At 50.7% G+C, this 57,671-nt stretch carries 50 protein-coding genes and 1 tRNA gene (2 of these 51 running past the window's edge); 29 read left to right on the plus strand and 22 right to left on the minus strand.

The features are described from left to right. Nucleotides 1-327, minus strand: partial view of a ribonuclease PH gene (gene rph / locus HJG54_RS26645; protein WP_316432243.1) — the 5' end (the start) only. 399 nt of this gene lie to the left of the window's left edge; the window shows 327 of its 726 coding nt (coding positions 1-327); the start codon lies at nt 325-327; its stop codon lies beyond the left edge, outside the window. 467 nt (nt 328-794) lie between these two features. Between rph and HJG54_RS26650 the strand changes: the two genes are divergently transcribed. From HJG54_RS26650 to HJG54_RS26665, 4 genes are all read left to right on the plus strand, one after another. Next, nucleotides 795-1,331, plus strand: coding sequence for a P-loop NTPase family protein (locus tag HJG54_RS26650; protein WP_316432244.1), 537 nt, complete (start codon nt 795-797; stop codon nt 1,329-1,331). Nucleotides 1,332-1,462: 131 nt separating this feature from the next. Further along, nucleotides 1,463-2,062, plus strand: a complete 600-nt coding sequence (dcd, locus tag HJG54_RS26655) for a dCTP deaminase (protein WP_035999006.1) — start codon at nt 1,463-1,465, stop codon at nt 2,060-2,062. A gap of 401 nt (nt 2,063-2,463) precedes the next feature. Next, nucleotides 2,464-2,949, plus strand: coding sequence for a helix-turn-helix domain-containing protein (locus HJG54_RS26660; RefSeq protein WP_316430114.1), 486 nt, complete (start codon nt 2,464-2,466; stop codon nt 2,947-2,949). Next, entirely contained in the window at nt 2,931-3,494 is a 564-nt protein-coding gene (locus HJG54_RS26665) for an IS630 family transposase (RefSeq protein WP_316435628.1), read from the plus strand. Before HJG54_RS26660 ends, HJG54_RS26665 begins: the two co-directional genes overlap by 19 nt. A gap of 540 nt (nt 3,495-4,034) precedes the next feature. Here the strand turns inward: HJG54_RS26665 and HJG54_RS26670 are convergent. From HJG54_RS26670 to HJG54_RS26680, 3 genes are read right to left on the minus strand one after another with little or no spacing between them, the layout of a single operon-like run. Further along, entirely contained in the window at nt 4,035-5,465 is a 1,431-nt protein-coding gene (locus tag HJG54_RS26670; RefSeq protein ID WP_316432245.1) for a dihydrolipoyl dehydrogenase family protein, read from the minus strand. Between the two features lie 18 nt (nt 5,466-5,483). Beyond that, nucleotides 5,484-6,578, minus strand: coding sequence for a threonine-phosphate decarboxylase CobD (gene cobD / locus HJG54_RS26675; protein ID WP_316432246.1), 1,095 nt, complete (start codon nt 6,576-6,578; stop codon nt 5,484-5,486). Nucleotides 6,579-6,609: 31 nt separating this feature from the next. Beyond that, a complete protein-coding gene (locus HJG54_RS26680; RefSeq protein WP_316435671.1) occupies nt 6,610-6,912 on the minus strand; it encodes an HU family DNA-binding protein in 303 nt (100 codons plus the stop codon). Between the two features lie 169 nt (nt 6,913-7,081). Here HJG54_RS26680 and HJG54_RS26685 point away from each other — a divergent pair, with 169 nt between their 5' ends. Further along, complete coding sequence (locus HJG54_RS26685; RefSeq protein WP_316432247.1) at nt 7,082-7,600, plus strand: hypothetical protein; 519 nt, start codon at nt 7,082-7,084, stop codon at nt 7,598-7,600. A 182-nt stretch (nt 7,601-7,782) separates the two neighbouring features. Here HJG54_RS26685 and HJG54_RS26690 read toward each other — a convergent pair whose 3' ends face one another. The 4 genes from HJG54_RS26690 to pilM form a co-directional block, all read right to left on the minus strand. Next, nucleotides 7,783-10,239: an AMIN domain-containing protein gene (locus HJG54_RS26690; protein WP_316432248.1), complete on the minus strand. Its 2,457-nt coding sequence runs from the start codon at nt 10,237-10,239 to the stop codon at nt 7,783-7,785. 279 nt (nt 10,240-10,518) lie between these two features. After that, entirely contained in the window at nt 10,519-11,304 is a 786-nt protein-coding gene (locus tag HJG54_RS26695; protein WP_316432249.1) for a hypothetical protein, read from the minus strand. Then, nucleotides 11,301-12,134 carry a PilN domain-containing protein gene (locus tag HJG54_RS26700; protein ID WP_316432250.1) on the minus strand — a complete coding sequence of 278 codons (834 nt, stop codon included), beginning with the start codon at nt 12,132-12,134 and terminating at the stop codon, nt 11,301-11,303. Before HJG54_RS26700 ends, HJG54_RS26695 begins: the two co-directional genes overlap by 4 nt. Nucleotide 12,135: 1 nt before the next feature. Further along, complete coding sequence (gene pilM / locus HJG54_RS26705; RefSeq protein WP_316432251.1) at nt 12,136-13,260, minus strand: type IV pilus assembly protein PilM; 1,125 nt, start codon at nt 13,258-13,260, stop codon at nt 12,136-12,138. Nucleotides 13,261-13,753: 493 nt separating this feature from the next. Here pilM and HJG54_RS26710 point away from each other — a divergent pair, with 493 nt between their 5' ends. Beyond that, on the plus strand, nt 13,754-15,046 hold the full coding sequence (locus HJG54_RS26710; protein ID WP_316432252.1) for an ABC transporter substrate-binding protein: 1,293 nt from the start codon (nt 13,754-13,756) through the stop codon (nt 15,044-15,046). A gap of 162 nt (nt 15,047-15,208) precedes the next feature. Here the strand turns inward: HJG54_RS26710 and HJG54_RS26715 are convergent, their stop codons facing one another. Beyond that, entirely contained in the window at nt 15,209-15,496 is a 288-nt protein-coding gene (locus HJG54_RS26715) for a DUF2288 domain-containing protein (protein ID WP_035998987.1), read from the minus strand. Nucleotides 15,497-15,868: 372 nt separating this feature from the next. On the opposite strand from HJG54_RS26715, the gene HJG54_RS26720 reads away from it, so the two are divergent. Then, nucleotides 15,869-16,036 (plus strand): hypothetical protein, encoded by a 168-nt coding sequence (locus HJG54_RS26720; RefSeq protein ID WP_316432253.1) that lies wholly within the window; start codon nt 15,869-15,871, stop codon nt 16,034-16,036. A gap of 9 nt (nt 16,037-16,045) precedes the next feature. On the opposite strand, the gene HJG54_RS26725 is transcribed toward HJG54_RS26720, so the two are convergent. After that, nucleotides 16,046-16,711, minus strand: a complete 666-nt coding sequence (locus HJG54_RS26725) for a lysophospholipid acyltransferase family protein (RefSeq protein WP_316432254.1) — start codon at nt 16,709-16,711, stop codon at nt 16,046-16,048. A 481-nt stretch (nt 16,712-17,192) separates the two neighbouring features. On the opposite strand from HJG54_RS26725, the gene HJG54_RS26730 reads away from it, so the two are divergent. Then, nucleotides 17,193-17,648 (plus strand): hypothetical protein, encoded by a 456-nt coding sequence (locus tag HJG54_RS26730; RefSeq protein ID WP_316432255.1) that lies wholly within the window; start codon nt 17,193-17,195, stop codon nt 17,646-17,648. A gap of 235 nt (nt 17,649-17,883) precedes the next feature. Beyond that, on the plus strand, nt 17,884-18,189 hold the full coding sequence (locus HJG54_RS26735; RefSeq protein WP_316432256.1) for a thioredoxin family protein: 306 nt from the start codon (nt 17,884-17,886) through the stop codon (nt 18,187-18,189). A gap of 276 nt (nt 18,190-18,465) precedes the next feature. Here HJG54_RS26735 and HJG54_RS26740 read toward each other — a convergent pair whose 3' ends face one another. After that, nucleotides 18,466-18,777 carry a hypothetical protein gene (locus HJG54_RS26740; RefSeq protein WP_035998977.1) on the minus strand — a complete coding sequence of 104 codons (312 nt, stop codon included), beginning with the start codon at nt 18,775-18,777 and terminating at the stop codon, nt 18,466-18,468. A gap of 130 nt (nt 18,778-18,907) precedes the next feature. Here HJG54_RS26740 and HJG54_RS26745 point away from each other — a divergent pair, with 130 nt between their 5' ends. Continuing rightward, nucleotides 18,908-19,483: a pseudouridine synthase gene (locus HJG54_RS26745; RefSeq protein ID WP_316432257.1), complete on the plus strand. Its 576-nt coding sequence runs from the start codon at nt 18,908-18,910 to the stop codon at nt 19,481-19,483. A 465-nt stretch (nt 19,484-19,948) separates the two neighbouring features. Further along, on the plus strand, nt 19,949-20,503 hold the full coding sequence (locus tag HJG54_RS26750) for a pyridoxamine 5'-phosphate oxidase family protein (RefSeq protein ID WP_316432258.1): 555 nt from the start codon (nt 19,949-19,951) through the stop codon (nt 20,501-20,503). Between the two features lie 12 nt (nt 20,504-20,515). On the opposite strand, the gene HJG54_RS26755 is transcribed toward HJG54_RS26750, so the two are convergent. From HJG54_RS26755 to prmA, 3 genes are all read right to left on the minus strand, one after another. Next, nucleotides 20,516-21,775, minus strand: coding sequence for an aspartate aminotransferase family protein (locus tag HJG54_RS26755; protein ID WP_316432259.1), 1,260 nt, complete (start codon nt 21,773-21,775; stop codon nt 20,516-20,518). Nucleotides 21,776-22,101: 326 nt separating this feature from the next. Continuing rightward, nucleotides 22,102-22,554 (minus strand): acyl-CoA thioesterase, encoded by a 453-nt coding sequence (locus HJG54_RS26760; protein WP_316432260.1) that lies wholly within the window; start codon nt 22,552-22,554, stop codon nt 22,102-22,104. Nucleotides 22,555-22,641: 87 nt separating this feature from the next. After that, a complete protein-coding gene (gene prmA / locus HJG54_RS26765; RefSeq protein ID WP_316432261.1) occupies nt 22,642-23,535 on the minus strand; it encodes a 50S ribosomal protein L11 methyltransferase in 894 nt (297 codons plus the stop codon). Nucleotides 23,536-23,840: 305 nt separating this feature from the next. Here prmA and HJG54_RS26770 point away from each other — a divergent pair, with 305 nt between their 5' ends. The 3 genes from HJG54_RS26770 (at nt 23,841) to HJG54_RS26780 (ending at nt 28,040) form a co-directional block, all read left to right on the plus strand. After that, nucleotides 23,841-24,554 carry a hypothetical protein gene (locus tag HJG54_RS26770; protein ID WP_316432262.1) on the plus strand — a complete coding sequence of 238 codons (714 nt, stop codon included), beginning with the start codon at nt 23,841-23,843 and terminating at the stop codon, nt 24,552-24,554. Between the two features lie 65 nt (nt 24,555-24,619). Next, nucleotides 24,620-26,527: an AAA family ATPase gene (locus tag HJG54_RS26775; RefSeq protein WP_316432263.1), complete on the plus strand. Its 1,908-nt coding sequence runs from the start codon at nt 24,620-24,622 to the stop codon at nt 26,525-26,527. Next, the gene (locus tag HJG54_RS26780; RefSeq protein ID WP_316432264.1) at nt 26,520-28,040 is read left to right on the plus strand and encodes a DUF1802 family protein; all 1,521 of its coding nucleotides are present in this window, start codon (nt 26,520-26,522) and stop codon (nt 28,038-28,040) included. Before HJG54_RS26775 ends, HJG54_RS26780 begins: the two co-directional genes overlap by 8 nt. 203 nt (nt 28,041-28,243) lie before the next feature. Here the strand turns inward: HJG54_RS26780 and HJG54_RS26785 are convergent, their stop codons facing one another. Further along, complete coding sequence (locus tag HJG54_RS26785; protein ID WP_316432265.1) at nt 28,244-29,020, minus strand: hypothetical protein; 777 nt, start codon at nt 29,018-29,020, stop codon at nt 28,244-28,246. Nucleotides 29,021-29,636: 616 nt separating this feature from the next. Next, nucleotides 29,637-31,232 carry a phosphoglycerate dehydrogenase gene (gene serA, locus HJG54_RS26790; RefSeq protein WP_316432266.1) on the minus strand — a complete coding sequence of 532 codons (1,596 nt, stop codon included), beginning with the start codon at nt 31,230-31,232 and terminating at the stop codon, nt 29,637-29,639. A 304-nt stretch (nt 31,233-31,536) separates the two neighbouring features. On the opposite strand from serA, the gene HJG54_RS26795 reads away from it, so the two are divergent. Continuing rightward, entirely contained in the window at nt 31,537-34,383 is a 2,847-nt protein-coding gene (locus HJG54_RS26795; RefSeq protein WP_316432267.1) for a TolC family protein, read from the plus strand. A gap of 149 nt (nt 34,384-34,532) precedes the next feature. Here HJG54_RS26795 and HJG54_RS26800 read toward each other — a convergent pair whose 3' ends face one another. Next, complete coding sequence (locus HJG54_RS26800) at nt 34,533-34,865, minus strand: hypothetical protein (protein ID WP_316432268.1); 333 nt, start codon at nt 34,863-34,865, stop codon at nt 34,533-34,535. A 121-nt stretch (nt 34,866-34,986) separates the two neighbouring features. On the opposite strand from HJG54_RS26800, the gene HJG54_RS26805 reads away from it, so the two are divergent. Continuing rightward, entirely contained in the window at nt 34,987-35,418 is a 432-nt protein-coding gene (locus tag HJG54_RS26805; protein ID WP_316432269.1) for a DUF29 domain-containing protein, read from the plus strand. 53 nt (nt 35,419-35,471) lie between these two features. Continuing rightward, entirely contained in the window at nt 35,472-36,077 is a 606-nt protein-coding gene (locus HJG54_RS26810) for a Uma2 family endonuclease (RefSeq protein ID WP_316432270.1), read from the plus strand. A gap of 248 nt (nt 36,078-36,325) precedes the next feature. Here the strand turns inward: HJG54_RS26810 and HJG54_RS26815 are convergent. After that, nucleotides 36,326-36,397 (minus strand) — tRNA-Gly (locus tag HJG54_RS26815). A gap of 192 nt (nt 36,398-36,589) precedes the next feature. On the opposite strand from HJG54_RS26815, the gene HJG54_RS26820 reads away from it, so the two are divergent. Next, nucleotides 36,590-37,459, plus strand: a complete 870-nt coding sequence (locus HJG54_RS26820; protein ID WP_316432271.1) for an Npun_R2479 family HD domain-containing metalloprotein — start codon at nt 36,590-36,592, stop codon at nt 37,457-37,459. Between the two features lie 322 nt (nt 37,460-37,781). Continuing rightward, nucleotides 37,782-40,721, plus strand: coding sequence for a glycoside hydrolase family 10 protein (locus tag HJG54_RS26825; RefSeq protein WP_316432272.1), 2,940 nt, complete (start codon nt 37,782-37,784; stop codon nt 40,719-40,721). A gap of 104 nt (nt 40,722-40,825) precedes the next feature. Here the strand turns inward: HJG54_RS26825 and HJG54_RS26830 are convergent, their stop codons facing one another. Further along, nucleotides 40,826-41,773 carry an RluA family pseudouridine synthase gene (locus HJG54_RS26830; protein ID WP_316432273.1) on the minus strand — a complete coding sequence of 316 codons (948 nt, stop codon included), beginning with the start codon at nt 41,771-41,773 and terminating at the stop codon, nt 40,826-40,828. Between the two features lie 306 nt (nt 41,774-42,079). Here HJG54_RS26830 and HJG54_RS26835 point away from each other — a divergent pair, with 306 nt between their 5' ends. Next, entirely contained in the window at nt 42,080-42,613 is a 534-nt protein-coding gene (locus HJG54_RS26835; RefSeq protein WP_316432274.1) for a hypothetical protein, read from the plus strand. Nucleotides 42,614-42,664: 51 nt separating this feature from the next. Here the strand turns inward: HJG54_RS26835 and cobA are convergent, their stop codons facing one another. From cobA to HJG54_RS26850, 3 genes are all read right to left on the minus strand, one after another. After that, nucleotides 42,665-43,447 (minus strand): uroporphyrinogen-III C-methyltransferase, encoded by a 783-nt coding sequence (cobA, locus tag HJG54_RS26840; RefSeq protein ID WP_316432275.1) that lies wholly within the window; start codon nt 43,445-43,447, stop codon nt 42,665-42,667. 441 nt (nt 43,448-43,888) lie between these two features. Beyond that, nucleotides 43,889-44,701 (minus strand): sirohydrochlorin chelatase, encoded by an 813-nt coding sequence (locus HJG54_RS26845; RefSeq protein WP_316432276.1) that lies wholly within the window; start codon nt 44,699-44,701, stop codon nt 43,889-43,891. A gap of 201 nt (nt 44,702-44,902) precedes the next feature. Next, nucleotides 44,903-45,460, minus strand: a complete 558-nt coding sequence (locus HJG54_RS26850; protein WP_316432277.1) for a Dps family protein — start codon at nt 45,458-45,460, stop codon at nt 44,903-44,905. A 599-nt stretch (nt 45,461-46,059) separates the two neighbouring features. Between HJG54_RS26850 and HJG54_RS26855 the strand changes: the two genes are divergently transcribed. The 9 genes from HJG54_RS26855 to HJG54_RS26895 all read left to right on the plus strand — a co-directional run. After that, nucleotides 46,060-46,536, plus strand: a complete 477-nt coding sequence (locus HJG54_RS26855) for a CBS domain-containing protein (RefSeq protein WP_051924930.1) — start codon at nt 46,060-46,062, stop codon at nt 46,534-46,536. Nucleotides 46,537-46,611: 75 nt separating this feature from the next. Beyond that, nucleotides 46,612-47,277 carry a phycobilisome degradation protein NblB gene (nblB, locus tag HJG54_RS26860; protein ID WP_316432278.1) on the plus strand — a complete coding sequence of 222 codons (666 nt, stop codon included), beginning with the start codon at nt 46,612-46,614 and terminating at the stop codon, nt 47,275-47,277. A gap of 499 nt (nt 47,278-47,776) precedes the next feature. Next, nucleotides 47,777-48,571, plus strand: a complete 795-nt coding sequence (locus HJG54_RS26865; RefSeq protein ID WP_316432279.1) for a PEP-CTERM sorting domain-containing protein — start codon at nt 47,777-47,779, stop codon at nt 48,569-48,571. Between the two features lie 241 nt (nt 48,572-48,812). After that, nucleotides 48,813-52,325, plus strand: a complete 3,513-nt coding sequence (locus HJG54_RS26870; RefSeq protein WP_316432280.1) for a TIGR03032 family protein — start codon at nt 48,813-48,815, stop codon at nt 52,323-52,325. A 203-nt stretch (nt 52,326-52,528) separates the two neighbouring features. Then, nucleotides 52,529-53,344, plus strand: a complete 816-nt coding sequence (locus tag HJG54_RS26875) for an alpha/beta hydrolase (RefSeq protein WP_316432281.1) — start codon at nt 52,529-52,531, stop codon at nt 53,342-53,344. A 181-nt stretch (nt 53,345-53,525) separates the two neighbouring features. Next, nucleotides 53,526-54,359, plus strand: coding sequence for a hypothetical protein (locus HJG54_RS26880; RefSeq protein ID WP_316432282.1), 834 nt, complete (start codon nt 53,526-53,528; stop codon nt 54,357-54,359). A gap of 58 nt (nt 54,360-54,417) precedes the next feature. Then, nucleotides 54,418-55,119: a hypothetical protein gene (locus HJG54_RS26885; protein ID WP_316432284.1), complete on the plus strand. Its 702-nt coding sequence runs from the start codon at nt 54,418-54,420 to the stop codon at nt 55,117-55,119. Between the two features lie 138 nt (nt 55,120-55,257). Continuing rightward, entirely contained in the window at nt 55,258-57,249 is a 1,992-nt protein-coding gene (locus tag HJG54_RS26890; protein WP_316432285.1) for a PAS domain S-box protein, read from the plus strand. 250 nt (nt 57,250-57,499) lie between these two features. Further along, nucleotides 57,500-57,671 carry the start of a hypothetical protein gene (locus tag HJG54_RS26895; RefSeq protein WP_316432286.1) on the plus strand. It continues 356 nt past the right edge of the window, so the window shows 172 of its 528 coding nt (coding positions 1-172); its start codon is at nt 57,500-57,502; its stop codon lies beyond the right edge, outside the window.

Here is a 57,671-nt window from a genome sequence, read left to right on the forward strand (position 1 = left end):
TCCGAGGGCTTCCATGTCGAGGGCGGCGCGGAGGCTGCGACCAATCAAGCGCTGAATTTCCTGGGTGCGGCCAGACAGCTTCATAAACTCCCTGGGCTGGCGCTGCATCGTTGCTGTGGGTAACATGCGGTATTCTGCGGTCAACCAACCTTGACCGCTGCCTTCTAGAAATTTGGGCACCCCTGGCTGGATCGTGACCGTACATAAAACCTGCGTATCGCCACAATGGGCTAGCACTGACCCTGCCGCAAAGCGCGTAAAGTGGCGTTCAAACCGGATAGAACGAAGTTGATCGGGTTGCCGACCGTCGGGACGCTGCCAAACCATGATGCCTGCCTTGAGATCCTCACCCAGGATACAGCAGGGGAGGGAAGGGGGGAAGGGGATGGGGGAGATGCGGCTCGTGAGCGTCGCCGAACGAGGGGAGATGGGGAGGAATTCAGTCGTTTGAGGGTTTCTGAATCTGATGTAATCAGGCTGAAGTGAAAGAAGTAAGCAGGTTGGGTTGCTAGGCAGAAGGCTGTTTGGGCAATTTAAGAGGGTTGAGCTGGCAGATCGTCACGTGAGGCGTCTTGACGAGTCTGTTACATATGGTGTTTTATAGGGGGGGCAGAGCTGATAGTCACGCTATATTTATGGCAGCCCTTAGTTTAGTGCTCTGACCTGGAGTGGTACTTTTGCACTAGTCTAGAGATAGATCAAAGGATGCCGATTTGTGCGTTCTGACTTGGTGCATCTTTGGGAGTGGCAAATCCAGTGTTTGTATTTTGTAACAGCTAGTTGGCAGCATTCTTATGGTTTCTCAACTCGAAGCCCCTACTCGCGGTGGCAGTTCTACGTTGTCCTACTCGATCGAGGGGCTGGTTCAGGTCTTTACCTGTCCCCACCGCAGTTTTTTTACCAGCGTGATGGCGCAGGCACTTCGGATTGCGGGGCAGGGTACACCAGTGCTGGTGGTGCAGTTTCTGAAGGGTGGGATTGGGCAGGGCTATCAGCATCCGGTGCAGTTAGCTCAACATCTCGACTGGCTTCGCTGCAACCTGTCTCGCTGTATTGATACGCCGGAGATGGCGGAGGCCGAGCTGACCGCACTAGATGATTTGTGGCAACACACTCAAACCGTTGTGGCGGCAGGGCAGTATGCGCTAGTGGTGCTGGATGAGCTGAGTCTGGCGATCAATTTTGGCTTGATTTCGGAAGCAGATGTGTTGGATTTTATTCGGCAGCGCCCCCGGCAGGTGGATCTGATTTTAACTGGACCTGAGATGCCGCAGGCCATTTTAGATGTGGCGGATCAAATCACAGAACTGCGCCGGACCCATCGACCCTAACGCTCAGCACCTGCAGGACGCAGTCGATTTGGCTGATTTGACCGATTTGTAAAAAATGCGTGTCAAAATCTGGGAGGTCAGTATCATGGGCATGTTGCTAAATGCGTGCTGATTCAGAGAGATACAAATCTATGTTGCAAAATGATCGCTGGATTATTGAGCAGGCTCAGAAAGGTATGATTGACCCCTTCGAGTCGCATCTGGTGCGAGCGGTTCCGGTGGCTGGTAATGGCTTGACTCGTCCAGTTTTGAGCTACGGGCTGTCGTCCTATGGCTATGATATTCGCCTGTCGCCGTCAGAATTTTTGGTGTTTCGTCACATTCCAGGCACAGTGGTGAACCCGAAGCGGTTTAATCCTCATAACCTTGAATCGGTGCCGCTGCAATCGGATGAGGATGGCGATTACTTTGTGATTCCTGCCCATTCCTATGGATTGGGGGTGGCGCTAGAGCGGCTGCAAGTACCGGAAAATGTGACAGTGATCTGCATTGGCAAGAGTACTTATGCCCGAATTGGCCTGATTGCCAACCTGACGCCTGCGGAAGCGGGATGGCGTGGTCATCTAACGCTGGAGTTTTCCAATTCTTCCAGTGCCGACTGTCGGATTTACGCCAATGAAGGGGTAGTGCAGCTTTTGTTCCTGGAAGGGGTACCCTGTGCGGTCAGTTATGAAGCTCGACGCGGTAAATATCAGGACCAGCAAGAGCGAGTCACGCTGGCAAAGGTTTGATGCCTTATTGAATCGCTGAAATCTTCATTCCGTCGTTCAGAAAATTGAGTAAGAAAGCCTTTGAAGGCTCTTAATTCAGTACAAATGTTTCAAAATGAGAATTGCTAGGCAAAAACTCAACTTTTGCCGGATAAGAGTTTGTTGTCTGTGTAAGACGCTTAGATAAGTGAGAAAAGCTTTCCCACTTTGTCTCTACAGAGTCTCTACAGAGATTTTTGCTATGGATAGACCTTTGCTCCCCAATCCCTCTCCATCTCACTCTTTGGCATCATCTTCACCTTTGTCAACATCCTTCACTAGAGACAACTCATTCAATACTGCTAAATTTATATAGGCATCCTAAATAGGATGTGAACAAATGGTAGGCTGAGGACGTGCCCCAAACTTTACCCCCTCAGCCGATGGAAACGCTCGAACAGTTCATTCAAAGTAACCCACCTCCGTTGGAACTCAAGCGTGCACTCGCTGTGCAGATGAGTCAAGGCGGTCACAGCTATCGGGAGATCCGTGACATTCTGCAAGTGTCGGTTGGCTTCATCACAGCTAGCCATCAACGCTACGAATGCTCAGGTGTGGAGGGACTGCGCTCCAACTATTGGGGCACCCAAGGCTATCTCGATTGTGAGCAGAAGCAAGCGTTGTTTCGGTGGCTCGACGGGCAGGATGCTTGGACACTCCAGGAGGTAATTGACCACATTGAGGATGAGTATGGGGTGGTCTACCAATCACTCCAGAGCTACTATGCCCTGCTCAGAGACGCTGGCTTCAGTTGGAAGAAGGCACAACCGGTTCACCCTGACAAGGATGAAACTCTGGTTCAGGAAAAAAAAGAGAACTTGAAGCGCTACTGGCAACGCATCAATCTGAGATCGCCGATGGACAATTAAGAGTTTTATTTCTCGACGAATGCCACCTGTTGTGGGGCGATATCAGTGGCTATGGGTGGAGCCGCCGCAAGCAACGGGTGGATGTGGAAGTCAAGTCTACCAAGCAACGACAGACCTACTATGGGGCATTGGATTATCTCACCAAGCAGTTTGTTGTCAAAGAGTACAGCGCAGGCAACGAAGAGAATACGGTTGCCTTCCTACAGTATCTCCAGTCTTTGTATGTTGAGAACACGCGCCTGGTGATTGTCTGGGATGGGGTGAGCTACCACCGCTCAAAGGTGGTGCAGGAATTTCTGGAGCAGACCAATGGAGGCTTACCGACTGAGGCGTGGAAGATTACCTGTATTCGCTTAGCCCCTAATGCACCTGAGCAGAATCCAGTTGAGGATGTTTGGTTACAAGCGAAGCAGTTTATTCGCAAGTATGCACGAATGTGTAGAAGATTTGGGTCGGTCAAGTTTCTGTTTCAATTGGTCACGCATTGTCAAACCTTTGCTTTCGCCAAGGCGTTTATGTACGGCTACTGTTCATCTCCTATCTAGGATGGCTGTAGGTACATTGAGGGCTAGCTCTGTCCCGACAACACTCAGGATTAATGGCAAACTCGACCGCAACGATCAGGTGGATTTTTTTAGGATAGATGTTGCGCCTGGAGCAAGATTTTCAGCTCAAATCGATAGTGGAACTATTCGAGGAGGTAGGATACGTTCTACGTCTTATGTTCAGGTTCCTGGACAGTCTTTGAAAAAATTTCAAACAGAAGTTTATCGACCTGGCTCCTACTCTCGCGAAACTAACGTTCCATTTGTCAATAACTTGGGCTTCACACTGCGGATTTACACCGAAGTACGGAATCTAACTAACAAAACTGTCAGATACAATTCTCGATCCCTTTTTAGATAGAGGTGGAGATAGACCGAAGATCTGGACCTGTCCGATTTTTTGGACCTTGCAAGGGGCAGTATTGTTTTGGCTACGGTTGTAAATCTCCAAGTTTCGGAGTTTAGCCCCAGTCGAGTTTGTTCTATCCGTTTGGTAAGCTCAGCAAGTTGAGTTGTTCTCTGCTTTTCATCCGCTGCCAATCATCGCGACCGGCGGAAGTTGAACCAGGTTTCGAGTAATTCGCGCTGCCATTCGCGGCGGCGTTGCTGCTGGAGTTGCGCTGCCGTTCGCTGGATCAGTTCAGCAAATGTTGGGGAAGGTTGTGGCAGTTGGGCTAGAGCCTTGAGCGGAAGCCGCTGCTGCATCGCTAATGCTAAAATGCCGATCCATTCCTGGGCTTGAGGCGCAATTGCGTGCGCACCTAAAATCTCGCCTTTGTAGCTGGCGATCAGCTTCAGGAAGCCGTTGCTGTCGTTGCTGAGCTGGGCGGTTGTGAGGGCCTGTACCGGTTGTTGAGCGACTAAAACATCATTTCCATAGCGCTTTCTGGCCTGGGATTCGGTTAAGCCAATGCGCACTAGGGTTGGGTCCGTAAAGAGAGTCCAGGGAATGCGGCTGTAATCTACTGATTGGGTAGGAAGAAACAGGGCGTTGTGCAGGGCTACATCAGCTTCGTGTTGGTCAAGGGCTGCGGACACATAGCCACCCAGACTCTCACCGCAAGCATAGATGCGGGAGGTGGTGGTTTGGAGCTTGCGGTTGACCCGAATGCCCTCTGGTTGCCACTTTACTCCGGCAGCTTCCAGGTTAAGGCAGGCCAGTCTCAGGTGAGGTTTGGTTGCCAGCACCATTGCTTCCGTTGTGATTGCCCGATTGCCCACCTGGACCCAAATCTGATCATCGATTGCCCTCACCTGAGAAACCTGGGTCTGGGTCAGGACGGTTACTCCTTCGGCTTCCAGAATGGCCTGCACCAGAAACGCGGCCTCTGGATCTTCCTGGGGCAAGAGCTGCTCGCTGCTAACAATCAGCGTCACTTGAGTGCCCAAGCGATTCAGCACCTGGGCCAGTTCAATCCCGCGCGGATCGCTGCCAAGAATTAGCACCTGACGCGGTAGGGTGGGCCAGAAATTAGACCGGAAATCGGAATTGAGTGTGGCTACCTGGATCGCGGCCAGTCCTTCAATCGGCGGTATGGTGGCTTCAACCCTGGGAGCCAACAAGTAATTCCGTCCGCGCAGCCGCCGCTTGCCCACCATAAACCCTAGCTGGGGTTGCCGGCAGAATGCGCCTTCGGCTCGCATCACCTCTACTCCCGCCGCCGTGAGCTGCATCAGAGAATGGGGAGCCGCTATTGATATGGCCTGGGTTTCTGCGAGGGTCTCAGCCCATTGCAAAGTTTGGGACCAATTCCATTTGGCTGTGCCGTCGAGCTGGTAGCCCCATTGTTGCAGACAAGCCTGTTGCCGCAGAGCCTGATTGATCTGGGCTAACAACGACAACACCAGAGACGAACTCGGAGATGGCGGTTCGATCAAGGCTACCCGGGCACCGAGCTGATTTGCCCGCGCTGCGGCATAGCGCCCGACGGCAGCACCCCCAACGATAATCAAATCGTAATCAACGGTCATACAGACTCAATCCCCGGCTCAATCTTTGGCACCCAATACGGCCTTCAGTCCCGCCACTAGTTGATCATTCTGTGCCATTGTACGAACTGCCACCCGAAAATAGCAGTCGCCCAACTCTGGAAAGCTGAGACAATCGCGAATCAGCAGGCGATGCTGTAGGAGTTGCTGCTGAAGTTGGGTCACTGAGGTTTGGCTATGCACCAAAAGAAAGTTGGCAGCACCGGGTAAGGGCGTCAAGCCAGGAAGACGGTTCAAATCGGCAAAAAGCTGGGTGCGAGCAGGAACCAACCAATCCCAGGTTTGTTGTTGAAAGGCGGTATCTTGCAAAACGGCGATAGCGGCTTCAGCAGCAAGAATGTTCACTGACCAAGGGTCGCGCCATTGTTGCCAGCGTTGCAGCCGGTCCGGGTGGGCAATCGCATAGCCCAACCGCAGTCCAGGCAAACTGTAGAATTTGGTCAGCGATCGCAGAATCACCAAATTTGGATGGGCCGGAACCGCCTCGATCAAACTCTGCTGCTGCGGAGGCGGCAAAAAATCCATAAACGCTTCATCGATCACCACCAAAGCAAAACGTGAGAGCCAGGGCAGGATTTCGGCAATCGGGAACAGTTTTCCGGTCGGGTTGTGGGGATTATTGAGCAACAGGCCAGCCTGAGCAGGCAGCGGTTGAAAGATGTGCGGCGGAATCGTGGCGTCAGGTAGGGCAGCGGTCAGTTGCGGCAGCGAACAAGGGACAACTGTGGCATCAAAGGCAGCCAAGGCCCGTTGGTAGTCGCCAAAGGCTGGCGTAAACAGGCAGGTGCCCGGAAGAGCAGCCAAATCTCGACAGGCCCAGGTTAACAACTCCGCTGAGCCGTTTCCGGGCAAAATCCATTCTACTGGCAACTGATGGTGCTGACTGAGGGCTTGCCGCAGTTGGCGATAGTCTGGGTCAGGATAGTCGCGCAACAAGCTAAGGCTAGCCTGAATTGCTGCAAGCGCCGATTGGGGCGGCCCCAGCGGATTAATACTGGCTGAAAAATCAAGAATCGCAGAGGGGGAACAGCCTGCTAAGGACGCTGCCCAGACAAGGTTCCCCCCATGCGCGGGTCGTAAAAACGGCTCTTGCACGGCTCGTAAGCCTCGCCGAACGACAGGCGGATTATTTTGCCACCATTTCCTTGAAGAGCTTACCAGCAGAAAAGGCGGGTACTTTGGTTGCTGGGATCTGCATTGCTTCTCCGGTCTTGGGGTTGCGTCCTTCCCGCTCTTTGCGTTCGCGTGGCTCGAAGGAACCAAAACCAACCAGCGTTACCTTATCGCCTTGAGAGACGGCTTCCATAATTGAATCGATTGCCGCTGTCAAAACGGCATCGGCTTGCTTCTTGGTAACGTTGGCTTTTTCTGCAACCTTATCGACTAACTCACCTTTATTCATGGGTGTCTCCTTAACAACATTAGTCAGTGGTAGAGAGAGATTGACCTACGCGGTCAGAACCATCAGATCAATAGTTTGGATCTGAGGATAAAAATTCGAGGTGAGAATCAGCTCAGATTGGGTTAGATCGCTGAAACCCAGATGAACTCGAATTTTCACTGCTTTATTCTAAGGGCAACATATCCAATATGGATCGGTGGAAGCTTTAATTTATATAGATTTCGAGGATTTCTTAAGAAAACTTTTATTTGGTAAGCAAATTTACTCACCTAAACCGGCAAATTTGAGCCAAATTGCGGCTAAAAGTGTTGCGAATTGTTGCAAGTTTTTGACTCGTTTGCTGGCGGTTGAAGAGGCTGAAGTGGGGATGGATCAACCCGATGGGAAATTCTTACGGTATTGTCTTAAACGGTTTGTGGCTAGTTCGGGGATAATTCTTCGAATGCACCCCCCAAACACACCTACTCTATTTACTTGCTCTATTTACTTGCCCATGCCTCGATCTGTTACAAAAGATGGTCTCGAAATTCACGTCTTTTCCAGAAGCGGCAGTGCGATTTCAAAACCAACGTTAGAGCTAACCTGTTATGGAACCGATCTTTCCCAGCATGCATGGCAATTCCTGTTTCTATCTTTTCCCAATTCTGAGCAAAATGTATTGCTGGCTTCTCAACGCTGGTTTCTCAACAACAGCTGTTGGGTTTCTAGACACTAACAGCTAAAGCAGCACCAGCAACGAAAGTAGGGACAGACCCAGGACGAAGGCATTCGGCAAGCTCAGCCAAGCTGCTGCAACCGTTCGCGTCACCCGATCTATCCCTACATGCACCATCCCAACCTGTTCGGCTATTCAACAGCCTTGTTTGCTATTCAACAGCCTTGTTTGCTGCCCAGCGCTTAAGGCACCTGAACTCCGCGCCGCTGCAGGATTTCCTGCACTTCACGAGTCGGCACATAGCGGTAGCCGAAGTTCGAGAAGTCAGAATCATCCAAAATCTTGGGCGTCACCAGCGCAATCACTTCTTGTCGGCTGTTCTCACGGCTTGTACTTCTAAATAAGGCTCCCAAAATCGGAATATCGCCTAGAATCGGCACTTTCGTGACGGTGGTGCGGTCCGTTTCCTGGATAATTCCCGATAAAATCAAGGTTTGATTATCGCGTAGTCGAATCCGGCCTGACTGCACCTGCCGGACCGAGAGCAACGTGGCCCGGTTGGGCAGCACATCCGTTGAAAGATCAACTTCCCGAATCGGAGCTGTGACCGTCGGTTGAACTCGCAGGGTCACAAAGCCATTGTCATCCACGCGCTCGATCTCTACGGCCAACTGCAAACCGGCTACTACTTTCTGAATTTGAGAGCTGACGATAGGCTGACCACCGCCTTCTACCGGAACCACTTCACCATCAACCTGTCCAATCACTTCTTGCCCCAAGTTAACGTTGGCGGTTTCACCTTCTTGCACCACCAGGGTTGGATCGGTCAATACTTTGGCATTACCGCTGACAATTTGAGCTTGTAGCCTCGCCAGGAACCGCTGAGGATATTGGAACAGGCTGGGCAGGGCTGTAGTGATTTCCGAGTTAGTTCCTTGCGTCACGGTAACGGCACCGGTCGTCGGATCCCGCGTGATAATCGTTGGATCGCCCTGCTCAAAATCAGTAATGCCTGGATTGAGGGGATTGCCATTATTACCGAGCGGACGACTGGGTAAGAGGAACGTGGCATCGGTAGGATCAAAATTACCGTTAGGCTGCACAATTCCACCACCGCCACCGCGAATCGTCAAGCGATTGTTTGGATCAAGGAAGGGTTCGCCTTCAAAGGGATTGGGGATGATCGGCGGAGCGGCTGTGTTTCCATTCACCGTTTGCGCACTGGGCGGGTTATAGCGACCCACGTTAATTACAGCAGCGCCCCGATCAATCACACCAAAGAAGTCGCCATCACCATAGGAAAAACTGGTGTTAAAGTCTTCGGTGGCTAGCAGATTGACATCCACAATCTTGACGTTGACAGCCACCTGCCGCTGCCGTAGATCGAGCTGGGCCAATACTGCTTCCGCCATTTGAACTTGGCGCGGTTCACCGGAGAGCGTCACCGAGTTTAAGCGTGGATCTGCCGTTACAGCCAGACCATCGAGGACTCTGGCTCCTTGCAAAACTTGATCAGGTGCTGTGTTCAGTCGAACTGTTTCAATCCGGGGAGGTCTTGGTTCCTCTACGGTTCTGACAACTCCTGTAACCTCATCTCGAGTCGTGACAACTTGGGTACCGCCCTCAAAAAACTGGCGGGCTTCGGCTCCCAAGGTTGCTAGATAGGTTGCTGCTGTCAGAGCTTCGGCCTGGTTCAAACGCAGAGTGCGCGTAATCAAGTTCCGAGCGGAATCGGGTAGTCCACCTCTGGTTCTAGGAGCAACAAAAATGGTGCGACCGACTCGATTGGCATCTAGACCGGCTACTCGCAGCACGTAGTTAAACACATTCTGCACCGGCTCATTTTCGATGTCCAAAGAAACCCTGACTTCAGCGGGGGCGGCATCGGGCTGTTGCGGATCAGCAGCTTGAGTCGCGCCATCGACGTAGGCCACGTTTAACCCTGCGGCTCTGGCCAACAGCGACAGCACATCTCTGGCCGGGGCATCGCGTAGAACTAGCCGAGGCACTACCTCATCAGAGCCAAGATTAATCTCAGACGGCGAAGAGTCGATATTAGAAACCGAGATGTCTCCCAACGGTGGGGCAATGGCTCGCGGCAGCAGGGGCGGTGTGTACTCAGGTAGGCCGTCTACCGCCGGAACGCCATCAATCGTGATCTGTGGATTGGGCACCAGTACATCTCTAGAGCGGTTAGCCTGCGCGACCTGTGGAGCTGGAGCGGCTGAGGATGAACCGGTTTGAGGCGCGGCAGAGGCTGGAGCCGATTGAGCGCGAGCTGCCGAATTGGCTGCCGTCGCTTGACTGACGTTGAGCACAATGCCGTTTTGTCCCTGGCTGACCTGCCCAACCGGAGTTGTATTACCGCCATCTACCGTCACCCGCACGCTATTTTCATCGAGTTGGGCTACGGTAATGGAACGAATGCCTGGAGCTGGATTGGCCTGCTCAAAGCTGTTGCCCTCAGGAAGCTGCAACTCAGTGTTGACCAGATCGGCAATTAAAGCGTTGCCTCGATTCACGGTAAACACCTGCGGACGTTCTCCATCGCTGGTTTCTAGAACGACCTCAAATCCAGCGTCGGCTGGTTTGACCTGTATGTTGGTGATTTGGGTGGCTGCCGCTTGGGCCGCCTGTGCGGATAACAAAACCATTGCCGCACTGCTAAGAAAACTACCGAATCCAAGACGCCGTTTCACGGTTCACTCCTCCTTCATGATCTGACAGGCACCATTGACTCAAGCTTGAGCTGATCTTTGGAGTTTGAAAGCATTATATATAGCGTTTCTATATCTAGAATCTTAATCGACTTCGCCATATATAGCGCACTTTTTACCCTAATTTACGCTCAACGGAGAAAATAGCGACGAAATTAAAAAAACGTAATTTTACCTATCTGTTGGGCAAGACAAAAATGCTCCTTCTAAACCAGAAGGAGATTGCAGTTACCCACAACTGAGCCATTTTCAGCGCCGATGCTATTGGGCAGGCGGTGTAGTTGTCTCAGCTGGAGTTTCAGGCGCGGCAGTCGGCGCAGGGGTGTCAACGGGTACCAGAGCCGCCAGTTTAAAGGTTGTAGTAATGCGCGTGTCGGGTTGGCCGGTGGGGGTTAAGCGACCTCGATCGTCCAGGACAATCCGTTGGCTGGTGGCGTCCAGGCTCGAATTCAGGTCACTCACGACGAGTAGGGGCTGGAGCCGCTCGATGTTGCGAATAATCGACTGAGTTTGGGGAAACGTGCCTCTAATTTCCACATCGTAGACCCGCCGTTCGAGCTGGTTATTGACCTGCCCACCCAGACTGCCATCGGTAATCAAACCCGATTCTTCCGTATTTAGGTCAAACCGAGCCAGGGTAGCCCGCCGCGCCGGATCGGTAATGCCCGCGTTGACCGATTGGACCCGTTCATTGATGTCTAGCAATAACGTGTTGAGGCTATCTTCAGAGGCAAACAAACTACGCACATCGGCCTGGAGTTGCTGCGCCTCTTGAAGTCTGGTTCTAGCCGCCGCAATTTGCTTTTGAGTTTCCTCCTGGTTGAGTAGCTGCTGTTCCTTGGCGGCAATATCAGCCTTTAGTTCTCGGTTACGCTGCAAAGTGCCCTGCACTAGGTTTGCCCACAGCAAGTAGGCAACCACTGCCCCCAGTAAGGTCAGTAAAATAGCACCGACCGTGGGAGTAATACTTACGCCAAACACTTTAGGATAGGTGGGTGTTTCGTCCCGCCCTTCTCCAACGGTCATGAAGTCTCCACCATAGGTCATTTCTGTAATACTCCTCTGTCGCGAAGGGCTTGAATGCGGGAAGCGAGGCCAACGGATAGGGTCCGCTCTAGGTCTTGCAGCAACTCGGAGGCGGGTAAATTGGTGAGGTTACTTTCAATCCGGTACTGCACCACTTGGGGCAGCCTGACTTCCAGATCTTGGCCGCCTGTTTCAGTGGCAAACTCAACTTCGGTGGGGTTATCAATTAACTGGGAGCTAACCAGCCTGACATCCTCACTTTGCAAAAAGGGCGAGCGCTGCAACGTCAGGACAAAATCATTCACATCATTGAACGAACGAGCCACACCAGAAACAGCAATTTTAGGCGGCGGTGGTGCGGGTGCGGTTTCAGCCGTGGGCGACGGAGACGCTTCTCCTTCTGCCGGACTGGGGCTAGGTGAGGGAGTAGCAACGGCTGGGTCTTGCTCAAGCTGCTCGATAGTGGCAATTTGTACACCATTGGGTACACGCGACCGCACATCCTGAAGCACGGCTGACCACGGTTTGATGTAGTCAAACACGGAAGCGAGAGCTTGATTCTCGGTTTCGATTTGCTGGATTTGAGTGTTGATCGTGTTGACTTCACCCAACTGAGCCTGCAGCTCGCTGAGCTGGGTGTCGAGCTGGGCTTGGCGCTCCTCTAAGCTGCGGTTTTGGTTGAGCAGGAATAGCCAAAAGCCACCCACCAAGGCCGGCAAGGCAATGGCTAAAATCGCCCCAATATAGTATGGCCGAGGATCGCTGGCCGTCCGTCCCGTGCCCTTTGCTAGGCCAGCCTCTGTCGCTCGTTCTGCCCGGTCATTCAAAAAATTAATGTCTAAGCTATACATCTCACCATGCCTCCCGTAAACCTAACCCCAAAACCACCCCTAAACCGACGCGCTGGGCAGGCGTAATCTCCTGATCGGTTTCTAACGACATTGCGGTCACTGGATCGACTTGACTGGCCGGTAGGCTCAATCGCTGCGAGAAAAATTCATCTAATTGGCCAATCGCTCCACCCGGTCCAGCCAGCAGAAGCTGGGCTACTTCCATATTCTCGCCTTGATTGTGGTAGAAGTCGATCGAGCGGCGCAACTCATCAGCCAGTTCTCCCAAAACGCGCAACATGGCTGCCGTACCCGGATTGACACCGCCACGAGTGGGATTGGTCGGCATCGTGCCCATGCTGTCCATCGGAATAATCGGAATCGTCATGCCTTGCAACAAATCAGTATTGCGAGACGGAGGCAGGTTCATCGCCCGACTCAGTGCCGTTTGCACTTGATAGGTTCCGATCGGCACTGTGCGGGAGAACTGGGGCACGCCATCCACCACAATCGAAATTTCAGTATTCTCGAACTGGATATCGACAATTGCAGCGGCCTCTTGAGGCGTAAACTGCCGCAGCTGCTGACGGATGGTGCGAATCAAGGAAAAACTGCTGATCTCCAAAATATCCACCATCAGTCCAGCCAAGCGGAAGGTTTCGAGATAGGAATCGGTGACTTCTTTGCGGGTGGCTACTAGCAGCACCTGCACTTTCTCGATGCCATCTTCATCGACAAAGAACCCTAGCTTTTGGTAATCCACATCGGCTTCTTCGCGAGGAAACGGCAGATACAAACCCGCTTCCTGGTTCAACACCATTTCCCGCAGCTCCCGATCGTCCAGCTCCGCCGGTACCGGAATAATCCGCGTCACCGTGTCTCGACCGCTGGGAATCGCAGTCGCAGCATGTTTGACCTTGAGCTTCGTTTCGGCTAGAACAGACTGAATGATCTCGGCCATCGCCGCCGAATCCATAATCTGCCCTTCTTGAAAGATTCCTTCTGGAACTTCAGCTGAGGCCAGCGTCGCCAATTGAAATCCCTGACCTTTTTTCTTGAGGCGAGCCACATTCACCCGATCGGCTGTCAACTCGACCCCAATTCCCTTCGTTTTTCTTGAGAATACGTTTTTGAGACCACTAACCACAGTTCTTGTCCATTGAGTAAGGAGGAATTAGAACGTGCAAGGAGACCGAGAGTTTAAAAACTTTCGTCAGATAAAAATTGTGCTAACTCAGGATAGCGAATCTCCGCTGTTTTGGATCCGTCCAATTCGCGAATTAGCAGAATCCGATGTAAATTTTCGCGTGGGTTCGCCTCGTGGGTTCACTTCGTCAAGTCTTTAATAAACAGGATACAAATCCGCGGCTTAGATGTGTTGGTTTGCTGTACCGTGATTCTACGGAACTTTGATTCAGCCGTCATTGAATTTGGCGATTAAACCGCAACTAAACAGACAATGTGCACCTACGTGCACCGAACACCAATTGTCTCCAACCACACCAAAATCTTTCCCCCACCCCTCACCCCCCACCCCTTACCCTTCACCCCCCACGCCCCACCCCCCACCCCTTACCCCCCACACACCACACACCAAGGTAAAGTAGTTGGAAGCCAGATTAGGTAGACCAGATCGAGCTATGAACAGAATCAATCGGTGGAAACAGTTTGGTATCTTTGCGTTATTGGGCATCTTGCTGAGCTGGATGATTAGCTGTAGCCCCAACTCCACGCCTTCCGGATCGGCTACGGCAGGGGCAGCAGAGGTCGAGTTTTGGACGATGCAGCTCGAAGCTCAGTTTAAGGACTATTTCGACCAGTTGATTGCCCAGTTTGAAAAGGAAAATCCGGGCGTGAAGGTGCGCTGGGTGGATGTGCCCTGGGCCGATATGCAAAGCAAAATTCTCACCGCTGTTTCGGCTAATACGGCTCCCGATGTGGTTAACCTCAATCCTGATTTTGCAGCCCAACTTGCCGGTCGCAACGCCTGGTTAGCGCTAGACGACCGGATTGGCGAAACCGACAAAGCCCAGTATTTGCCCAACATCTGGAAAGCCAGCACCCTAGACGACAAGAGCTTTGGTCTGCCCTGGTATCTCTCAACCAGCATCACCATCTATAACCAAGAATTGCTGCAACAGGCAGGCATCAGTCAGCCACCGACCACCTACGAGGAACTGGCTCAAGTTGCCAAGCAGGTCAAAGACAAAACTGGTAAATATGCCTTCTTCGTCACCGTAGTTCCCGAAGATTCGGCTGAGGTGCTGCAATCGATGGTGCAGATGGGCGTCACACTCCTCGATGACCAGGGCAAGGCTGCCTTTAATACCCCAGAAGGCAAAGCTGCCTTCCAGTACTGGACCGATTTGTATCAGCAAGGACTGCTGCCCAAAGAAGTGCTGACTCAGGGGCATCGGCGGGCGATTGACCTCTATCAGGCGGGCGAGACGGCTCTGTTGACGACCGGACCCCAGTTTCTCAAAACCATTGCTACCAATGCTCCAGCCATCGCCCAAGCGTCTAGCGTCGCTCCCCAAATCACGGGTAAAACTAACAAGAAAAACGTGGCGGTGATGAATCTGGTGATTCCACGCAACACCGACCAGCCCGACGCGGCGCTAAAGTTTGCTCTCTTTGTTACCAACAACGAAAACCAGCTCTCGTTTGCCAAAGCTGCCAATGTGCTGCCTTCCACGATTGCAGCCCTAGAAGACGCCTACTTCACCCAAGTTGGTGCCGACGCTCCAGCCCTTGACCAGGCCCGCTCGATTAGCGCCAAACAAATGCAAGATGCCGAGGTCCTCTTACCCAGCATCAAAGACATCAAAGAGTTGCAAAAAATCGTTTACGACAACCTGCAAGCCGCCATGCTAGGCGAGAAAACGGTTGACCAGGCGGTTGCAGACGCCGCCGCTGAGTGGGACGAGCGATGAAGTTTTGAGTTTTGAGTTTTGAGTTTTGAGTTTTGAGTTTTGAGTTGAAACAGTTTAGTTTTAAGTGTTGCGATCTAAAGAGATGTATCGCAAGCTGGAGCATCAAAGCATGACCCCAGATCAATCAACTCAAAACTCAAAACTCAAAACTCAAAACTTAAATTAAAGGTTTTGCACTAAAACATAGGGCTGCACAATCAGGGCATTAAAGCGGCGAGTGCGGTCGTTGCCCCAGGCTGTGAGCTGTTCGGCTGAAGGCTTGGAGAGCTGCTGTTCGCTGATCCAGTGCTGTACGGCCAGCACATTATCGCTAGCAATAGCAACACCCACATCAGCCAGATCCAGACTGGAATCGACAATGACTACCGCGTCTCGCTGCACATGGGGAATCAACCAGTCCCATTCTGCTTCGTCAATCATTTCAGCCAGTTCGGCTCTTAAATCCTGCATGAGATAGCTTTTTCACAATTTTTGTCACAATAGCACAGCCAGCGACAGACTGACCTAGCCCACCAGTGACTGGAATGCGGGCAATGTAGGGAGTGAATTGCGTTCCCGCAGGGTAGGGGACTAAACCCCTTGTCTAGTCTGCTACTCTGCGAGAAGGCTGCGCTTAAAGCAGCCTTTCCCGACTAGCCCGCGTTGACGCGCGGATGGGCAGTGACGCAGCCGAGACAAACGGATTGCCACAAACGGATTGCCACAAGATGCTGTACAGATTCTCAATCGCGTCAATCGAGCAGTTGATTAAAGAACGGTTAAGAAAAGATTATTAGGATGGCAGAATCGAGCAAGCTAGATCTTCTAGCTGGAGTTCGTGCTATGCCTGCTACTCGATTGTTGTCTGCTTGGCTGTTGCTAGGAAGCGTGGCCCTGGGGCTGGGGTTGAAGCTGCCATCCGCCCATGCAACTCGAATTCCTGCCTGTATGCGGGTTGTTCCGAGTGGTGAATTGGTGATTCGCTACGGTGAGCATTGGTGCAGGCGGTAATAAAAGGCATCATCTGCCGAGATCATGCAGGGCGTGGATGACGGTAACGCACTGCTGAGTCACGGCTTCGAGTTCTTCCCGTTTGGTGGAGATGGGCGGCGTGATCAGTTCACCGATACGGACGGTAACGGGTACGGGTTGGGGAAACTTGCTGCCCTTGGGCACAATCGCCTGCGTCCCCCAGAGGCTGACGGGTAATAGGGGCACCTGAGCTTTGGCGGCCAGCAGGGCGGCTCCCAGTTTGGGGTCGGGGATGCGGGCATCGGCGGTGCGAGTGCCCTGCAAGAACACACCCACGGCCCATCCGGCTTCCAGTTGGGCTAGGGCAGCTCGGATGGCACTGCGGTCAGCCGAACCCCGTTTGACCGGATAGGCTCCATAGAGGCGAATGGCCCTTCCTAACACAGGTACATGGAACAGCTCTTCTTTTGCCATATACGAAACCGGACGCTGCACGCAGTTGGCGAGGATGGGCGGGTCGAAGTCGCTGGCATGGTTGGCGACAACTAGCAGCGGCCCCTTTTGCGGTACCTGTTCTACCCCATAAATGCGGCCACGAAAGTATAGGTGCAGCATCGGGCTGACTACTGGCCACTTGAACAGATGGTAGAGCACGAGGCTGATCAAGGGTTCGCGTTGGCGGACTGGGGAGGCTGGGGAAGGAGTATCGAGCATGGAAATGGGCTACAAATCGGAATTTTAGCGATGCTACTGTGATTTTATTTTCCAGCTTTATTGCCACTAGCAGGCGAAAGAAGTGGGATGCGATTTTGGATTCGCGAAATTGGCGGCCTATCAATCAGATGGCAACCGCAAGCAATGCCTCGTCTTACAGCCTTTTTCAGGCTAGTGAAGTACGAAAGGGGTGCAGGGGCACTGCCTCTGCGTGGGGGCTTCGCTCCCACACCCCCTACACCTCACATGAGTGAAAAACGCTGTATTTGGAAGGCTGTGTATTTGGAAGACTGTTTGTAGAACTGTTGGAAAATGTTGGTAAAACGGCGAAAGGTGGACTTCGGTGTAACTACCCTTTGTAAAGGAGCGTAACAGAGGCTAGGATGCGAGGGCGCACTTCACGCAACCGCCAAGCAAGTTTGGCTGAAGCTGTCCCCCTATGTTGAGAAAATTGGGAAAACCCTTCCCTCCCCCGCCCTCTGTGAATTCATCCAGTGTTTCGCCTGCACCTGCTTCACCTCAGCCTAATTCTGCTCCAGTCGATTCCTCCAGTCGCTTGATTGGCACGCTCAAGACCATCAGCACCGTGCCTGGCAAATGCTACAGCTATTTTGACAAGTTGACGAAGGAGCGCTCCCACAGTTTTGCCTTCAAGCTCGACCAGATGCGCCAGGTTTCGATTGACATTAGCAATCAGCGCCGGCCCGGTTTGTTTGGAGATTTGATTCGCACTCGCAATATCCAAGTGATTCTCTGGAGCGAAGACGGCAGCCAGCAGCTCTTTTCGATTGCCCCTGGAGACCGCAACCGCGAAACGGTGATCCTAAAGTCGGGCCGCTACCTGATAGAACTCAAAACCCGTACCAGCCAGAAAGTAGACTATGTTTTGCAGTTGATGCCAATGAAGTGGGTGGTGCTGGATTATTTTGTCGGTTGAGGGGGCAGGAGCCAGGAGTAGGGGTGAGTTTGTAAAAGTTAGGTTGTAAGTGTATGAAGGGCATTAGCTTGGCTAAATCTGCCCCTGCAAGAGTTAAAGGAAATGCTAAATTCCGGCTTTGACTCCTGTCTCTCAAAGATTTACTAAAATGGGCTGCTGCAGTCGGCAATTGTGGTCAGGCTCCATCACAATAAGTAATGTTGAAATAGCGAATTTTCGGTCGGAGTAATCGGATATGACTTTGTCGCTGATTAAGTTTTCCTCGGAGGACTGTGGGCTATGCCACAAGATGTCGTTTTATGACCAAAAGGTGGCTGAAGAGTTAGGTTTGCAGTTTGTTGATGTGAAAATGCAGGATACGGCAACCTATCGGAAATATCGCAAGATCCTGCTGACCCAATATCCCGACAAGGCTGAAATGGGTTGGCCGACCTACATTATTTGTGAAGACCCGGAAGGCGACTTTAAAATCGTCGGTGAAGTTAAAGGTGCCCATCCGAAAGGGGAGTTTCGGACGAAATTGCAGGACGTGATTGGGTAGAGGGAAGTTTTGAGTTTGAATATCAAATTCGGTTGATCAACCAGAATTTGCGCACAGGCGTTTTGCCAAAACGCCTGTACAATCCGGAGGCATTTCGCAATACGCCTGTATAATCCGGAGGCATTTCGCAAAACGCCTGTACAATCCAGCATTTGAATTAAATTGAATTAGGGTGTCAATCGTAGTGGGCTAGAGTTTATTCTCAAAACAAGAGGGGCGGATTGCTGGTCACGCCCCTAAGATTGGATTTAATTATAACCATGCAGGGATGTCCTGCTAGCTAGCAGCTTGGGCTGGTTTTTGAGGGGCCGTGGCTGCTTTGGGTCGGGCTTTGGCTTCGGTCGCTGGATCAACCGAGGAAAATTCGATGTGATTTAAAAGAGTTGTGACAAACGCAAACAGCAGAAACGGCAGCGAGAGCACCAGGATCAGCCCCACCGTTGCCAAGGCATAGATCGGACGACTGGCACCCATGAGTGCCAATGCTGCCGCCAAACTCAAAAACAAAACGACCAACCAAACAATGATCTGACCGTAGATATCACCAAATGTGAGTGTGCAAACCACGCGATATTTTTGCATGTCCATAGACTTGTCCCAGCGATATGCTTATTAACGTTTTACAGTAAGTCAAACAGGGGAGCATAGGGTTGGAATCTAAACCTTTCTAAAGGGTTGAAACAATTTGTAACAGAAACGAGGGAGGATTTGCTTCCCCATGCCTGATCGCTTCATCCTGTTCTACAAACCCTATAATGTGCTGTCTCAGTTCACAGAAGAATCTGGCAGCCCAGCGCGGACGTTGAAGGACTATATTTCCATAGCGGAGGTGTATCCGGTGGGCCGACTGGACCGAGATAGTGAAGGTTTGCTGTTGCTCACCAATAATGGTCGAGTGCAACAACGCCTTAGCAATCCGCGCTTTGGGCACCCGCGCACCTATTGGGTGCAGGTAGATCGTATTCCCGATGCAGAGGCACTGCAAACACTACGGCAGGGAGTGGTGATTCAGGGCTATCGCACCCGTCCAGCTCAGGTGAAGCTGTTGGCATCGGAGCCAGCCTTACCGCCGCGCGATCCCCCAATTCGGTTTCGAAAGAATGTACCCACGGCTTGGTTGGAAATGACGCTGACCGAAGGCAAAAACCGGCAAGTACGGCGGATGACGGCGGCAGTCGGGTTCCCGACGCTACGCTTGGTGCGGGTTGCCATCGGGGAGTTGGGCTTAGCGGGACTGGAGCCGGGGCAGTGGCGGGAGTTGACTGAGGCGGAGGTGAGGCTGGTGAAGGGGTGAGGGTTCTCCTCCCGTATCGCTGTCGATTCACAATCAACACGCTAATCACCTGATTTGAGTTGGGCATGAGCACATAGGTAAAAATTCCCTTAACGGCTTTGTCAAAGTTGATCAGCAGGGTTGCCTTTGATCAGTTGAGTGGAATGATCGGCAAACCCGTATTGATTCACCCACCATTCGCTGATGCGTTTCTCAATGTGTTACCAAAGTAGTAACTATGACTTGACTGTAGATATACCAGAGAGTAGGGTCATGATTATTAGAGTCGATGATGCGAGTAACGATAATCCAGTGCTGATTTTCCTTCCGTATCTGCCACCACGAATTGCGATAGCTTCATTAGTTTAACCTGACTCTGGGTTATGCTAGGCTTCAGGATGCCCAAGCTCACACGCTGGGTCAATGCACTGGCTCAATGCCCTAATGTTAATCTAAGGTTTGATCCGGTCATGGTGCGAATTTAATATGGCAAAAGTATTCGACTCAATCAGCGACAAACTGCAAGATTTTATTGCGGCGCAGCAAATATTTTTTGTGGCAACAGCTCCCCTCAGCCCATCTGGACATGTGAATTTGTCTCCCAAAGGGTTAGATAGCTTTCGCGTGTTGTCGCCCAACCGGGTTGCCTACATCGATTTCACCGGCAGCGGCAACGAAACCTCAGCCCATCTGCAAGAAAATGGACGCATCACCTTTATGTTTTGCGCCTTTGAAGGAGCGCCTTTAATTCTGCGGCTCTATGGACAGGGGCGGACGGTTCTCCCCGACGATAGCGAGTGGCTGGTGCTGTCGCCGCTGTTTCCGGCAATTCCGGGGGCACGGCAAATCATCGTGGCCGACATTGACCGAGTGCAGACCTCCTGTGGCGCAGGTGTGCCGCTTTACGAGTTTCAGGGGCAGCGAGATGTGATGGTGAACTGGGCCATCAATAAGGGCGAGACGGGCTTGCAGGATTATTGGTACGAAAAAAATCGGGCCAGTATTGATGGTTTACCGACCCCATTGGCAGATTTTATCTAAGGGAATGTGCGTTTAGCTAACCGTGGCCAACGCCTGTTCCACCGCCCGCAACGTCTGATCCACTTCTTCGGCACTGACAATCAGCGGCGGCACAAACCGAACCACCTTTGGACCGGCAGGCACCAGCAGCACCCCAGCCTCGATGGCCGACTGCACCACAGCGCTAGAGGTCAACTCAATCTCAGCATTCAGTACCAAGCCGTTAATCAAGCCCCAACCGCGTACGTCGCTAATCAGATGGGGATAATTGGCCGCAATCGACCGCAGCCCTTCTCGCAGTTGTTCACCTCGCGCCTGCACGTTTTCCAACAAATTCTGCTGTTCCAGCGTCCGGCACACCGCTAAAGCTACGCCACAAGCAAACGGGTTGCCGCCAAAGGTGCTGGCATGGTCGCCCGGTTGAAACACATCACAGAAGGATTTACACAACATCGCCCCGATCGGAATGCCGCCGCCCAAGCCTTTGGCCGAGGTGAAAATGTCCGGCTCGATGCCCAAATTCTCGTAGCCCCAGTAGCGCCCTGTGCGGCCCATGCCTACCTGCACCTCATCGCAGATCAGCAGAATCCCCTTCTCGTCGCAAATTTCGCGAATGCGCTGGAAGTAGGCTTGATCGCCGGGGCGCACACCGCCTTCGCCTTGTAGAGCCTCTAGCAGAATGGCGCACACCTGCCGCTCGCTGCTGTCTAACAGGGCCACCGCTTGCTCGATGGCGGCAATATCGTTGTAGGGCACGTAGTAGAACCCAGGCATCAAGGGATCAAAATTCTTCTGATACTTGGGTTGCCCCGTGGCGGTGATCGTAGCGAGGGTGCGGCCATGAAAACTGGCGTGGGCTGTAATAATCACCGGATCGCTGATTCCCAACACCGTGTGGGCATATTTGCGAGCCAGCTTGATCGCTCCTTCGTTGGCTTCGGCACCGGAATTGCAGAAAAACACCCGGTCGGCGCAGGAATGCTCGACGAGCCATTGGGCCAGTTCGCCCTGGGGCTGGTTGTAGTACAGATTCGAGACATGATGCAAGGTTTGAATCTGCTGATGTACTGCCTCCACCATCACCGGATGGGCATGACCGAGCGTGCAGGTAGCAATTCCAGCTACAAAATCGAGGTATTCTCGGCCTTCGCTATCCCATACGCGGCAACCCTCACCGCGCTCTAGGGTAATTGGGAAGCGGGCATAGGTAGACATGACATAGCGATCGAAATCCGCTGTCGTAAATTGGAGAGGTACGGAGAGGGGAGTTTGCACAAGGGTTTCTGGACTCACAGGCTATTTCTCCAAGGCAACAGATCTAAAGGACAAACAGGCAGGACAAACGAGCGTTCGTAGTCTCTTAGGGTGGAATAGGGTGGAAATTGAGCGGTGGCAACGAAACCAGCAGTCACTCGCAGCAAACCGGGCCATTAGACTGATGAAATCACTCATGAAATCACTCATGAAATCAACGACTCGCTGCCTCAGGATGTTGATCATAAACCAGGTTATATGGGAATGCCAAAAGTCTGTTGATTTTTTCTGGTTTGAGCCAATTGGCGTTGCTGAATTCAGCAATGATTTGCCCTACTCTCTATGGATCATACCTAGCCCCAAGCTCAGGAAGCCGGAATGTCAGGATTTGATGGGATCGTCGTTAGCCAGTGCTCTAGTTGAGCAGGTAGAGGAGTGCGCTCGCGTGTGGTCGGATCAATACAGAGATGAACTGTTGCGGCTTGGCTGACTAGGGGTAGCGTGCTGGGTTCGGTTGTCGTCTTGAGTGGCCCTCGGATCATGTAATCAATCTGGAATTTCTCTGGACCGAGGCGGTTTGGCATAACGGCAATCGCGTAGGTCTGGCCGCACACCATCGGCTGCATAAAGCGAATCTCAGCATGAACAATCGGCACTGCCACCGCTTCCGCTCGAAAGAAAGAGTTCAATTCGACTCCAGCCGCCGCCAGCGACGCTTCATACGCTTCGTGACAAATCGACAAAACATTGGCAAAATACACCACTCCAGCCGCGTCGGTGTCGGAGAAACGAATTGTGCGCAGGTGGGTGAAGGGCATGGGGGTGGGGGGTAGGGAGTGGATGGGTGGGGGGTGGGGAGTGGATGGGTGGGGTGGGAAAAACTCTTCTGGCTTCTGACTCCTTCCCTAATTAGCTCTCCGCACATTCAAACAACACCAGTCTTGGCGTCGCCAGAGGGTGGCGATGGTCCAGCCGTGTTGTTCTAGGGTGTCGGCTATGGGCTTGACTTGGTCGAGCAAGAGGCCGCTGAGGATGCCCCATGTCGTGGGTTTGGCGATGGCGCTCATGTCGGGAATTAGGTCGATGATTACTTCGGCCAGAATGTTGCACAAAATGCCGTCTACTGGGGCGGAGATGAGCTGCTTGATCTGGTCCACGCTGCCTTCTGCCACCGTCAAACGGTCGGGGCTAATTTGGTTCATTTCGCGGTTTTCTAAAGCCGCCTGCACTGCTAATGGATCGGTATCGACGGCGTAGGCGTGTTTGGCTCCTAGCAGCAAGGCTCCAATCGAGAGAATGCCGGAACCGCAGCCGATATCGGCCACGACTAGCTCGGAATTCGGTTCGCTGATCCGCATCTCCAGGGATTCTAAACAGAGCTGGGTGGTGGCATGGGCACCTGTTCCAAAGGCGACGCCCGGATCGAGACGAATGATTAGCCGATCGGTTTGGTCGGGTAGGGGCAACCAGGCTGGATTGATCAAGAACCGATCGCCAATATTCTGCGGATGCCAGTGGGCTTTCCAACTACTCGACCAGTCTTCTTCGTCGATCAGGTGCCACTGCACAATCGGAACCGATAGCCCCGTGCAAAGGGCGTCCTGTTTCAGCAGGAGGGCGAGGGCGGCCAGATCGAGCTGCTGGGCCTTCATTTGCGGCAAATAGGCTCGCACTAGACAGCCATAGCCCCGCTGTTCACTCGCGCTACCGCGACAGCCAAAATCCTCTAACCGCCAATGCACTGAATCTTCAGCCATTGGGTCACACGCGACCTGAATCTCCCACCAGCTACTTGCCACCGTTGCAGCCGCCCATTCGATAAAGTTGCCCCTTACGCTTATTCACTCTATCTCACTCCGCGAAAAAACAGACCGGCGGTTTAAACCGCGCCATACAGACAAAACTCGCCTATGCAGGTTATCCCAATCCAATCTTTTGCCTACGCCATGTGGCGGATCGAAAAATTACGGGAATCCTGATTGAAGAAGCCATGAATGAGCTTCAAAAAATTGATGAAATTACCTGATCTGTCAGGATTGCCCATATGTGGGTGCGTACCATATAGAAGGATGCTGCTCTACTCTACATACTCAGGACAGAAAATATGCCTCAAACGTTGAATAAATCGATCAAGGCAACCGAAGCAAAAGCTGTCAAAGCATCACAATCCCAGTCTTCCTACATGCAAACCCGGATTCTACTGGCTTTATGGACACTGGGTGAAGCTACAAAGAGCGAATTGAAGGCTAGCTTGGTGCGGAAGCGTGAAAAAGAAACGGCAGGTGAGTACGAGAGCCGAAGCAACTCTTACTTAGCAGCCATTGCTCAACTTGAGGCCGATCAAGCCGTTCTAGTGAATGGCAATAAACTTTCACTCTCTGAAACAGGACTCAATCTGCTGGAGCAAGGGCTACTTAGCCCAAATTTCACCTTTGATGCTCAAATTGGCGCAAAAACCGCAAATGCTCTTTTAGGATGGATGCGTCAGCGAGCTTCAGGAATTGCATCCTCAACCGATAGCAAACCAACGGCTAGGGCTATTGCATCGTATGAAGAATTTGAAACAGTTGCAACAGAAGTTTTTGAGCGGCTTAATCAAGACTTCAACTTAAATAATCTTGTGCCAATTTATCGAATCCGTCGAGAGATTGGCGATCGCCTCAGCCGCAGTCAGTTTAATGAATGGTTGCTAGAGATGCAAGCAAGAGATGTTTGGCAGCTTATCGGTGGCGAAATGCCGGAACTTACACCCGATAAAGCTGAAGATTCAATCAAAACTGCACTAGGTGACGTTCGCTACTATGCGAAGCAACTATAGAACTTCTTCAGCTTCATCATTTGTTTTTTACAAGTTTGCCATTCTGTTGAGATTTGAGCACGATTATGTCTACCCCCGCTCCATCACCGCTTGCAGAAATCAATGCCGTTCTTCAAAAAGATAACCCTTTTGCTCAACCCCTTATTGTCAAGGCAGATCATATTTGGGGCAAAGGATTTCCAGATCTGGAGTTCCTAAACGCTCATGCTTCCGATGCAGTTTTTGCAGCGTTAGAGGATATTCGGGCAGGAAAATACTCAACCACATCACTCCTGATCACAGCCCAAAACGGAACTGGAAAAAGCCATATCATCAGCCGAATTCGTCATCGCCTACAAGCTCAGGGTGGAGCGCTGTTTGTTCTTGCAAATGCAAATAGAATTGATAATCTCAACCAGATTAAAGCTGGATTTCAGCAACTTTTAGCAGACAGTTTGAGCAATATTGGCAGTCAAGGAGTTAAACAATGGCAAGAGCTTGCAGCAGCGATGGCAAAAGATGCTTTGCAAGTTGTCAATGCAAGTACACAGCCGATATCTCCTAAAAACTTGGTTAAAAAGCTGGAAAATTCGGATAATGAAGAACAAGTTGGAAGATGGATTAATCAGCTGACCAAAGCTTTTTGCAAAGTAAAACCTGTCAAAGATCCTGACATCGTTCGAGCAATTTTCTGGACACTCTCTGAAGATGAAGCTCCTTACGCATCAAACTGGCTAGCAGGTAAAGCGCTTGCTCAATTTAAGGCTAATGAGTTGAGGCTACCCGAACAAAGACAATCATTCGATACAGTTCTGGAAATTCTAAGCCTCATTAGCCATTACAACGAACTTTTGATTTGTTTCGATGAACTAGATGATCTGCTATTTAATGATCATGGCCTTCATGTTTCTCAGCTCGTAGCTAACCTTGTCAAGGAATTGTTTGAAAACTTACATCGCGGTGTGATTCTTACCGTCATGATGCCTGGTACCTGGAAAGAGCGAATTATAGATGCGCTTGCTCCTGGTATTGTAAACAGGATGACAACGCAAGGACAGCCTTGTGAATTGAAATATTTGGATAGTGATTCCACAGTTGAACTCGTTGCGTTCTTTCTTAAAGAATTTTATGATGCGAGGAATTTAATTCCTCCCCAGCGTGTTTATCCTTTTGAAGAAGGGCAGCTTCGAGCCATTGGTCGAGAAAAACCAACGGTACGACAAGTTTTACAGTGGTGCCGTGAACACTGCAAGCCATCCGGTGAAGGACCCACTCCGCCACCCGAAGTTGACCCAGTTGAGTTAGCCTTCACTAACGAACTAGGTGTTGATATTAAAAACTCGCTAGATGACAACTACCTTTTAGCTGATGCATTGTTCTTTGGATTTGAGACGATTCTTGGTGAAGTAGTCGAAGGTGTCAAATTAGAAGAAGTTACAACTGGTGTTGGCAAGCGCGGTAAGAAAGATGAATACCTCAACTTCAAAATTCTAGGACAAGAGAATGGTCAGCAAGTGAGCATTGGTGTTGCTGTTCTACAGTACGATGGCGGTAAAGCGCTTGGAGCTGGATTTAAGAGATTACTTGATGAGGAGAAGCGTTTTAATTTAACTCGCGGCTGCTTAATCAGATCAAAAGATAAGCCGCTTAATGTTTACTTCCGAAATACCTATCTTCAACCGTTGGTTCAATCAGGTGGTGAGTTTGTTGAACTGAAAGAAAACGAAATTAAACCTTTAATGGCCATGCTTTCGGTTTATCGCAAACGCGAGTCAGATTACAAAGTAACAGAAGCGGAAATCTTCAATTTCATCAGGCAGCAAGGAGCAAAGTATTGGCTGGGGATTCACAACCCTTTACTTAAAGAGATTTTGAGCGACCCATCCTATCAAATTCCTGCTGATCTTCAAGATGAACCTGAAGTTCAAGTCAATCTGATTAGTAATTCCGAGGAAGAAGATACAGAAGCTCTCAAAGAATTAGCTCATGCTTGATTCAGTTCTACTAGACAGGGTTTTATGTCTACCAGCCATTGATATTGCTGTTTTACTGCAAGGGCGGTTGATAGCAGTTATTCCAAAGATTTCTGTGCAGAAGGAATGGGTGTTTGCTCTCTATCCTTGCACAAGGATAAATGATGGCGCGTCTGTTTATCAACAGTATCGGCAACATGTGTTTCCGTTGATTGATGCCGTATCTCAGCAACAATCCCAGCCGGTAAAAATTGAAGCATGGGCAAAATGTGAATCCTGTAAGTTGCTGTATGATGTGGAACAGGTAGATGCCCTGTCTAGTTTAACTATCTGGGCCAAAGAGCCACTTAGAGAGGCGTTTAAGCAGAGACAAAACTTGTTTCTAGCTTTTCTGCGTGTTTATCGAATGCCAGAACCAATCGAAGTTTCTCAAGAGTGCATTTCGCCCGAAAAACTAGGTAAATTTGTAGGTTTGCCTGCTTTAGGTCAGGAATTCTGTAAGCCTTTGAGAGTTACTCAGTTTCTGCCGGTATTGGATGAGGCTGCTTTCTTGCAGCGCAAGCAGCACCTTGAAGAATTAAAACCGCCACCTTATCTTGAGCTAGAAGAATTACACAGTGCTGTAGCTCAACTAGCAAAGGTTAAACCAGAAGCCAAAGTATTGGCAGAAGACATTAGCACTTTTCTCGGATGGAGCAACATTCCGGAAACAATCATTGATCCGATTGATCCAGATTTGCATTGGATTAAAACAATTGCAGAGGTGGGTAATTCCTCTGATGGACATCAGTTTGAGAAATTAGTTCGAAAAAGTCTGATTAAGCTTGGCTTCTCTAACTCTCGCGATAACATGAAAGCAAGCCTTGATCCAGAAGCAACGGGTGGAGCAGGTGGTATTGATTTTTACTGTGACGCACCTTTTCCAGTTGTCGGAGAATGTAAGGCAACTAAGAGCGAAAAAATTCCTAGTAAAACTCCGGGACAACTGCTTCAGTTGGGTAAAAATCATCTTCAAGAAGATTACGATCCTTGCATCAAAATGATTGTTGCCGCTGGGGAACTAACACAAGATGCAGAACTAACCGCTGTAACTCATCAGATGAACATAATTAGGCCCGAAACCCTACAACGACTCGTAGAATTTAAGGTAAAGTATCCAGGTGCTGTTGATCTTCTAGAATTAAAGCCCATTTTGGAAAAATCACCGTTTGGTGAAGAAGCTGATACTAAGCTGAACCAGTACGTTGATAATTTAGAGAAAAATCTTAGAATTCGTTCTCACGTTGTTAAGGCTCTTAAACGGCTAGCTGTTGTTGAACCAGATAGAAAACAGTTTGAAGTTACGGAGATTCGAGTTCAATACAATGCTTCTTTCGCCCAAAATGATGGAGTTGTTCTAGATAATCAAGCTGTATATGAATACTTGATAGAACTCTCTTCACCGCTTGCAGGCTACTTAGGGCGAGTTAAGGTCAGTGGCATTAGCAGTGATCGTTTTTATTTTCTCCGCGAGCTAAATCCTTTGGTTGAGTAACCGGGTCTGTTCAGAGTTGTGTGTCAATCTAGCTTTTGACTTCGCACTTCTCCCACTCATTCGATAAAGCTGCCTCTTACGCTATTCACTCTATCTCAATCCGCTTCGGCTACGAGCAAAACATGAGGCTAACCAGCAGGAAAAAATTTACAGGCTCGAATCCTGGGCTGACAAACTCGACGATTCGATACAGATACGATCGTTTATCTTTTTTGTTTATCACTCTCATTAGTTGTTTTGTTACTCACTGTTTTTGAGGTAGACCAAACTGTGCCGTTACCTGCTTCAAGTCTGACAATATAGGTCACTGCCCATACCTCTTTTAGAATTTCTCGTTGAGCAAAAAACGGAGCTGTTTCACCGCTTGCAATCAAAATCATGGGATCTGAAATTGTGGGATCTGCTGAAACTGAAGTGCTACTATCTTGGCTCCAAGGTGACATTGTGATTTCATATTTTGGTGAATTCGTTCTGCCTACATCTGAACTCGTTCCACCTACATGAGGCACAACCGTTAGTTTGACCACTGGATTCCATAAACTAAAGCTGCCAATGTTCTTTACCGTTAAGCAAATTACATGTAGTTGGAATGGAGACTCTTCAGGTGGACCGTGGACAGAAACATCGAGTAACAGCTCTAGCCGAATAGCGAGTGTTTGCCCATAGAAGAATCGATAATAAGAGAAGGTAGAACCGATTAGCAATAATACAATTGTTACAATACTATTCAGCGCTGCTAGGGCATCCTTTCGCTCTGCCAACCACCGAATAGAAATTTTCTGCTCTTTCTGAACATTTGCAACTACTAGTAAAGCAATAAGAGCTATTAGAATAAATTGAATGGTATGCTCGTGCCGTCTGTAGAGTTTCTTACGTTTCTTCAGAAAATCGCAGATAATTTCAGAAGAACGGGCTACTTTATCTTTAGCGCGAAGCAACGTCTTTCTAATTAAACTAAAAACATTGTTATTGATGTTCATTGACCTGAGTTCAGCTCAGAGTAGCTTAAGTTAGAAAACGTATTATTAAGAAAGCAACTAACACTGCAAATAAAAAAACGTAAACGCTGCCACCTATAAAAAGGGTTGTCAAGAGAGCAACCAACACTGCAAGTAAGAAGGTTACACAACCCCTACTGGGACCTACTATAGCTTTGGGGGGAGTAGGTGAGTTAGAAGTCCTCCTTGCGTCAGGTCTATTCGAATCCTTTCGTCCCATCTATAAAGTTCTACTTTAAGGTGCTGCTCCAGATTATAAGAGGACATCTGAGAAGCCGTAAAGTTGGCTGCCTGACAGGTCTCTGAGGAGGGGGAGTGCATTAGATGTGACGAACAAGGAGCGGACGCGGGGAAATCAAACTCGATCAAAGAATGAGCTATTTGCAAGTCTGGACACTAGGGGGAAAAAGTTGCCTGACTCAAGCCAATCCAAACTCCATTAGCAGCAAAATCCCAAATTCGATCAGCTCCAGGCTTGCTGCTAGAAGTCCTGTCTAGGTCAAAGGCAAGCTGTCAGTTTGCAACCAGCCAGCCAAAAGATCGCTACAGACTGCTCCGCTGCAACTTGCCCGATGTTGGAGAGCATAGCTGCTTGGCTTCAGGTGCTCTCGGCTAGCGTCACCGTGTAGGCATCGCGGATGCCGGGAACCTTGGTAATTTCCGTCAAGATGCCGTCTGGTAGCGGATCGTCGATACTCAGCACCATTACCGCATCACCGCGCACAATCTTGCGGCCTACCTGCATACTGGCGATGTTGACATTAAAGCTGCCCAGCAGTGAGCCAATTTTGCCGATGATTCCTGGCATATCGCGGTGCACCGTAAACAGCATATAGCGGCTGGGCGGCACGTTGACCGGGAAGCCATCAACGCTGGTAATGCGAATTTCCGAATCGCCCAGCAGAGCGCCACTAACTGAATGTTCACCCAGTGAGCCTTGCGCCGTCAGCACTAGCGAGCCAGTGTAGTCCCGCACTGAGGCATCGCGAGTTTCCACTACCCGAATGCCGCGCTCCTTGGCTTCGATGCTGGCATTGACGTAGTTAACCCGCTCTTGCAGCGCATGGGAGAGCAGCCCCTTGAGGGCAGCCACCACCACCGGCTGACTTTCGCTGCTCGCGAGTTCGCCTTGCAGGCGGACATTCAGGGCATCGATGCGGCCACCGGCCAACTGACTGACCAAATTGCCCAGGGTTTCGGCCAACTGGAGATTGGGCCGCAGTTTTTCCATCAGGTCGGGGCGCAGACCTGGAATATTCACCGCTGAGCGAGCTGGCAGCCCCAGCAGCACGTCGCGGATTTGCTCGGCCACATCGATTGCCACATTCACCTGGGCTTCTTCGGTGGAGGCTCCCAAGTGGGGCGTCAGAATCACGTTTTTACCCAGCGAGCGCAGCTGAGATTCGGCCTCTAGCGGCTCGTTTTCGTAGACATCTAGCGCGGCTCCGGCAATCCGGCCCTGGTGAACTGCCTCGACCAATGCGGCTTCGTCGATGATGCCGCCTCTGGCGCAATTGACAATCCGCACCGTAGGCTTCATTTTGGCGAGGGCTTCGGCGTTGATCAGGTGGTAGGTTTCGGGTGTTTTGGGCAGGTGCAGTGTAATGTAGTCGGCTTCGCGGAACAGGAAGTCGAGTTCTACGAGCTGGCAGCCCATCTGTTCGGCCCGTTCGGTGGTGAGAAATGGATCGTAGGCCAGCAGCCGCATATTCATGGCGCGGGCGATCCCAGCCACATGGGAGCCAATTTTGCCCAAGCCGACGATGCCCAAGGTTTTTTTGTAAACTTCGACGCCAGTGAAACTCTTGCGGTCCCACTGTCCACTTTTAACCGATTGGTTAGCATCAGGAATATAGCGCGACAGAGCAAACATCATCGCCACGGCATGCTCAGCCGCCGCGACCGTATTGCCCTCCGGCGAGTTCACGACTAAAATGCCTCGACGGGTGGCTGCCGGTACATCCACATTATCGACCCCGACTCCGGCTCGTCCAATGATTTTGAGCTGTTTGCCAGCTTCAATCACGGCCTCGGTCACGCGGGTTCCTGACCGGATCATCAGGGCGTCATAGTCCGGGATAATTTGGACTAGCGCATCTGCAGCTAAATTGGTCTTTACGTCAACTTGAGCAACCTGAGATAGGATGTCAATTCCAACTTGGTCGATTGGATCAGAAACAAGAACCTTAGGCATGGATCGGCAAGGGGGTGTAACGTGGTGGTTCGCTTAATGACTAGCTTAGTGAATTTCGCGCCGGCCTTGAGGGTAAGCCTGATGCACAACCTCAATGGGGCCTTTCTTGATATAACCAACAGGCATTCTACTGCAAAGCCGTCACCCGACTGTGGAATATCTGCAAAGATTTCCACTTTCTCTGTGTTTAATTGGTGATCACTCCATTAATATTTGCCAAGAACATTGATCACCCAGTATTCTGCTTAAGGTTGTTTCCTTGGCTGTGAGCTATTTTGGATGCAAGTTTGGACGCAAATTGAGTATGCAACCCCCTAATTCTTTGATTGCCCTTGGTGTGAGTGCTGTAGTTGCTGCAAGCGCGATTGGAGTTTCCCCTGCGGCGGCAGAGCCAGGAATCTCTCATCGCCAATCTCCAGCAAAACGAGAGACAACACAGACAAATTTGCCCTCAGAGCCTGCCCCGGATTCTGCGAATGCGGCTAGCTCGTCTGAGCAGCCTAGCCCTGCCCATCAGCCTGATTCCGCGGCATCCAGCTCTGAGCCTGCCGTTAGCCTCCAGGATTCGGACGCCTTGCGCCGCTCGGACCAACTGCTGGATCGGTTCCAAACCGAGACGCGCATTCAGCAACGGCTGAACCAATCTCAGTTTCGCACCTACGACCGCCCGCTTAGCCCGCAACCCAATCCGCTACAAATGGAGCAGATGATGCAGCAAATTAGTCTGCCTGATGCTCAAAATCCGGCCATTGATACGAATCCGTCTCGCACGCTGGATCGGTTGCAGTTTGAACAGCGCGTGCGGCAACGGTTGCAAGCTCCTGAGCCTCAATCTGCCGTCTCTGCGCAGCCAGCCGCTAGTACTACAGCTAATGCCCCAGATCATTCCACTAATTCCACAGGGTCAGAAACACCTGCGGCGACATCTCCCGCTGAAGCTTCTCCACCTCTAGCTCAGACCTCAGCTGCAGTGGAATCCCCTTCAGAAGCCAAGTCCCGTCCATCGCTGAATCCAACTTCCAATCAGGCCGAACATCAGAACCAACCGACGGAATCAGCTTGGGCTGATCCCCCAGTCGCTGAGCCACAGCCTCGACGGGTCTCTAGAGGATATGCTTCTAGAACGGCCAGGACTCGCGCAGCTGCCAATTCCCCTGCTGCTGACCAAGCCGAGGCTAGCCCAACAGAACCTGCAGCAGCGACTGAAGCAACAGCCAACCAGACCGATGCCAACGTCCCACAACCCACGGAATCGGCAGAATCAGCAGAACCGATGGCAATTGAGCCATCTCCTGAATCAGGTCCCGATCCAGATCCTGAATCGGCTGTTTCTGAAGCTGTTTCGGAACCAGTTTCAGAAACAGTCGCTGAGACTACAGCAACCGATCCAACTCAAGAGGCAGCCCAAGCAGAACCGACGGCAACTGAAGCCAGCGCCACCGATACAGTCGCTGAAGCACCCACCAGTCAAGCCGAGGCAGAGCAAGAAACCAACGTCACACCAGAGGCCGAAGCTCAGCCTGTTGATCGAGAGACCAGACGCAAAAGACGCCAAGCTCGACGCCGCGCTGAAACAGCCCAGACCGAAACCCAAACTGAAACCGCCCCAACCGAAACAATACCAGCGCCAGTCGCTCCCCCAACTGACACCACTCCCCCACCGGCAGATAGTCTCCCGACGATCCCATTTGATCCCAACCCCACGGATGGGCAAACCGACGGCCAAGCCCCTGGTACAAGCCTGATTCCCGGTGACAACGAACCCGCTCCCGAATACTTGGATCCCAATCCGAATCCGCTGGCCTTTCCCACTGAAGCCGATGAGGTTGAACTGGTAGGCACCCAGCCAATCACTCTGCGTCAGGCGGTTGAGTTGGCGCTACGCAACAATTCCGAATTGCGGCAGGCCCAGTTCCAACTTGAACGTGCTCAGGCTCAGTTGCGAGAGCGGCTAGCGAGCAACTTGCCCACACTGGATGCAAATGCTAGGTTCGAGCAGAGTGGCACCGAGAATGTAGTCCGGTCACCAGAAACAACCGGAGTTGACCCCACCACTGGAGAACAAATCACCACCGGCGGCGACCTAGTGCGAAATTACCAAGACTCTACCCTTCTAGGTACAGGCATTCAGCTTAATTACAATGTTTTCACATCGGGCAGACGTCCTGCCCTGATTGAAGCGGCCCAAAGTCAGGTGCGGCTTCAGCAATTGGACATTGAGCGCCAGACCGAACAGTTAATCCTAGAAACCACCGGCGACTATTACGATTTGCAGCAGGCCGGGGCACAGGTAAATATCTTTAGTGCCAATCTAGCCCAGGCAGAACAGAGTTTACGCGATGCCCAAGCTTTGGAACGGGCCGGAGTCGGCACCCGGTTTGATGTCCTTCAGGCGGAAGTGGATGTGGCAAATGCGCGGCAGCGGCTGACTCAGCAGCTCAGTGACCTAGAGGTGGCGCGGCGGCAGTTGGCTCAACGGTTAAACATTTCCCAGACCGTGAATGTTTCAGCAGCCGATCCAATTGAAGTCGCGGGCGTTTGGGATTTGGGTCTAGAAGAAAGCATTGTTCAGGCCTACAAAAACCGAGTGGAGCTAGAGCAGCAGTTGGTTCAGCGGGAGATTTCTCAGCAGGAACGACGGGCAGCCCTGGCTCAGTTGGGTCCCCAAGTCAGTTTTGTCGGCAACTTTAACGTCACCAATAACTTGGACAACGATGCTTTTCTTGATTCTTTCGGCTACAACTACTCCCTAGCGTTGCAGGCCAGCCTAGCCCTGTTTGATGGAGGCTTAGCCCGGGCGCAAGCCAACCAGGCGGAATCTAATATCTCGATTGCTGAGGCCGAGTTTGAGAATGTCCAAGACCAGATCCGCCTAGATGTGGAGCGGGGCTTCTCCCAACTCAACGCCAGCTTTGCCAATATCCAAACCACCGCACTCGCGGTCGAACAAGCCACCGAAGCCTTGCGGTTAGCTCGGCTCCGCTTCCAGGCTGGTGTCGGCACCCAAACCGACGTACTGCGGCAACAGGCCGTTTTAGCCGAGGCCCAAGTCAACAACCTGAGTGCCATTCTGGACTATAACCGTGCTCTAGCCGTACTGCGACGGGCTGTTAGTAACTATCCAGAAGGTTTTCTGAACGACCAGCCATGAAGGGGAGTTTTGAGTTTTGAGTTTTGAGTTTTGAGTTTTGAATTTTGAATTGGGAGGTGATGAACGGGTAGCTTGCCTGCGGTGGAGAACCGTTGGCATGATCGCCTGAAATCATTTGGCTGAATGGTTCTGCTGTCAAGGCTGCTGGTTCAACTCTCCTCGGTTCGCTCTGGTTTGTTAAAGCAGGCTTCGGCTTTGCAGAGGAGGTCGATGGCTTGCTCTGCTGTCATTAGGCGTTTGAGCATCACATTGCCGATTGAACGACTAGCCGGATTACTCAAGGCCGGGTCAATCGGTTTAACTTCGACCATAATTACAGCTTCTTCAACGCTGTAGAGCCAGAGCCGTTCGCCGTTCTCCAAAATGCAGAGATTGGTCTGCTGAATATCGGGCTTTCGCCGCCAAGCGGCTTCATTCCACAGGCCGCCGAATTCCCAGACGCGACCGACGCTCCATCCTTCCGATAGAAAAAAATACTTCACAGACGTTTTGTTCGAGTGTGCCAAATCAATTTCATCATTATGCCTCGCTCTGGGGATTTGGTCGATTGGTTTTGGTGGAAAGGCTAGAATCGAGTTAGTCGAATCGATTTGAGAACAAGCGATGGACTTGATGCTGTATGAGCAGGACTACTACCGATGGCTAACTGAAACCGCCGCGGCGCTTGCTGACGGACGCTTTTCTGAACTCGATGTTCTCAATCTGGTGGATGAGCTAGAGTCGATGGGCAAGAGCCAGAAACGAGCAATCGAGTCCTACCTGAATGTGCTTTTGCTACATTTACTCAAGTGGAAGTATCAATCCAATCATCGTAGCGGCAGTTGGAAAAGCTCGATCCGTAATAGCCGTCGTGCGATTCAGAAACGGATTGCCGAAAGTCCAAGCTTGAGAACCTATCCGAAAACCGTATTTTTAGAATGCTATGCAGTTGCTAGGGAAAACGCGGCTGACGAAACAGAATTGCCGCTAGAGGTGTTTCCTGAGCTGCCGCCCTTTACATTCGAACAGGTTCTAGACGAAACATTTTTACCCTGAAGCTTGGGCTGCCAGTTTGCTATAAGCTTACCTATCGCATCGAGAATTTTGCCATGATTGCCAATTCCAGCCCGGCCCACTTTACAGCGGAAGAATACTTGGAGTGGGAGTTACAGCAAGATGTCCGTTACGAATACATCGAGGGCGAAGTGGTTGCCATGACCGGCGGCACCATTCCTCATAATGATGTTGCGCTTAATGTGTACCGCGCACTTTACCCGCATGTTCGCTCTAGGGGATGTCGAACTAACGTGGCTGATGTCAAAGTCCAGGTCACTCCCACCGTCTATTTCTATGCCGATCTAGTGATTAGCTGTGACGAGCGAGACTGCAATGCGATTAAGCTGATTCGATATCCCAAGCTGATTGTTGAAGTGCTTTCACCCAGCACCGAGGCCGACGATCGAGGTCGGAAGTTTAGTTACTATCGCTCATTGGAAACGCTTCAGGAATATGTTCTGATCGACTCAGAACAAATGAATGTAGAGTGTTTCCGTCGGGGTGAAGGCAAGCTGTGGCTTTACACACCTTATACGACTGGAGAGATTATCAGCTGGGAAAGTATTGAATATTCTTGTGCCATCGAGCAAATCTATGAAGATGTCCAATTGACACTACAATTGACACAGGAAATTGAAAATATTGATTTGCCTAATTGAATCGATCGCTGAACACTGAGCAGAAATTGCTAAAGATGCACAAGTGGCAATCGCAAGAAAGCATCATCCAAAGGTGGGATATCGGATGTGTCAATTTCTTCATCGGTCATCGCATCAACTCTAGCCTAATTGGTTTTGGAGGAATTGTTCATATTGGCGTCGTTCATGTTTCAAGGCTTTTCGTAAGGAAATAACTCGAATTGTATTTCCATCCAGTTCTGTAAATACAATCGTAACAACTCGATATAAGCGGGTGATGGGACTCGAACCCACGACATTCAGCTTGGGAAGCTGACGTTCTACCACTGAACTACACCCGCAGGTGGCAAAATTCTGTGTATCCAAGCATAGCGCATTTTTGAGGCGATTGCTGTGTCTAATTTGGGACAGAATCGGTAGGATTTAAGCAGTTCAATAAAATAAGGTAACAACCGCGCCGATCTGGGCATGCTTGAGGAAAAGAATGGTTAAGCAATCTTAAACCCCTAATGCAGATTAAGTGAGAACCCAGGATGTTTAACGCCACCGAACTGCTGATTGATGACTTCGTGCAGAAGCTGAAAGAAGGCTATCGTCGCACCTATGGTGCATGGAAACACGATTACGAAGACATTATTGGTTGGGTAGGGTCGATGGCGCTAGAAAATATTGCCAATAGTGACGCTCTATACCACAATGTCGAGCACACTATTCTCGTCACCTTGGTAGGCCAAGAGATCTTACGCGGTCGGCATATTCGCGAGGGCGGGGTTTCTTGCGAAGATTGGCTGCACTTCATTATTTCATTGGTTTGTCACGACATTGGCTATGTCAAAGGAGTTTGTCGGGATGATCGGGATGGCTGGTATGCCACTGGACAGAGCAGTGAAATGGTTTACCTGCAGCCCGGATCTACCGACGCCAGCTTAACGCCCTACCATGTGGATCGGGCCAAGTTATTCATCGATGAGCGCTTTGGTGGGCATAGCTTAATTGACTCTGAACGCATCAAAGTCAATATTGAACTAACCCGCTTCCCCGTCCCCAATAAAGAGGATCATCAAGACACAATTAATTACCCCGGCTTGATTCGCGCTTCTGATTTAATTGGGCAACTCAGCGACCCGCGTTATCTCAAGAAAATTAGTGCGCTGTTCTATGAATTTGAGGAAACGGGCGTCAATAAGTTTTTAGGATATCGTCATCCAGGAGATTTGCGCAAAAACTATCCCAAGTTCTACTGGAATGGGGTTTATCCCTATGTGAAAGATTCATTGAAATATTTGGAGTTGACACAACAAGGAAAGCAAATCATTGCCAATCTCTACTCCAACGTATTCGTTGTGGAACATGAACCTATTGGGCTGGAGCTTGCTGCGGTTGAAGCCGATCAACTAAGCTGACTGACAAACTGCTTCATAAGGGTTTAGTACGACAACTGGTATGGGCATGGCGGCCTTGTGTAGCGTGTCTAGTTGATTGTTTGTAAATCACTTCACCGCTCAACGGCCATTCTGGTCGTGAATCCTGTGAGCTGTGTTTGTAAAGACTTAGCAAATTTTTCTGCGATTCTGGGGCTACAGCGTTACGAGGCTGAATTTTCCTCTGGATGTTGATGTAGGGTGTTTATTGTTGCAATTTTGACGTGAAACTTAAATTGGCGTTTGGTTCAGGTTTTGGTTTTCCTCAGCAAGTTTCTGCTTTCAATGGTGCAATTTAATGGCAATGTCCCAATTTAATTCTCGATTGCTCTCCCTGTGGGTGGTTCGCTTGGTCTCGATTGCTCCCGCCCTTCTGATGGGCGGGTTATTCAACGACTCTCCGGCAGCAGCACTTCCGACCGCGACTCAACCGCAGCACCTAGGGCAGGCCCAAACTCAGCCGGCACCGATTCTAGGAGTGGTCAGAAGTGCAGACAATCAGGCCCAATGGGCAGACATTACTGCGCGTCTCGATGCCAGTGGACTGACCTATCGGGTAATTGATTGGAATGCAGTGCAACGCTCTACCGACTTTGGCGATATCACTGTTCTGTTTTTGCCCAATGTGCAAACCATTACCTCTGAGCAGCTTTTGGGAGTCCAAGCTTGGCTTAACCGAGGTGGGCGCTTGATTGTCAGTGGTGCAGCGGGCAGTCAGTCTTCTGCAGGGGTGCAAAACGCTTTGCGTTCCCTGCTGGGTGCCTACTGGGCGTCTGATTTATCCCAACCTCAAACCCTACAGCCGCTTCAGATCGCCAGCCAACGCTGGGTTCGTGGAGCCGATACGGGCAGTACGGTGCTCGGTGGCGTAATCGTTCCCACCAGTCTTGCCAGTCAACCCGTGGTGGTGTGGGATCGGACCGAGCAGCCGAATCTGAGTGCTGGAGCGAGCAGTGGAGCCGCCGTAGTGGTGACGCAAAAATCTACGTTTTTGGGCTGGCGCTGGGGAGACCAGTCCTCTAGCTTGGCGGAGTTTGACACTAGTTGGTTGAGGGCCGCTGTGAGTCGGTTTGAGGGCATCTTCCCCGTTGTTGCTGCCACGCCTGCTCCCATGTCCGGGTCTGCTATCACCACTGTACCGGCACCCCAAAGCAATCGAACCAGCAATCCTGCACCAAGCGGTCCCGTCGCCGTCACGTCTCCCCGCACAGCTCCTCCTCCTCCTCGCGCTACCACCTCCCGTGAAACTTCAGACAACCCTGCGGGGACTGCTTCTAGGAATACTAGGCAACCCAATCGCCAAGTAGACGTAACGAGGCTGCTCAACCGCGCTCCTCAGACTGCTCCTACCAGTACTGATCCAGCCGAACAGGTCGCTCCTGTCGAACTAGAGGTCCACCGAAGTGGAGCACGCATCACGCTCTACGAAGCCACCACAATGCGACAAGAGTTGGAGAATCTAATTGGCCGCTATGAGAGTGCGCTGATTCTGGCTTCTTCCCGGAGTAATACCCAGAGTAATACCCAGCTTAATCAGGCTCAATCAGGAGCAAAAGTGGGTGATGTCGTGCAGGTGGCGACCAATTCAGCCGAACTGCTCGGCAATGGGATTTTGGCCCAAGCGCGACAGGGCTACACGGCTTTTTCAGAAGCACTGAACCAACGCGATTACGCAGCGGCGCGGCAGCAATGGCTCGCTACCCGTCAGCTTTTGTGGCAGAATTTTCCGCTGGATCGGCCTTTGTCTCAACCGGAGGTGCGAGCCATCTGGCTGGACCGGGGCACGATTGTCCAGGCTGGCTCCCGGCAAGGTCTGGCGCAGATTTTCGATCGCCTTGCGGCTGCCGGTATCAACACGGTATTTTTTGAAACGGTGAATGCGGGCTACCCGATCTATCCCAGTCGAGTTGCGCCAGAGCAGAATCCGTTGACGCGGCACTGGGATCCGCTAGCAGCAGCCGTAGAGCTAGCGGATGCACGAGGCATGGAGCTGCATGCCTGGGTATGGACCTTTGCGGCAGGCAATCAGGTTCACAATGCCATTCTCAACCAACCGGCCAGCTATCCTGGCCCGATTCTGGCGGCTCGGCCCAACTGGGCCAACTACGATAATCGTGGCTCTCTCATCCCACCCGGACAAACCAAGCCGTTTCTCGATCCGGCTAACCCAGAGGTGCGGGCCTATCTGCTCAGTTTGTTTGAGGAAATAGTCACCCGCTATGATGTGGACGGCCTCCAGCTCGACTACATTCGCTACCCGTTTCAAGATCCACGGGCCGGTGGACATACCTACGGCTATGGCATGGCAGCGCGTCAGCAGTTTCAGCGCTTGACCGGGAGCGATCCGGTGAACCTATCGCCGAGTCACCCGCAGTGGCAGCAGTGGACTGCGTTTCGGACTGAGCAGGTCAATTCCTTTGTGGCGGATGTCTCTAGGCTCGTGCATGGCTTAAAGCCAGAACTGATCCTCTCGACCGCTGTGTTTGCCTTGCCGGAACGGCGACGGGTGAATGAAATTCAGCAAAATTGGGAAGTGTGGGCGCAGCGAGGCGATGTGGACATGATCGTCTTGATGAGCTACGCCAGAGATACCAACGGCTTGCAGCGGCTAGCCAATCCGTGGCTATTGGAAAACGCCGATCTGGGAACAACGCTGATTTTGCCGGGGATTCGTCTGCTGAATCTATCGAACGAGACGGTAGTGGATCAAATTCAGGCGTTGCGGGATTCTCCATCGGGTGGGTTTGCTTTGTTTGCGGCTGAGAATCTCAATAGCGGTCTGCAAACTATTTTTCGTCAGATTCAAGGGGAAAGCGCCGCAACCAGTGAGCCAATTCCCTATCGGGATCCGTTTGCCACAGCAGCCAGCCGTTACAGCGTGTTACTCCAGCAGTGGAACTGGCTGCTAGAGAACGGTCAATTGCAGGTGCGAGAATCCCAGATTGAGCCTTGGCGTAGCAAAACCGCAGCCCTAGAGCAAGCCTTGCAAACGCTAGCGACCGACCCGTCTAGCGCTAATCTCCAGCAGGCCAGAACTCTATTGCGCAGTTTTCAAACCCAGTTCAAAACCTGGATGAATTTGCCAGTTCTGAGTGAAGCCTATCGGATTAACACCTGGCAAAATCAGCTCGAAACGTTGGAAACACTGTTAGGCTATGGGGAACGGGTTGTCCTGAATCGACCCAGACTGACGCGCCAGCAAGCTGTTCGGCAACGCACAGAGCAAACGGCTGAAATGCCCTGAATAAAGCCCTGAATAAAGAGAATAAAGAGAATAAAGAGGTCTGTAAGAGTCAACGACCGCACCCACAAGGGGATGGGGTTTTCCCGGCAATCTTTATAAATCATCTAGGTCGAGGCCCGTCGGCGCAGTACCTCAAGCAACGTCAAAAACGTAGCGGGAAGCGGCGCGATAACTTCGATCCAGTCTCCGGTGACAGGATGCTGCAATGTCAACTTCCAGGCATGGAGGGCTTGTCCGGGTAGATTGACGCCTACCGCCCGTCCTGAACTGTAGACCGGATCTCCCACCACCGGATGCCCGATGTGAGCGCTATGCACCCGAATTTGGTGAGTCCGTCCTGTCTCTAACTGAAACCGCATCAACGTGTAGTTTCCTAGGCGCTCTGCCACTTCCCAGTGGGTCACAGCCCGTCTGCCGCCCCTATCTTCTGACACAACAGCCATTTTTTTGCGCTCCACTGGGTGACGGCCAATTGGTGCATCAATAGTGCCCCTAGATTGGGTCGGAGCGCCATAGACGACTGCTAGATACTCGCGCCTTGCCGTTTTGGTTTTGAATTGAGACTGCAAATGCTGATGGGCTAAATCGGTTTTAGCAATGGCTAGGGCACCGCTGGTGTCTTTGTCAAGCCGATGCACAATGCCGGGCCGCTGGACCCCGCCAATGCCTGCCAAGTTGTTGCAGTAGGCCAATAGGGCATTCACCAAAGTGCCGCCCTCGTGACCCGGTGCCGGATGCACCACCAAGCCAACGGGCTTATTGATAATCAGCAGGTGCTCATCTTCATAGAGGACGTCTAGCGGCCTCTCCTCTGGCACCAAATCGAGCGGCTTGGCCGCTGGAATCGTTACCTGAATGCAGTCCCCCGGTTGCACAACTAGCTTCTGCGAGTTGCAGACCTGCCCATTGAGCTGAACTTGCCCCTGCTCGATCAGCTTCTGAATGCGGGAGCGCGATAAATCAGGAACCTGCTCTGCCAGCCAGCGGTCGAGACGGCCTCCAGCTTTGTCGGCTACCAGTTGCAGATGAGAGGCTGAATTGTCTGAATTCACGGGCTGATCTAGCGATTGTTGATCGAGCAAGGGATTGATCAAAACGACTTGGCTAAAAAGAACAACTAATCGATCCTAAACCTGAGCCATCGGGAAACGGCCCACAGTCACTACCTAACCGGAAACCTTTGCAAAGTTTTGGGATGCAAAACCTCTGACGAGTATTCAAATAGGCACTAGAAGTAACCGTTGCAACAGGCTACCAATGCTTGGGTATTCTACGGTAGTAGCCGGAAATTGCCCACAAAGGCGATACTGCAAATGCGGTCTCGCTGCAACTCCTACCTCTTACTCTAACTTCTGCTGATGGCTGATACGCGCAAACTTGTTCTGATGATTCAGCCGATGAGCCGCCAAGGAGCGCTTTGGCAGGCAATTTTGCGATCCCAGGGTATTGCAGTAATTTGGGAGCATCCAGATGTTAATTTGTCGGACAGCTTCAAGCATTTGAAATCAGCTAAAGTAGCGCTGCCCGATTTGCTGTTGATCGATACTCGCATTCAAACCCTCAATGCCTATTCGGTCTGTCGCTGGTGTCGGGACCACTATCCAGAGGTGCAGGTTGTATTAGTTAATGGGGCACAAAAGGAAATTACGCCGTCGGAACGAGAATGGGCCATTTTTCAAGGCGCTTCCGATCTGTTGCCTCGATTTCAGCGAGATCGGCTAGTTAGCGGCGCAGTAGCCCGCGTCAAGCGCTTGTTGGAACTACTAGGTCATTCCCATCTCGACAGCGGAGCCTTAGTCAATGCCTTGATTGGCGCAAGCCGAGAGCAGCGCTCTCCAGACGGTGCGGAGCACTATCGCAAGGATAGCCATAAGCAGATTATGGACCTTTAATGGCGAACAGCTGGCAACACTGAGGCTAGGCTTTGGGATAGCAAGCCTTCATCATCCTTGAATCTGCTCTGTCAATGCTTTGGCAACGCCCACCGATAAAACTGCGTGCAGCTTCACAACTGAGCCGATCACAGCAATAGCAGGAGCTTTAAAGCCAACGGCTTCCATCTGCTGCCCAATCGTGGCTAAAGTGCCAATTAGCTCTTCCTGTTCAGGTCTAGTGCCCCAGCGCACTAAGGCTATTGGTGTTTCTGGCGATAACCCAGCCAGACAAAGCTGCTCCACAATATGGGACAGGTTATGAATGCCCATATAGACCACAATCGTTTCAGAACTGTGGGCGATAGCCTGCCAGTTGACGGCGGGACGGTATTTCCCAGCCGATTCATGGCCTGTCACGAAGGTGACAGAAGAACTGTGACTGCGGTGGGTCAGCGGAATACCGGCGTAAGCTGGAGCCGCAATCCCTGAGGTGATGCCTGGTACAACTTCCACTGGCACACCCGCCTGAATCAGATCTTCCATTTCTTCGCCGCCTCGGCCAAACACAAACGGATCGCCACCCTTGAGCCGCACCACAACAGCATGGGTCTGGACTTTTTCAATCAATAGTTGGGTGATTTCTTCCTGATGCAGAGAATGGCGTCCGCGACGCTTACCGGCGTTAATTTGCTCTGCTTGCGGATTAATCATTGCCAGAATGGGTGAGCTAACTAAGGCATCGTAGATCACCACATCAGCGCATTCCAGCAAGGTTTTTCCCTTCAGGGTGATCAAGCCTGGATCGCCGGGGCCAGCCCCAATCAAATAAACTTTTCCCAAATTTTGCGGCATGGAATAGAGGATGTAAGCGTTGACTCAGATACTAGATAAGACGACATACAGCCTTTTTCAGGCTAGTGAAGTCCGAAAAACGGGGTGCAGGGGCACTACCCCTGCGTGAGGGCGAAGCCCCCACGCCCCCCATACCTCACATGAGTGAAAAACGCTGTAGGACTACATAAGCGGTTTGAGCTAATTGAACCAACTTGAACCAACCCGATGACCTAATTCGTTGAAGAACAAAATTCGTTGAAGAACAAGAAGTAGAGAACTGGTGGACAACAGCTTGCTGCCATTTCAAGATGAATGAACCATCGGATTCCAGTCGTATTAAACGCTGCGACTTTAACTTATCTTAATGTTTGCCGGTCCAGCTTAGAACGAAATTGTTCCAACTGAGCTTGAGCCGCTGTCTGCAAACATCAATCACGCCAATCACGCCAATCACAGCAGTCACAGCAATAGATGCACAATCTGATCGGCTAGTTTAGGCGTGGCACTAATCGGATGGGCTAGTTGCACTTGGGCATAGGGGAACTGCTGGCTCAGCTGGTCAACTCGGTCTCGTAGAGCGTCGGTAATGCCTCCTTCAAACAGGAAATAGGGCAAGATCATAATCTGCCGGTAGCCTCGTTGAATTAGCTCACTCACCTGAGCCTCTAAACCCGGATCCACCGACCAGTAGGCCGGAACCGCCCCAATCTGACCAGCAATCGCTTCTACTAACTGCTGGCTCTCAGGTCGTCTGCTGCCGTGGGCTAGCAGAATTTTGCCCGATTGGGGAGGAGCCGTAGCCCATTCCACTGAATCAAGCCAAAGTTGCCATAGCTTTGCCTCCCTACCCAAATACGGACCCAGCTTCAGGAGTATGTGGTTGCCTAGCTGCTGCTGCGCCATTGCTACCTCGGCTGGAATGTCCTCCGTTACATGGACACCCGGCAGCAAAAATAGAGGCAGGATGTAGACGGTTTCGTAACCGGCGCTCAAAGCCTGTTCAGCGAATTGTTGAATCTGCTGGTGCAGCGGCAGCGGCGCTAATTCCAAAACGGCTGTCCCTACAAGCGGCGGGCGGGAATAACTGTCTATGCGTTCCCAATTTGGCTCTTGTCTCCACACCTCTCGTCCTATTGCTAGAGACTGTCCTTGTCGTTGCCGTCTTGCTTGTAGGCGTTGTCGCACTAGCTCAGCTAGATGCTCTAGGGCAATTTCGGGCCGGGGATCGCGACTGCCGTGGGAAACTAGCAAATAGGCAGAGGAAAAATGCAAGAGAGCCTCCAAGTCCGAGTGAACCAATTGAGTCAACGATTTGAGTCGACAATTTGAGTCAGTACTTTGAGTCAGTACTTTGAGTTAACGATTCGAATAAACCAACCTGAACAAATAGACTCCAGATGCCAAAGGACGAGCATCCAGAGCCTAGCATTTAGATTATGTTCCCAGTCTATGCGGAATGGTCAGCTTCGGGCATTAATTGCCGTTGCTAGTACCAACAAAGGCAAGAGTCAGGCTGTCGTGAGCCAGGAAATGATCGAGGTGGAACGCCCGATCTTCGGTTTCTAGAAGAATTTTCTCATATAGGTAGCGAGTAGCCCGGTCCCCCAGACTTTCTGCTTGGCTGGCTTGCCGACGGATTACCTGAATAATCGCCTGCTCGGCTTGTAGATCGTGCTCTACCATTTGGCGGCAGGAGTAGATGCCATCGGTTTCGGGGGTGAAGCAGCACAGCTCTGCCAACTTGCTGAAGCTGGCCGCAGGAACACCACCCAAGCCGTTCAACCGCTCACCAATTTCATGGACATGTCCTTGCACTTCTTCATAGCTATCGTTGAAGAATTCATGCAATGAGTAAAATTCTGAACCTTCGACAACGAAATGATGCTTTTGATACTGCAAATACAACGCCTGGAAACTGGCTAGCGCGACATTCAATCCTTCGCAAATTGGAGTTGTAACGCTTAATTCCAGCATCACTGGATTGTCGCGCATCTGATCAAATGGCTGCAAAAGCATTCCAGTGGTAGACATAGTGTTCTCCTCTCAGTGCAGGTGGGAGTATCCCAACTTAAATAGTCATTATCAAAATGCCTTGAGGCAAGCATTTTGGGTGGATTTACTCCTTACTGTATCGACGTTATATCAACCCGTCAACTACTCTCTATTGAGTTAGTAGAAGTAATTCTCAATATACCTAAAATCTATCTAAAAATTTCTTTTGGTTTGCTTCAGGATGTTGAGAATTAATACTCGATTTGCCGAATATCTTTATCAACTGTTTCGTGCATTAATTATCAATAAAACGAATCACACAACTTCTCAAAACTAGAAGAGAATTAGGCTCAAGAGAAATTGGTTAAAAGGCCGTGCAAATGGCATAGAAATCAGGACGATTCCCAGCACTTAGCGCTCCGCTCCCGATCAAATTATGCCGGTTTAGATGAAAATTTCTGTAGCGTATAGAGCTAGTAGCTGGTTGGCTGGCCAATTGTTCGCTTCGGGCAGCATTGAGAGTTTTGTTAATAGTTCCTTGTTGATCCCGTGATTTCTTAAAATAAACCATAGGGAGAGGAAACACTTGCTCCTCTTTGTTGATGTCCCAGAGCCAACCTATTGAAGGGCGCGTTTTTATGCCGACAACCGTTGCTGATGTAATGAGCCGCAATCCAATTGTGGTCCACCCGGAGGATTCCCTGAGCGAAGCCGTCAAAACCCTAGCGGAACGGCGAATCAGTGGCTTGCCCGTTGTGGATCAGAGCGGCAACCTCGTTGGCGTTATTTCTGAAAGCGATTTGATGTGGCAAGAAGCAGGGATGACTCCACCAGCCTACATCATGATTTTAGATAGTGTGATTTACCTGGAAAATCCAGCAAAATACGAACGAGATTTGCACAAAGCCCTAGGGCAGACCGTCGGAGAGGTGATGACGAAAAAGGAACTAGTCACTGTTGCGCCGGAAACTCCTATTCGTAAAGCGGCACAGCTGATGCATGATCGCAAGGTTCACCGATTGCTGGTAGTTGATGCGGCTGGCCACCTGATTGGTGTACTCACCCGAGGCGACATCGTCCGCTTCATGGCTTCCCATGCCAATGAAGATGAATAGATCCTTGTCCCTCGGCTTTAACCTCCCAGCTTTAACCTACGTTTCAATCCACTACATTTAAGCCATTTCTTAAAAATGAGTACAACACCTGAGTCAATTCGGAAATTGCTGCAATCTGAGAACTTTGCCGATCGCCTCAGTGCAATCAATCAATTGCGGCAGATTGATCCAGCGATTGCATTCGAGCTAATTCAATCTGTGCTAGCTGATCCCAGTGTGCGGGTTCGATACGCCGCTGTTAGTCAAATTTCGACTTTGGGGCGGCAAAACCTGCAAGTCGCCCTTGAAGTATTGCGCCGTGCCTTGCTCGAAGATCCAGAACCTGATGTACAAGCCGCTGCTGCCGACTCTCTGGGTGCCCTGAAGCTGACGGATGCCTTTGAGGAAATGCAGAACCTCTATCACCAGACGCAGGAATGGTTGGTGAAATTTAGTATTGTGGCAGCGCTCGGAGAGCTGGGTGATCCCAGAGGATTTGAGTTGCTGAAGCAAGCACTGGAATCAGATAACGAATTGGTGAAAACGGCAGCAATTGGAGCATTAGGAGAGCTAAGCGACGAACGTGCTATCCCCCTGCTACTGCCCTATGCCACCGATCCGGACTGGCAAGTGCGCCACCGAGTCGTTCAGGCGATGAGCCACTTCAGCACGCCTGAGGCCCGCACTGTACTAGAACAGTTGAGTCAAGATGCCTATGAACCAGTGGCGCAGGAAGCTCAGCTCTATCTGAAATCCTATTGAATCCATTGGAATTTACTGTGGTGGATTCATCGCTTTTTTGTATTCCAAGATGAGACGTAAAGCAGCGATTAAGTTTCGTTGCTGGAGCTGACACCAAGCCAAGACCCTTAGTAAATTTAGCTACATGGGTCTTCGGACTTCGTTCTGCTAATAAGGCGTTTCTAGCCCAGAAATTCCGTGGCATTGCGTATGGAGATCAACATAGACGTTGGCTATGATGCCAGTATCTGTAACAAAAAGTTGAAGCTCCAGCAAGGTAATTGCGATGCTCATACACCCCATCGAGTTTCGCAGGATTAGGACGCTTATCAAGCGTTTTGACCAGTCAGTTCATTGCTCTCCCCCTTCCAAGGCGTGTGGATTGACTCATACGTAAAGTCAATGCTTAGAAGCTCTCTGAAGGGCCTCGGATGTCTCCAAGATATCTTCAAGCTATCTCCAAGTTGCTTGGAGTCTCTAATTCTGACCATTTCTGTATTTTTTACCAGCAAAAAAGTTTATGAATCTCAAGCGAAACTTAGCGTGCGTTGGTCTTGCAGCAGGAGCAACTTTTAGCGTTGCCGCTCCATCCTTGGCAGGCACTTTGACCCCTTCTCGATTGGGTTTAGATACCCTGAATGCGCCACCCAAAAATCAGGTCGTGTCTGGTTCGGCTCACTTGAAGGATTTTCCCTATTTCGCCAGGGAATTCTCGTTCAAGAAAGACACTGTTGTTCGGTTCAGCGTCCTTAACCCGACAGGATTGGGCAGTCGAGGCAGAGCACAGTCCAACTTTGGTTTTCTCACCAACCCAGTAAACGGCGTGGGTGCTTTCACCTCCATCTTCTCGGAAGACAAAGCCTACGATCAGGTCGGCAACACCAGCTATGAGCGACAAGGCGGCAGAGTTGATGATTGGCTCGGAACCTGCGGCAATGCCATTGGAGGTACTTGTGTGCGCTCAGTGCTTTTCAAGGCGAACACGATCTATCAACTGGCGCTCAATCCATCCCAGAAGGCTGTGCATTTTGGTGTAGGCGCACTCGATACCTTCACCTTCAATCGGCTCTCGGATGAGCAGTATCCCAAGTCAACCCAAACAGTTACAGTTTCCAAGCCGGGAACCCTATTCATTGGTATGGAGGATGGCTTATACGCCAATTCTAGAACCAGTGACCGCAACGACTACTACTACGATTATCAAGATTGGGTTGTTTCTGCCGATGTACCCGAACCGGCCACTTTAGCTGGCTTAGGCATGGTTGCAGGCGGAATGCTGCTGGCCCGTCGTCGGAAGGCGGCTGCTTCTGCCTAGGGCTGAGTTCCTCATGTTCAAATCGTCACTCTAGTTCTCTCATCAATTAAGCCCTCCAGTTGGAGGGTTTTTTTTGCTGATTGTTCGGGCTATCAAACTGATGTAGTCTCGGATTCGAGGGCTGCAATGGTTGAGTCGAGTTGGGATCGGCAGGCGCAGAACTAGGAGGGCATAAAAGTCAGGCAACGCTGGATCGATCTAGCGTGTATCTTTAACAAGAAACCCGTAGAAATGGTAGCCGATGACGAAACAGCCTCGTGGTTCATCTCGCTCCGGGCCTTCGGTGGCACAGCAGCTCCAGCAGATTGCGCAGCTTGGGCAAACTGGCAATCTCACTAAGGCCGCAACCCAATGTCAGAAATTCTTGCAGCGCTATCCGGATCAGGCTGAGGCATGGCACCTGCTGAGTCTGATTTGTTTGCAGCGGGGACAGGTAGAGTCAGCCCTGTCTCACATTCAGCGAGCCATTGACCTCGATCCGAACCGGGCCGAATTTCATAGCCATGCAGGGGTTGTTCAGTGTAGTTTGGGAAATTTAGCGGCGGGAATTGCGTGCTACCAGCGGGCCTTATCCCTACAGCCAAGCAGCCATACCCGCTTCAATTTAGGGCTAGCATTCCAGAAGTTGGGACAGCTAGAAGCTGCGGAACAGACCTACCGAACGCTAGTGGCCGATCAACCCAACTACAGTGCTGCTTATCAACAGCTCGGCAACATTCAGCAGCAGCGGCAGCAATTTCTCAGTGCCATTCACTACTATCAGCAAGCGCTCCAACACCAGCCGCAGGTAGCCGCAACTTGGTGTAATTTGGCAGTTGCATTTCAGACCATGGGGGATATTTCTCAGGCACAAACCGCGTTTCAGCGAGCGCTTCAGCTCAAACCCGATTATATAGAAGCTTTAAACGGCTTGGGGGCTATATACGAAAAGCAGGAACTGGCGACGCAGGCTATCCAGCACTATCAGCAGGCGTTGGCGCTTCAGCCTGACTACATTCCTGCCCTCACCAATCTGGGAAATATTCAGCTTCGCCTAGAGCAGTTTCCTGAAGCCGCAGCAACCTACCGGCAAATTTTGCAGTTGCAGCCTAATCACCTGCAAGTTCTAGACCAATCGCTCAAGCTGATGCTGGCAACGGGTGACTGGACGAACTTAGCCGATTCGTTCGCCCGATTGCAGCAGGGATTTCAAACTCAATCCCGCTCCGATCTGACAGCTCCTCTCTCGCCGCTGAACAGTTTGTTTCTACCCTTCTCAGCCAGCGAGCAACAGGCCATCGCTCAGGATTATGCCGCAGCAATTGAACGCCGTATGGCCGGATTGCAGCAACAGTTGGCCGCAGCAGGACGCGATACGAATCAATCGGATCAACGCAGAATCAGTCAAACATCGCGTATTCGGTTAGGCTACGTGTCTGGAGACTTGCGCTATCACGCAGTTGGGCAACTCATTCTGCGCTTATTTGAGCTACATGACCGGCAGCAGTTTGAAGTGTTTGCCTATTCTCTAGGACCCGATGACCAGAGCCGCGAGCGGCAAACGCTGATGCAGAGCTGCAATTGCTTTCGAGATGTGCAGGGCCAGACTCCGGTTGAAATCGCTCGCTTGGTGATGCAGGACCAAATTGATATCTTGATCGATCTAGCCGGTTATACCAACTACGCTTGTCCAGAGCTGTTCGCCCTACGCCCCGCTCCACTCCAGGTCAACTATTTGGGTTACCCAGGCACCTTGGGTAGTCGGTATATGGACTACATCATCACCGATGCTGTCATTACTCCACCCGAACTAGCAACCACCCTGACCGAAGCCCGCCTTTACTTACCGCACACCTATCAAATCAACTGCTACCCCTATCCCGATAGCGACCCTACTATCTTCAGCAATTTGCCCAAACAGCAGCACGGCCTGCCTACGGATGCATTTGTGTTCTGCTGCTTCAACAAAAGCCAAAAAATTGAACCAACGATTTTTGCAGTCTGGATGCGAATTCTACAGCAAGTACCCCAGAGCGTGCTGTGGCTGCTCAGCGATCGACCTGCAACCGAACAAAATCTGCGGACACAGGCAGCTACTCATGGCATCGACCCAACCCGCCTGATTTTTGCACCCCGTGTAACTAAAGCTGCCCACCTCCAGCGTCACGTCCATGCCGATCTGTTCCTCGATACGCTTTACTACAATGCCCACGTCACAGCAAGTGACGCCCTTTGGGCTGGAACTCCTCTGATTACCGTCTTGGGAAACACCTTTGCTGCTCGTGTCGCAGCCAGCCTGCTAACCGCAGCAGGGTTGCCAGAGCTGATTACCGCCAACCTATCCGAGTATGAACAGCTTGCCCTGCACCTAGCGACCCATCCCACTGAATTGGAATTGCTCAAGCAGCGCCTGCTCCAAGATCGGCCTGCTTCTCCTCTATTCGACACGGCCCAAACAGTGCAACATCTAGAGGCTGGGTATCAGATGATTTGGCAGCGCTATCAGGCTGGATTACCGGCGGAGTCGTTGTCAGTTTTGTTGGAGGCAGGAGCTAGGAGCCAGAAGTCAGGCTTCCCAGAGCGTCAGCCGACGGGAGTCAGAAGTCAGGAGCCAGAAGTTAGGAGCCAGAAGTCAGTTTTCAAAACCTACTCCCCCACCTCCCTCGTTCGGCGAGACTCACGAGCCGCCACCTCCCTCAATCTCTCCAGCGAAACTATCACCTGCACTGCAGATACAGGCTTTCTCAGTTGGTTAAGTCAGGCAAATGGATCGTTGCTGATCACAACCTATCAGGCGGGTAGGGTGTTGCTGGTGGGCTGGAATGGGCAACAGGTGACGCTGCTAGCACGGCAGTTTACCAAACCAATGGGGGTGGCGGTAGCAGGCAATCGTTTGGCGCTATCGACACAGCATGAGTTGATGATGTTCGCGAATGCTCGCCCTCTAGCCTATTCCTATCTTGAAGATCAGCCAGGTCGATATGATGCGCTTTACCTGCCGCGTACCAGTTACTTCACAGGCGATTTGCATACCCACGATCTCGCCTTTGATACAGATGGGCTGTGGTTGGTGAATACACGCTTTAGCTGTCTTGCCAGCTTGAGTCTGGATTTTAGCTTTGTGCCGCGTTGGTATCCGCCCTTTATCTCCGAAATTGCTCCTGAAGATCGCTGTCATTTGAATGGTTTAGCAATGGTGGCAGGCCGACCCAAATATGTCACGGCCTTGGGTGAATCGGATAAAGTGGGTGGCTGGCGGGCCACGAAGGCAACGGGCGGCATTGTGATCGATGTGGAAACCGACGAGATTGTTTTGCGTGGGTTGTCGATGCCGCATTCACCTCGCTGGTATCAAGAGCGGCTGTGGTTGCTGAACTCTGGTACGGGTGAATTGTGGCGTGTGGATCCGGCCACCTGGGAACCAGAAGTAGTCTGTGCCTTACCTGGATTTGGGCGGGGTTTAGCGCTGGTTGGCGATTATGCCTTGGTGGGTCTGTCGCAAATGCGCGAGCACCACATTTTTGGAGAACTGCCGCTGCAAACACGCTTTGAGCATCTGATCTGTGGTGTTGCGGTGGTTGACCTGCAGAAAGGAGCGCCGATTGGCTGGCTAGAATTTCCGACCGGCTGTCGAGAATTGTACGATCTGAAATTTCTGCCCGGTATTCTGCGTCCCAATTTGTTAAACGGCCAGAATGACGCAATTCGAGCTGCCTTTACTGCTCCTGAGTTGGCCTATTGGCTGCGTCCATCAGCCTTGATAGCTGAACAGTAATGCCGGGTGGTCATGGTGGAAGATCAAATCCGGTTGATCAGCCAGAGTTCGCGTAGAGGCGTTTCGGCGAAACGCCCGTACAACGCGGCATTTAAATTTAGGGCGTTTGGTCGGATTTGATAGAAGTAATGGTGCCAGAGGTAATGGTGCCAAGGTAATGGTGCCAGAAATGCTATGTATAGAACTGACGATGGAATCTGCTCATGCTACAAAAGCAACAAATCACGTTCAAACTCAATCAAACTGGCTATCATGCTGCTTACTGGGAGGCTGGAACCGGCCAGCCAATTGTGTTTCTCCACGGCTTTATGGGACGAAGCGAGTGCTGGCAAGCGTTGGTGTCTCACCTCCAGCCTCACTACCGCTGCATTTGTTTAGATCAGCTAGGATTTGGTGACTCCTCGAAGCCAATGATTCGCTACGACATTGCGAAACTGGTTGAGTTTGTGCGGGCGTTTGTGAAGGAACTGGCCATCTCATCATTTGTTTTGGTTGGGCATTCCCTTGGCGGTTGGGTGGCAGCGGCCTATGCACTGGCTTATCCGGAGGATGTAAAAGCGCTGATTCTTGCGGCTCCGGCAGGTATTCGCGACGATAGTTTTTGTGGGCGATATGATCATTTGCGTCCGTTGCTGTGGCAAACGCCACTGATCGATTGGGTATTGGAATTGCTGCGTCCTCTAGCCGCCCTGACCAAACAGCAGGACTCGCTGAATCAGATTCGTTGGATTCGGCGCGAACTCAATAACCAACCGGCTCCTCGCTCGTTTTTGCTTGATCGCCTACGCCCGGAAGATGCAATTGATACCGTTGAAAAAGAAATTTATCAGCTCAAATTGCCCACCTTAGTGATTACAGGCGAGCAGGATGAGACAATTCCGCTGTGGCATTCCCAAACCTACACATCCGAAATTGCCGATGCCAAGCTTGTAGTTATTCCCAACGCCGATCACGCATTACCGCAGCGCTATGCGGTTGAAATGGCCGAAATCATGCTGCCGTTTTTGCGGCGAAGTTAGCTCAGAAATTCCGTTCAGTTTTGAGTAGGTTATCACGGAATCGGTAGCTGGCTCACTTGGTGCATCTCCAGTCTAGCGTTTCAATCTAGCTGGGTTTCCTGAACGGTTTTTCTAGAGAGCCATACGGCTAGCTTGAGTTTTGGGAACTTTAGATTCAACGTCCCCTGCCAAGGAGATCACAATGAAGCATTTTGCGATTTTGATTTCGCTCCTGCGCGATCGCAAACAGTTTTTTGACGAAATTGGCCGCAACTACAAGACCGAGAAAAAAATTGGTTCTCTGCTAATTTCTAGCTCAGTGTTTCTAGCCATATATGGGGCAATTATTGGTGCGTCTAGCAGTTGGCTGCAAATGTTAGCTTCTGCAATCAAACTACCAGCGCTCTACCTGATCACGCTAACGATTTGTCTACCCACGCTTTATTTTTTTGATATTTTGTTCGGCTCGGCGCTGACGTTTGGCCAGTATGCAGTTCTAGTTCTAATCAGCATCTCGGTTATTAGCGTTTTACTATTCAGCTTTGCGCCAATTACATTGTTCTTTCTAATCTCAGTACATGATTATAATTTCTTTCTATTGCTAAACGTAGTAATTTTTGCGTTCACAGGCTTCATGGGCGTAAAGTTTCTCTACCGAGCGATGCAAATGATTGATCAAATCGACCGAGTCGAAGGAATTGATCCAATTGAACAACCAGCATTTTCTAACGTGAAAGCGGCTCCCGAACTGGACGGAGAACCATATCGGAAAGACTTTCTTCCAATCGATGAGTTAACCGTTGCAGAGAAACAGCTTGCACTATCGTCCAATAATCAGGCTAGTAATCAAGTAACTCGCAAACGTTTGCTGCAATTTTGGCTGGTGTTGTATGCCTTAGTTGGCAGTCAACTCGGCTGGACCCTCCGTCCCTTCTTTGGTGCTCCAGGAGAGCCGTTCCAACTATTTCGCAACATTGAAGGTAACTTTTATTCCCAAGTATTTCGGTCCTTGTTTACGTTGCTGGGATGGAATTAGTGAAAGAGATGGCAAACATGGTTGGCAAATTGGGATCAGCGGGTGAACAGTGGATGAAATGCAGTCTGGTTTAGAGGATTTGAGAATTACCCCCCACCAGTTGGAGAAACTGACTGGTATGGAAATCAGTGATGCCTTTATGGGCAGAGCGTATCGTCCCACCATATTTCGCTCATTTCATCAGCTATTGCCGTTTCTAATCACAGAAGCGCTTACATTTGGTTTAATTCTGGTGTTCTGTTTGCCGATTGGTCTAGTGATTGCCCGTGGTTTTGGTCTGTTATCGGGTGATGCTAGCAATACGATAACTTTCTTGCTGGTCATGCTCAGTTTTTCGGGCTTGCTGTTTGCCGGTTGGAATGTCTACATGTGGTGGCAAGGGAAAAAACTGAGAACACTGGCACACTTACTCGATCAAGTTGATAAACACAATCAAATTATTGAAGCAGTGCGGATCATGGATGAGCTGAGAGCCGTGCGGCCAACAATGCAATTGCTCGATCGCACGGAAGTCCTAGAGGCACTGGCGGCAACCCGTGAAACTCTAATCAATGCCCTGCTGACCGAAAAAATTCTGCGTAAACATCAGTCCTTTATTGCCCGCCGTCAGGAACTCTTTGTAACGATTGAGACCAACCTGGCAACTCTGCAAACCCTACAAATTGACGCTCAAGCCAGCGAATATGGACAGCTTCTGAATCAGGCGCTACAAATCGGTTTAAGCCTGCGCCATGAAATTGACCAGTGGTACGAACACTAGGCTATGTGCATAATTCACGCTCTTCTCTTCTTGTCGCATCCACTCAATGACGCAAAGTGCTCCTGATTGCTCTTTCTGGGTGTAATGTTGATATAACATCAGAGGTTTATTCAAGCAAAATGGAGCAGTAGGAATGGTATGGCCTATCGCAAGCGAACAGTACCAGCAATAGCAAAAAGTCAGAGTTTTAGAGAAGCGATATTTGAAGCTGTATTCAACGAATCTACTGATGCGATTTTTCTGGTTGATACTGAAACAGGACTGACGGTTGACTGTAACGAGCGAGCTGTAGAGCTGTTTGAAGCCAATAGTAAAGAAGAGCTACTCGGGATTGAAGAAAAAAGATTACAGAAACGATACTTTAACAGCGAAGAACTCAAGATAATTTCTCTCACTCTTCGTAAACAAGGTTTTTGGTCTGGGGAAGTTGAGTGTGCAACAAAAACAGGAAAACCATTTTGGGGAAATCTAGCAATTAGGCCAATCCAGAGTGCAGATAAGGCCATACATTGGGTGCAAATTGCAGATGTTAGCAAGCGCAAGCGAGCAGAAACACTGCTACAGCAAACCTACGATCAACTAGAACAACAAAATCATCAACTGCAAGCAGTTAATCGAGAGCTGCAAAATGCCCTTGAGGAAATTTCGGTTGCAGAAGAAGAGTTGAGAATTCAAAATGAGGAGCTAGAACGCCTCCGTCATCTAGCTGAACAAGAGCGGCGACGTTACCAAGACCTATTTGATTTCGCCCCGGATGGCTATTTAGTAACTGATATATGTGGTTTGATTCAGGAAGCTAATCAGGCAATTGCTAATTTACTGGGGCGTCAGCGAACAAGGCTGATTGGCAAGCCTTTCGCAGTTTACATCGACCCAGCCGATCGGCAAGCGTTTAGAACTCTGCTGAATCAGTTGCAGCAACAATTCCCAACGCAAGCTTGCGAACTCAGACTGAAGCCGCTTACAACTGAACCTATTCCGGTCGCAATTACGGTCACCACCATTGCCGATTCTGCTGGGAAAATGAGTGGAATCCGTTGGTCTATTCGAGACGTTACTCAACGCAAACAGATTGAACTAGCCCTGCAGAGAGCAAAAGAAGAAGCAGAGATTGCAAATCAAGCCAAGAGCAGATTTTTGGCAAATATGAGCCATGAACTGCGGACTCCTCTCAATGCTATCCTTGGCTTTACGCAATTAATGGGCCATAATCCGCTGCTCAGTCAGGAACAGCAAGAGACGTTAGAAATTATCGAACGCAGCGGTGATCACCTTCTGAATTTAATTAACGATATTTTGGATCTATCAAAAATAGAAGCTGGTTACGTAAATTTAAATGAAACTGAGATTGATTTGCTATTTATGCTTCAGACAATCAGAGGCATGATCTCTCAAGAGGTTGTCAATAAAGGGTTAAAACTACTATTAGAAGTTGGCGCAAATGTTCCTAGAATCATAATGACTGATGAACAAAAACTGCGGCAGATTCTGATCAATATACTCACTAATGCAATTAAATTTACCCACAAAGGCGGGGTAATGCTACGGGTGTCAGTAGAATCTGATCCAGGCTTATTTTACTGTCAAGCAGCTGAGCAGATGAATCATCAAGAAGTAATCCTCAAGTTTGAAGTAGAAGACACGGGGATTGGCATTGCTTCGGAGGACCAGGAAAGGATTTTTGAAGCCTTTACTCAGACACAGGCTGGGAAACAAATCTCAGAGGGAGTAGGCTTGGGATTGGCAATTAGCCAGAGATTGGCCCGATTAATAGGCAGTCAGCTATCCGTTCGTAGCGCATTAGGCCAAGGCACTACATTCAGTTTTCATCTACCGGTTTTTGCCGTCACAGAAACAAGCCATTTTACGGCTGACTTTCATGACTCCGACGTTGAACCGGTTGAATCCGCTGACCAGCAGGCCGTTGACTTAAAGGTCATGGTGAAAGCCATGCCAACCGCCTGGATAGTTGCCCTCTATCAAGCGGCTTCTTCATGCGATGATGAAGTGATTGAGCAACTGATTCAGCAGATTCCAGCAGAGCATTACTCACTGATTACCGAGTTGGGCCGTCTGAACCATGACTACCGTTACGATGTACTCATGCAGCTTAGTCAGCCCAGCAATTAAGGTAATTCAACTTAATTAAAACCAAGATCAGGGTGTTGTCGCCCGAAGGGCGGCGACAACACCCTTTGGGTTTCATGTTTAATTATGTTGTTCTACTTAATCGCTCATAGCATGCTGATAACGAAGAGAGTGTTGGCAACCAACGGTAAACATTTCAAACTATTTTTTCAATTCAGCTGACGGGAACCGCAACTTGCTATACTTGCTCCATCCTGATTAGGTTTCCTTACTCACAGCAAATTTAAATTCCATGCGGATCAATGCCAGTGTTTTCCTGCCCTTTCCCCGTGCGCTCGTGTATGCTACCTACCGAGACAAGTTGCTTGAACTGGTGCCGCAGATGCCGAATGTCAAAAGCGTGGCGCTAAAATCTCGCCAGGAGCAGGGTAGCACTGTGCAGCAAGTGTTTGAGTGGCGGGGCA

The sequence above is a fragment of the Leptolyngbya sp. NK1-12 genome (assembly GCF_032598965.1).
GTDB lineage: Bacteria > Cyanobacteriota > Cyanobacteriia > Elainellales > Elainellaceae > Elainella.

Bases quoted from the DNA above. Each gene is read 5' to 3' on its own strand.
- HJG54_RS26805 (WP_316432269.1), top strand. From the start codon at position 34,987: ATGGACTTGATGCTGTATGAGCAGGACTACTACCGATGGCTAACTGAA.
- nblB (WP_316432278.1), top strand. From the start codon at position 46,612: ATGAGTACAACACCTGAGTCAATTCGGAAATTGCTGCAATCTGAGAAC.
- HJG54_RS26780 (WP_316432264.1), top strand. From the start codon at position 26,520: ATGCTTGATTCAGTTCTACTAGACAGGGTTTTATGTCTACCAGCCATT.
- dcd (WP_035999006.1), top strand. From the start codon at position 1,463: ATGTTGCAAAATGATCGCTGGATTATTGAGCAGGCTCAGAAAGGTATG.
- HJG54_RS26745 (WP_316432257.1), top strand. From the start codon at position 18,908: ATGCCTGATCGCTTCATCCTGTTCTACAAACCCTATAATGTGCTGTCT.
- HJG54_RS26715 (WP_035998987.1), bottom strand. From the start codon at position 15,496: ATGCAGGATTTAAGAGCCGAACTGGCTGAAATGATTGACGAAGCAGAA.
- HJG54_RS26825 (WP_316432272.1), top strand. From the start codon at position 37,782: ATGTCCCAATTTAATTCTCGATTGCTCTCCCTGTGGGTGGTTCGCTTG.
- HJG54_RS26770 (WP_316432262.1), top strand. From the start codon at position 23,841: ATGCCTCAAACGTTGAATAAATCGATCAAGGCAACCGAAGCAAAAGCT.
- HJG54_RS26710 (WP_316432252.1), top strand. From the start codon at position 13,754: ATGAACAGAATCAATCGGTGGAAACAGTTTGGTATCTTTGCGTTATTG.
- HJG54_RS26820 (WP_316432271.1), top strand. From the start codon at position 36,590: ATGTTTAACGCCACCGAACTGCTGATTGATGACTTCGTGCAGAAGCTG.
- HJG54_RS26885 (WP_316432284.1), top strand. From the start codon at position 54,418: ATGCAGTCTGGTTTAGAGGATTTGAGAATTACCCCCCACCAGTTGGAG.
- HJG54_RS26700 (WP_316432250.1), bottom strand. From the start codon at position 12,134: ATGTATAGCTTAGACATTAATTTTTTGAATGACCGGGCAGAACGAGCG.
- HJG54_RS26880 (WP_316432282.1), top strand. From the start codon at position 53,526: ATGAAGCATTTTGCGATTTTGATTTCGCTCCTGCGCGATCGCAAACAG.
- HJG54_RS26720 (WP_316432253.1), top strand. From the start codon at position 15,869: ATGCCTGCTACTCGATTGTTGTCTGCTTGGCTGTTGCTAGGAAGCGTG.
- HJG54_RS26875 (WP_316432281.1), top strand. From the start codon at position 52,529: ATGCTACAAAAGCAACAAATCACGTTCAAACTCAATCAAACTGGCTAT.
- HJG54_RS26660 (WP_316430114.1), top strand. From the start codon at position 2,464: ATGGAAACGCTCGAACAGTTCATTCAAAGTAACCCACCTCCGTTGGAA.
- HJG54_RS26855 (WP_051924930.1), top strand. From the start codon at position 46,060: ATGCCGACAACCGTTGCTGATGTAATGAGCCGCAATCCAATTGTGGTC.
- HJG54_RS26865 (WP_316432279.1), top strand. From the start codon at position 47,777: ATGAATCTCAAGCGAAACTTAGCGTGCGTTGGTCTTGCAGCAGGAGCA.
- HJG54_RS26760 (WP_316432260.1), bottom strand. From the start codon at position 22,554: ATGCCCTTCACCCACCTGCGCACAATTCGTTTCTCCGACACCGACGCG.
- HJG54_RS26795 (WP_316432267.1), top strand. From the start codon at position 31,537: ATGCAACCCCCTAATTCTTTGATTGCCCTTGGTGTGAGTGCTGTAGTT.
- HJG54_RS26775 (WP_316432263.1), top strand. From the start codon at position 24,620: ATGTCTACCCCCGCTCCATCACCGCTTGCAGAAATCAATGCCGTTCTT.
- HJG54_RS26735 (WP_316432256.1), top strand. From the start codon at position 17,884: ATGACTTTGTCGCTGATTAAGTTTTCCTCGGAGGACTGTGGGCTATGC.
- HJG54_RS26750 (WP_316432258.1), top strand. From the start codon at position 19,949: ATGGCAAAAGTATTCGACTCAATCAGCGACAAACTGCAAGATTTTATT.
- HJG54_RS26725 (WP_316432254.1), bottom strand. From the start codon at position 16,711: ATGCTCGATACTCCTTCCCCAGCCTCCCCAGTCCGCCAACGCGAACCC.
- HJG54_RS26835 (WP_316432274.1), top strand. From the start codon at position 42,080: ATGGCTGATACGCGCAAACTTGTTCTGATGATTCAGCCGATGAGCCGC.
- HJG54_RS26740 (WP_035998977.1), bottom strand. From the start codon at position 18,777: ATGGACATGCAAAAATATCGCGTGGTTTGCACACTCACATTTGGTGAT.
- HJG54_RS26890 (WP_316432285.1), top strand. From the start codon at position 55,258: ATGGCCTATCGCAAGCGAACAGTACCAGCAATAGCAAAAAGTCAGAGT.
- HJG54_RS26650 (WP_316432244.1), top strand. From the start codon at position 795: ATGGTTTCTCAACTCGAAGCCCCTACTCGCGGTGGCAGTTCTACGTTG.
- HJG54_RS26695 (WP_316432249.1), bottom strand. From the start codon at position 11,304: ATGACCTATGGTGGAGACTTCATGACCGTTGGAGAAGGGCGGGACGAA.
- HJG54_RS26850 (WP_316432277.1), bottom strand. From the start codon at position 45,460: ATGTCTACCACTGGAATGCTTTTGCAGCCATTTGATCAGATGCGCGAC.
- HJG54_RS26810 (WP_316432270.1), top strand. From the start codon at position 35,472: ATGATTGCCAATTCCAGCCCGGCCCACTTTACAGCGGAAGAATACTTG.
- serA (WP_316432266.1), bottom strand. From the start codon at position 31,232: ATGCCTAAGGTTCTTGTTTCTGATCCAATCGACCAAGTTGGAATTGAC.
- HJG54_RS26785 (WP_316432265.1), bottom strand. From the start codon at position 29,020: ATGAACATCAATAACAATGTTTTTAGTTTAATTAGAAAGACGTTGCTT.
- HJG54_RS26870 (WP_316432280.1), top strand. From the start codon at position 48,813: ATGACGAAACAGCCTCGTGGTTCATCTCGCTCCGGGCCTTCGGTGGCA.
- HJG54_RS26670 (WP_316432245.1), bottom strand. From the start codon at position 5,465: ATGACCGTTGATTACGATTTGATTATCGTTGGGGGTGCTGCCGTCGGG.
- cobA (WP_316432275.1), bottom strand. From the start codon at position 43,447: ATGCCGCAAAATTTGGGAAAAGTTTATTTGATTGGGGCTGGCCCCGGC.